Source organism: Amycolatopsis sp. NPDC028719 (assembly GCF_055565395.1).
Genome location: NZ_JBVHUL010000010.1, coordinates 184,368 through 230,237, shown reverse-complemented (window position 1 = coordinate 230,237; position 45,870 = coordinate 184,368). Strand labels below are relative to the sequence as shown.

The 45,870-nt window shown below is 71.5% G+C and carries 53 protein-coding genes; 19 read left to right on the top strand and 34 right to left on the bottom strand.

The window, feature by feature from the left end; translation table 11 throughout:
- Positions 1-122 precede the first annotated feature (122 nt).
- From ACZ4TR_RS37635 to ACZ4TR_RS37625, 3 genes are all read right to left on the bottom strand, one after another.
- Positions 123-224 (bottom strand): 30S ribosomal protein bS22, encoded by a 102-nt coding sequence (locus ACZ4TR_RS37635; protein ID WP_007030867.1) that lies wholly within the window; start codon positions 222-224, stop codon positions 123-125.
- A gap of 230 nt (positions 225-454) precedes the next feature.
- The gene (locus ACZ4TR_RS37630; protein ID WP_013222402.1) at positions 455-670 is read right to left on the bottom strand and encodes a helix-turn-helix domain-containing protein; all 216 of its coding nucleotides are present in this window, start codon (positions 668-670) and stop codon (positions 455-457) included.
- Positions 671-852: 182 nt separating this feature from the next.
- Positions 853-1,413: a carboxymuconolactone decarboxylase family protein gene (locus ACZ4TR_RS37625; RefSeq protein ID WP_465292877.1), complete on the bottom strand. Its 561-nt coding sequence runs from the start codon at positions 1,411-1,413 to the stop codon at positions 853-855.
- A gap of 40 nt (positions 1,414-1,453) precedes the next feature.
- On the opposite strand from ACZ4TR_RS37625, the gene ACZ4TR_RS37620 reads away from it, so the two are divergent.
- Complete coding sequence (locus ACZ4TR_RS37620) at positions 1,454-1,786, top strand: winged helix-turn-helix transcriptional regulator (protein ID WP_364525718.1); 333 nt, start codon at positions 1,454-1,456, stop codon at positions 1,784-1,786.
- On the opposite strand, the gene proC is transcribed toward ACZ4TR_RS37620, so the two are convergent.
- The 8 genes from proC to ACZ4TR_RS37580 form a co-directional block, all read right to left on the bottom strand.
- Positions 1,774-2,583 carry a pyrroline-5-carboxylate reductase gene (gene proC, locus ACZ4TR_RS37615; protein WP_465292875.1) on the bottom strand — a complete coding sequence of 270 codons (810 nt, stop codon included), beginning with the start codon at positions 2,581-2,583 and terminating at the stop codon, positions 1,774-1,776. The two genes, ACZ4TR_RS37620 and proC, sit on opposite strands and share 13 nt — an antisense overlap.
- A 390-nt stretch (positions 2,584-2,973) precedes the next feature.
- Positions 2,974-3,801 carry a thioesterase family protein gene (locus tag ACZ4TR_RS37610; RefSeq protein ID WP_465292873.1) on the bottom strand — a complete coding sequence of 276 codons (828 nt, stop codon included), beginning with the start codon at positions 3,799-3,801 and terminating at the stop codon, positions 2,974-2,976.
- Between the two features lie 132 nt (positions 3,802-3,933).
- Entirely contained in the window at positions 3,934-4,746 is an 813-nt protein-coding gene (locus tag ACZ4TR_RS37605) for a sugar phosphate isomerase/epimerase family protein (RefSeq protein WP_465292871.1), read from the bottom strand.
- Between the two features lie 50 nt (positions 4,747-4,796).
- Positions 4,797-6,455 carry a hypothetical protein gene (locus ACZ4TR_RS37600; RefSeq protein ID WP_465292869.1) on the bottom strand — a complete coding sequence of 553 codons (1,659 nt, stop codon included), beginning with the start codon at positions 6,453-6,455 and terminating at the stop codon, positions 4,797-4,799.
- A gap of 157 nt (positions 6,456-6,612) precedes the next feature.
- Entirely contained in the window at positions 6,613-7,596 is a 984-nt protein-coding gene (locus ACZ4TR_RS37595; protein ID WP_465292867.1) for a Ppx/GppA phosphatase family protein, read from the bottom strand.
- Between the two features lie 145 nt (positions 7,597-7,741).
- On the bottom strand, positions 7,742-8,431 hold the full coding sequence (locus ACZ4TR_RS37590) for a response regulator transcription factor (RefSeq protein WP_364525706.1): 690 nt from the start codon (positions 8,429-8,431) through the stop codon (positions 7,742-7,744).
- The gene (locus ACZ4TR_RS37585; RefSeq protein WP_364525704.1) at positions 8,428-9,669 is read right to left on the bottom strand and encodes a sensor histidine kinase; all 1,242 of its coding nucleotides are present in this window, start codon (positions 9,667-9,669) and stop codon (positions 8,428-8,430) included. Before ACZ4TR_RS37585 ends, ACZ4TR_RS37590 begins: the two co-directional genes overlap by 4 nt.
- Positions 9,670-9,814: 145 nt before the next feature.
- The gene (locus ACZ4TR_RS37580; RefSeq protein ID WP_465292866.1) at positions 9,815-10,684 is read right to left on the bottom strand and encodes an oxidoreductase; all 870 of its coding nucleotides are present in this window, start codon (positions 10,682-10,684) and stop codon (positions 9,815-9,817) included.
- Positions 10,685-10,750: 66 nt separating this feature from the next.
- Here ACZ4TR_RS37580 and ACZ4TR_RS37575 point away from each other — a divergent pair, with 66 nt between their 5' ends.
- Together ACZ4TR_RS37575 and ACZ4TR_RS37570 are read left to right on the top strand one after the other, a co-directional pair.
- Positions 10,751-11,389 carry a helix-turn-helix domain-containing protein gene (locus tag ACZ4TR_RS37575; protein WP_364525700.1) on the top strand — a complete coding sequence of 213 codons (639 nt, stop codon included), beginning with the start codon at positions 10,751-10,753 and terminating at the stop codon, positions 11,387-11,389.
- Positions 11,386-12,270 carry a hypothetical protein gene (locus tag ACZ4TR_RS37570; RefSeq protein ID WP_465292864.1) on the top strand — a complete coding sequence of 295 codons (885 nt, stop codon included), beginning with the start codon at positions 11,386-11,388 and terminating at the stop codon, positions 12,268-12,270. The genes ACZ4TR_RS37575 and ACZ4TR_RS37570 overlap by 4 nt, the downstream gene beginning before the upstream one ends.
- A gap of 61 nt (positions 12,271-12,331) precedes the next feature.
- Here the strand turns inward: ACZ4TR_RS37570 and ACZ4TR_RS37565 are convergent, their stop codons facing one another.
- From ACZ4TR_RS37565 to ACZ4TR_RS37535, 7 genes are all read right to left on the bottom strand, one after another.
- Positions 12,332-13,081, bottom strand: coding sequence for a phosphoglyceromutase (locus ACZ4TR_RS37565; protein ID WP_465292862.1), 750 nt, complete (start codon positions 13,079-13,081; stop codon positions 12,332-12,334).
- Between the two features lie 452 nt (positions 13,082-13,533).
- Complete coding sequence (locus ACZ4TR_RS37560) at positions 13,534-14,412, bottom strand: DUF4349 domain-containing protein (RefSeq protein ID WP_364525694.1); 879 nt, start codon at positions 14,410-14,412, stop codon at positions 13,534-13,536.
- A 70-nt stretch (positions 14,413-14,482) separates the two neighbouring features.
- Positions 14,483-14,995 carry a type III secretion system chaperone family protein gene (locus ACZ4TR_RS37555; protein WP_465292860.1) on the bottom strand — a complete coding sequence of 171 codons (513 nt, stop codon included), beginning with the start codon at positions 14,993-14,995 and terminating at the stop codon, positions 14,483-14,485.
- The gene (gene mshA / locus ACZ4TR_RS37550) at positions 14,992-16,287 is read right to left on the bottom strand and encodes a D-inositol-3-phosphate glycosyltransferase (RefSeq protein ID WP_465293109.1); all 1,296 of its coding nucleotides are present in this window, start codon (positions 16,285-16,287) and stop codon (positions 14,992-14,994) included. The genes ACZ4TR_RS37555 and mshA overlap by 4 nt, the downstream gene beginning before the upstream one ends.
- 99 nt (positions 16,288-16,386) lie before the next feature.
- The gene (locus ACZ4TR_RS37545; RefSeq protein ID WP_364525690.1) at positions 16,387-17,202 is read right to left on the bottom strand and encodes an alpha/beta fold hydrolase; all 816 of its coding nucleotides are present in this window, start codon (positions 17,200-17,202) and stop codon (positions 16,387-16,389) included.
- A gap of 3 nt (positions 17,203-17,205) precedes the next feature.
- Positions 17,206-18,381: a L,D-transpeptidase gene (locus ACZ4TR_RS37540; protein WP_364525688.1), complete on the bottom strand. Its 1,176-nt coding sequence runs from the start codon at positions 18,379-18,381 to the stop codon at positions 17,206-17,208.
- Positions 18,382-18,540: 159 nt separating this feature from the next.
- Positions 18,541-19,596 (bottom strand): UDP-N-acetylmuramate dehydrogenase, encoded by a 1,056-nt coding sequence (locus tag ACZ4TR_RS37535; RefSeq protein ID WP_465292858.1) that lies wholly within the window; start codon positions 19,594-19,596, stop codon positions 18,541-18,543.
- 24 nt (positions 19,597-19,620) lie between these two features.
- Here ACZ4TR_RS37535 and ACZ4TR_RS37530 point away from each other — a divergent pair, with 24 nt between their 5' ends.
- From ACZ4TR_RS37530 to purU, 5 genes are all read left to right on the top strand, one after another.
- Positions 19,621-20,127, top strand: a complete 507-nt coding sequence (locus ACZ4TR_RS37530; protein WP_364525684.1) for a DUF2505 domain-containing protein — start codon at positions 19,621-19,623, stop codon at positions 20,125-20,127.
- A complete protein-coding gene (locus tag ACZ4TR_RS37525) occupies positions 20,106-20,900 on the top strand; it encodes a class I SAM-dependent methyltransferase (RefSeq protein ID WP_465292856.1) in 795 nt (264 codons plus the stop codon). Before ACZ4TR_RS37530 ends, ACZ4TR_RS37525 begins: the two co-directional genes overlap by 22 nt.
- A gap of 149 nt (positions 20,901-21,049) precedes the next feature.
- Complete coding sequence (locus ACZ4TR_RS37520; RefSeq protein ID WP_465292854.1) at positions 21,050-21,751, top strand: DedA family protein; 702 nt, start codon at positions 21,050-21,052, stop codon at positions 21,749-21,751.
- Positions 21,648-22,115, top strand: a complete 468-nt coding sequence (locus tag ACZ4TR_RS37515; RefSeq protein ID WP_465292852.1) for a maleylpyruvate isomerase N-terminal domain-containing protein — start codon at positions 21,648-21,650, stop codon at positions 22,113-22,115. The genes ACZ4TR_RS37520 and ACZ4TR_RS37515 overlap by 104 nt, the downstream gene beginning before the upstream one ends.
- A 129-nt stretch (positions 22,116-22,244) precedes the next feature.
- Positions 22,245-23,120, top strand: a complete 876-nt coding sequence (gene purU / locus ACZ4TR_RS37510; protein ID WP_465292851.1) for a formyltetrahydrofolate deformylase — start codon at positions 22,245-22,247, stop codon at positions 23,118-23,120.
- A gap of 51 nt (positions 23,121-23,171) precedes the next feature.
- Here purU and ACZ4TR_RS37505 read toward each other — a convergent pair whose 3' ends face one another.
- Positions 23,172-24,221: an NAD(P)-dependent alcohol dehydrogenase gene (locus ACZ4TR_RS37505; protein WP_465292849.1), complete on the bottom strand. Its 1,050-nt coding sequence runs from the start codon at positions 24,219-24,221 to the stop codon at positions 23,172-23,174.
- A gap of 103 nt (positions 24,222-24,324) precedes the next feature.
- Here ACZ4TR_RS37505 and ACZ4TR_RS37500 point away from each other — a divergent pair, with 103 nt between their 5' ends.
- Both ACZ4TR_RS37500 and ACZ4TR_RS37495 read left to right on the top strand, forming a co-directional pair.
- A complete protein-coding gene (locus ACZ4TR_RS37500) occupies positions 24,325-24,924 on the top strand; it encodes a TetR/AcrR family transcriptional regulator (protein ID WP_465292847.1) in 600 nt (199 codons plus the stop codon).
- Between the two features lie 9 nt (positions 24,925-24,933).
- Complete coding sequence (locus ACZ4TR_RS37495; RefSeq protein WP_465292845.1) at positions 24,934-25,560, top strand: pyridoxamine 5'-phosphate oxidase family protein; 627 nt, start codon at positions 24,934-24,936, stop codon at positions 25,558-25,560.
- Here ACZ4TR_RS37495 and ACZ4TR_RS37490 read toward each other — a convergent pair.
- Complete coding sequence (locus ACZ4TR_RS37490; RefSeq protein WP_465292843.1) at positions 25,529-25,876, bottom strand: ArsR/SmtB family transcription factor; 348 nt, start codon at positions 25,874-25,876, stop codon at positions 25,529-25,531. The two genes, ACZ4TR_RS37495 and ACZ4TR_RS37490, sit on opposite strands and share 32 nt — an antisense overlap.
- Before the next feature lie 70 nt (positions 25,877-25,946).
- Between ACZ4TR_RS37490 and ACZ4TR_RS37485 the strand changes: the two genes are divergently transcribed.
- Positions 25,947-26,579: a haloacid dehalogenase type II gene (locus ACZ4TR_RS37485; RefSeq protein ID WP_364522586.1), complete on the top strand. Its 633-nt coding sequence runs from the start codon at positions 25,947-25,949 to the stop codon at positions 26,577-26,579.
- On the opposite strand, the gene ACZ4TR_RS37480 is transcribed toward ACZ4TR_RS37485, so the two are convergent.
- Together ACZ4TR_RS37480 and ACZ4TR_RS37475 are read right to left on the bottom strand one after the other, a co-directional pair.
- Entirely contained in the window at positions 26,576-27,583 is a 1,008-nt protein-coding gene (locus tag ACZ4TR_RS37480) for an NADP-dependent oxidoreductase (protein ID WP_465292841.1), read from the bottom strand. The genes ACZ4TR_RS37485 and ACZ4TR_RS37480 overlap by 4 nt on opposite strands.
- 95 nt (positions 27,584-27,678) lie before the next feature.
- Positions 27,679-28,113 (bottom strand): SRPBCC family protein, encoded by a 435-nt coding sequence (locus ACZ4TR_RS37475; RefSeq protein WP_465292839.1) that lies wholly within the window; start codon positions 28,111-28,113, stop codon positions 27,679-27,681.
- A gap of 85 nt (positions 28,114-28,198) precedes the next feature.
- Here ACZ4TR_RS37475 and ACZ4TR_RS37470 point away from each other — a divergent pair, with 85 nt between their 5' ends.
- The gene (locus ACZ4TR_RS37470; RefSeq protein ID WP_465292837.1) at positions 28,199-28,681 is read left to right on the top strand and encodes a MarR family transcriptional regulator; all 483 of its coding nucleotides are present in this window, start codon (positions 28,199-28,201) and stop codon (positions 28,679-28,681) included.
- Positions 28,682-28,711: 30 nt separating this feature from the next.
- Positions 28,712-29,485, top strand: coding sequence for a class I SAM-dependent methyltransferase (locus ACZ4TR_RS37465; protein ID WP_465292835.1), 774 nt, complete (start codon positions 28,712-28,714; stop codon positions 29,483-29,485).
- Positions 29,486-29,576: 91 nt separating this feature from the next.
- Here ACZ4TR_RS37465 and ACZ4TR_RS37460 read toward each other — a convergent pair whose 3' ends face one another.
- Positions 29,577-30,500 (bottom strand): ABC transporter substrate-binding protein, encoded by a 924-nt coding sequence (locus tag ACZ4TR_RS37460; RefSeq protein ID WP_465292833.1) that lies wholly within the window; start codon positions 30,498-30,500, stop codon positions 29,577-29,579.
- Positions 30,501-30,638: 138 nt separating this feature from the next.
- On the opposite strand from ACZ4TR_RS37460, the gene ACZ4TR_RS37455 reads away from it, so the two are divergent.
- A complete protein-coding gene (locus ACZ4TR_RS37455; RefSeq protein WP_285482133.1) occupies positions 30,639-31,337 on the top strand; it encodes an ABC transporter permease in 699 nt (232 codons plus the stop codon).
- Complete coding sequence (locus ACZ4TR_RS37450; protein ID WP_364522572.1) at positions 31,334-32,047, top strand: ABC transporter permease; 714 nt, start codon at positions 31,334-31,336, stop codon at positions 32,045-32,047. Before ACZ4TR_RS37455 ends, ACZ4TR_RS37450 begins: the two co-directional genes overlap by 4 nt.
- Positions 32,048-32,057: 10 nt before the next feature.
- Here the strand turns inward: ACZ4TR_RS37450 and ACZ4TR_RS37445 are convergent, their stop codons facing one another.
- The 7 genes from ACZ4TR_RS37445 to ACZ4TR_RS37415 all read right to left on the bottom strand — a co-directional run bounded on the left by ACZ4TR_RS37445 (position 32,058) and on the right by ACZ4TR_RS37415 (position 37,221).
- A complete protein-coding gene (locus ACZ4TR_RS37445) occupies positions 32,058-32,621 on the bottom strand; it encodes a cadmium resistance transporter (protein WP_465293108.1) in 564 nt (187 codons plus the stop codon).
- Positions 32,622-32,626: 5 nt separating this feature from the next.
- Complete coding sequence (locus tag ACZ4TR_RS37440; RefSeq protein WP_465292832.1) at positions 32,627-34,069, bottom strand: aromatic amino acid lyase; 1,443 nt, start codon at positions 34,067-34,069, stop codon at positions 32,627-32,629.
- Positions 34,066-35,073 carry an ornithine cyclodeaminase family protein gene (locus ACZ4TR_RS37435; protein ID WP_465292830.1) on the bottom strand — a complete coding sequence of 336 codons (1,008 nt, stop codon included), beginning with the start codon at positions 35,071-35,073 and terminating at the stop codon, positions 34,066-34,068. Before ACZ4TR_RS37435 ends, ACZ4TR_RS37440 begins: the two co-directional genes overlap by 4 nt.
- Positions 35,070-35,612 (bottom strand): YbaK/EbsC family protein, encoded by a 543-nt coding sequence (locus ACZ4TR_RS37430; RefSeq protein WP_465292829.1) that lies wholly within the window; start codon positions 35,610-35,612, stop codon positions 35,070-35,072. Before ACZ4TR_RS37430 ends, ACZ4TR_RS37435 begins: the two co-directional genes overlap by 4 nt.
- Before the next feature lie 13 nt (positions 35,613-35,625).
- Complete coding sequence (locus ACZ4TR_RS37425) at positions 35,626-35,919, bottom strand: DUF2516 family protein (protein ID WP_329052779.1); 294 nt, start codon at positions 35,917-35,919, stop codon at positions 35,626-35,628.
- A gap of 184 nt (positions 35,920-36,103) precedes the next feature.
- Positions 36,104-36,799 carry a hypothetical protein gene (locus ACZ4TR_RS37420; protein ID WP_465292827.1) on the bottom strand — a complete coding sequence of 232 codons (696 nt, stop codon included), beginning with the start codon at positions 36,797-36,799 and terminating at the stop codon, positions 36,104-36,106.
- On the bottom strand, positions 36,796-37,221 hold the full coding sequence (locus ACZ4TR_RS37415) for a helix-turn-helix domain-containing protein (RefSeq protein WP_465292826.1): 426 nt from the start codon (positions 37,219-37,221) through the stop codon (positions 36,796-36,798). Before ACZ4TR_RS37415 ends, ACZ4TR_RS37420 begins: the two co-directional genes overlap by 4 nt.
- A gap of 148 nt (positions 37,222-37,369) precedes the next feature.
- On the opposite strand from ACZ4TR_RS37415, the gene ACZ4TR_RS37410 reads away from it, so the two are divergent.
- Positions 37,370-38,548: a methyltransferase domain-containing protein gene (locus ACZ4TR_RS37410; protein WP_465292825.1), complete on the top strand. Its 1,179-nt coding sequence runs from the start codon at positions 37,370-37,372 to the stop codon at positions 38,546-38,548.
- Positions 38,549-38,562: 14 nt separating this feature from the next.
- Here the strand turns inward: ACZ4TR_RS37410 and ACZ4TR_RS37405 are convergent, their stop codons facing one another.
- The 3 genes from ACZ4TR_RS37405 to ACZ4TR_RS37395 are packed head-to-tail and all read right to left on the bottom strand — an operon-like array spanning position 38,563 to position 39,926.
- Positions 38,563-39,174: an AAA family ATPase gene (locus ACZ4TR_RS37405; protein ID WP_465292823.1), complete on the bottom strand. Its 612-nt coding sequence runs from the start codon at positions 39,172-39,174 to the stop codon at positions 38,563-38,565.
- Position 39,175: 1 nt separating this feature from the next.
- A complete protein-coding gene (locus ACZ4TR_RS37400; protein WP_364522606.1) occupies positions 39,176-39,529 on the bottom strand; it encodes a TFIIB-type zinc ribbon-containing protein in 354 nt (117 codons plus the stop codon).
- 28 nt (positions 39,530-39,557) lie between these two features.
- Positions 39,558-39,926: a VOC family protein gene (locus tag ACZ4TR_RS37395; RefSeq protein WP_364522554.1), complete on the bottom strand. Its 369-nt coding sequence runs from the start codon at positions 39,924-39,926 to the stop codon at positions 39,558-39,560.
- 90 nt (positions 39,927-40,016) lie between these two features.
- Here ACZ4TR_RS37395 and ACZ4TR_RS37390 point away from each other — a divergent pair, with 90 nt between their 5' ends.
- Positions 40,017-40,487 (top strand): CGNR zinc finger domain-containing protein, encoded by a 471-nt coding sequence (locus ACZ4TR_RS37390; protein WP_465292822.1) that lies wholly within the window; start codon positions 40,017-40,019, stop codon positions 40,485-40,487.
- A 484-nt stretch (positions 40,488-40,971) separates the two neighbouring features.
- Here the strand turns inward: ACZ4TR_RS37390 and ACZ4TR_RS37385 are convergent, their stop codons facing one another.
- The gene (locus ACZ4TR_RS37385) at positions 40,972-42,270 is read right to left on the bottom strand and encodes a DUF445 domain-containing protein (RefSeq protein ID WP_364522550.1); all 1,299 of its coding nucleotides are present in this window, start codon (positions 42,268-42,270) and stop codon (positions 40,972-40,974) included.
- Between the two features lie 29 nt (positions 42,271-42,299).
- On the opposite strand from ACZ4TR_RS37385, the gene ACZ4TR_RS37380 reads away from it, so the two are divergent.
- A complete protein-coding gene (locus ACZ4TR_RS37380; RefSeq protein ID WP_465292820.1) occupies positions 42,300-43,466 on the top strand; it encodes a pyridoxal phosphate-dependent aminotransferase in 1,167 nt (388 codons plus the stop codon).
- A 693-nt stretch (positions 43,467-44,159) separates the two neighbouring features.
- Positions 44,160-45,551, top strand: coding sequence for a hypothetical protein (locus tag ACZ4TR_RS37375; RefSeq protein WP_465292818.1), 1,392 nt, complete (start codon positions 44,160-44,162; stop codon positions 45,549-45,551).
- Positions 45,552-45,870 lie beyond the last annotated feature (319 nt).

Genomic DNA, 45,870 nt, shown 5'->3' with positions numbered 1-45,870 from the left:
TGGCAACCTCTCTTCCTCAAAAAAACAAAAGAACGCCCAATCAAGGGGGGGGGGACCCAACCAACAACGTGAGTTCGCCCCGCAAAGGGCTTCGCCGCCCCACGACTACGCAAGGCTGGGTCTTACTTGCCGGCCTTACGACGCTGCACTCGCGTGCGGCGAAGCAGCTTGCGGTGCTTCTTCTTCGACATGCGCTTGCGGCGCTTCTTGATCACAGAGCCCATGGGCGCTCCTTAGGTCGTCGTCGGTCACGCTGCCCGGCGCAGCGTCCAACGGGTGGAGCGCACAGGCACGAGCGGTTTTCCAGGTTACCCGCCACGGTGTGCGGGCCGGTCGGCGGGCACGGTGTAGCGCTGCGCGCCGCTGGCCACGGCGTGCCCGGCGACCGGTTCAGCAGGCCTTTCGGGGGTCCGGGTGGCGGAGCCCCCCGGCCCGGAGCGAAGCTCCGGTTGTTTCAGCCCACGTCGTAATACGCACCCTGGAGGTACTCGTGCACTGCTTTCTCCGGCACCCGGAACGACTTGCCCACCCTGACGGCGGGCAGCTCTCCCGAATGCACGAGACGGTAGACGGTCATCTTGGAGACCCGCATCAGCGTGGCCACCTCGGCGACCGTCAGGAACTGGACCTGCCCGACTGCCGGCAGATCCTCCTTCTTGTTCGGCGACATGTTTACCGCGTCCTTCGACACGCGTCGCGCCACGAGGCTTCCCCACCTGTGGTACCGACACGCACGTGCTCTATCGAGAGTAGCGGGACTGGTGGGACTAATGCGACGCCTGTCACCGAGATGGGCTCCTACCAGCGCTAACGCATGAGCACCCGCGCGTGCAAGACCGCCGCAATCGCCCATTACGGCGATTCCGGGCGCGCAGAACCCGGTTCGAGGGGCAGCCGCAGGGCCCGGACGGTGAACGAAATGGCGTGGTACCAGCCGCAGACGAGCAGCAGGTCGAGCGCGCCGTCCTCCCCGGCCGCGGCCACCAGGTCCGCCCAGGCCTCGTCCGACAGGTCCGACGTCGCGTGCAGCTCGTCGACGGCCGCGAGCACCGCGCGGTCCTGCGGGGACCAGCAGCCGTCGGCCGGGCTCCCGCCGGCCAGCGAGCGGATCTGCTCGGCATCGAGGCCGGCCTTGGCGGCGAAGACGGCGACGTGCACCCCCCACTCGTAGGCGGCGCCGCACAGCGCCGTCGTCCGGTCGATGACCAGCTCACGCTGCCGGACGCTCAGCGCGGACTGCCGCGAGAAGTAGTAGCGGCCCCAGCTCGCGACACCGCGGGCGAGGCCGGGGCGGCGCGCCCAGACCCGGAACAGCTGCAGTGGCGGCCCGAGCTCGTCGAGCACCGCGCCGGTCTCGGCGTCGAACGGCGGCTCGAGGGGCGCGATCCGCGGCTGCTTCGATTTCAGAGGCACGTCCGGCACGCTAGCATCGAGCGCTTCGGAAAGGAAAGCAATGACGACTCCTCTGCCCGGCCGCCCGGTCCGCGGTTCGACGACCGGCCGCCCGATCATGGCGTTGCTCGACCTGCTGGGCCGGCGCTGGACCCTGCGGATCCTGTGGGAGCTGCGCGACGGCGCGAAGCCGACGTTCCGCGAGCTGCAGCAGCGGTGCGACGGCGTCTCGTCCAGCGTGCTGGCCACGCGGCTGCGCGAGCTGGGCGAAGCGGATTTAGCCGACCACGCCGGCGACGGCTACGCGCTCACCGAACAGGGGAAATCCCTGTTCGAGACGCTGATGCGGCTCGACGCCTGGGCCGCGGACTGGCGGCCCCGTCAGCCTTCGTGAGCCTTGCCCAGTGCCTCGGACCGGTCCTTCGCCGCCTCGATCGCATCGAGCAGCGCCGCCCGGACGCCGTGCTTCTCGAGCTCGCGGATCGCGTTGATGGTCGTGCCCGCCGGCGACGTCACGGCCTCGCGCAGCAGCACGGGGTGCTCGTCGGACTCGGCCAGCATCTTCGCCGCGCCGACGGCCGACTGGATGATCAGCTGCCCGGCCAGTGCCCGCGGCAGCCCCAGCAGGATGCCGGCGTCGATCATGGCTTCGACCAGGTAGAAGAAGTACGCCGGACCGGAGCCGGACAGCGCCGTGACGGCGTCCTGCTGCCCCTCGGGCACCTCGACGACCTGGCCGACGTGCGAGAGCAGGTCGCGCACGGTCGCGAGGTGGTCGGCGGTGGCCCAGCGGCCCGCGGAGATGGCGCTCATGGCCTCGTTGACCAGCATCGGGGTGTTCGGCATGACCCGCACGACGGGGACGCCCTCGGCCAGCCGCCGCTCGTACAGCGACGTCGGCAGCCCGGCGCACAGCGAAACGACCAGCGAAGACGGGTTCAGCAGCGGCGCGAGCTCGTCGAGCACCGGCTCGATGTCCTGCGGCTTCACGGCCACGACCAGGACATCGGCCTGCTTGGCGGCTTCCTCGACCTCGACCCCGCGGATGCCGTAGCGCGCGGTGAGCTCTTCGACGCGCGCCGGGTACCGCTCGGTGAAGAGGAGATCGCCCGGCTCGTGGCCGCCGTGCAGCAGCCCCGAGAGCAACGCCTCGCCGATCTTCCCCGCACCCAGCACCGCGATGACCGTCATGCCGTAAAGCGTGCCAAACGCGCCTCAGCGGCCCGGTGCCGGGGCGAGACCCGGCCGCCTCGCCCGGCCACCCGTTCCGGCCGCGCGCCGTTCCCCGGCACCGCTCAGCCCGCGCGGCGCGGGGCCCGCTGCCTCGCCTGGCGCACCGCCGCCCCGGCCGATGCCGCAGCCGACCGAGACCCGACTCAGCCGCACGGTGCCGGGCGTAACCCAGCTCAGCCCGCGCGGCGCGAGCCCCCGCTGCCTTGTCTGACGCTTCACCGAACCGTCGCGGTACCGGAACCAACCGAGACCCGGCTCAGCCGCCCGGTGCCGGGGCGAGACCCAGCCGCGTCGCCCGGCCACCTGGTCCGGCCGCCCGCCGTTCCCCGGCACCGCTCGGGCTCGGGCTCAGCCGCCTGGCGCCGGGGCCAGGCCCAGCTGCCGGGCCTGGCACACCAGCCGCCCCTGGGAGTCGATCACCGTCGCGTCCGAGTCGAACCACGACTCGTGCACCGAGCGGGACTCCACCACCACCCGCAGCCACCCCGGGGCCGGGCGCGTGCGCAGCAGCGCCGTCAGCTGGACCGTCGGTGCCCAGCCGATGCGGCCGAGGTTCATCACCACCGGCGGGTTGACGTCGGACGCCAGGAGCGTGAAGAACGGGTCGACCAGGCTGTGGCGGGGGCGGACCCACAGCCGCATCCGGGGCGGCTCGTCGGTGCGCCCGGCCAGGTAGCCCGCGGTCGCCGGATCGAGGCGGACCTCGCAGCCCTTGGCCAGGTTGAACGGGCCCTCGGTGCTCTCGGCCATCGCGAGCGCGCCGGGTGACGGCTCGGCGGGCATCGACGGCACGTCCGTCCACTCCGGGCGCCGCATCGGCAGCCGCCCGGTCGTCACGCGCGCCTCGACGCAGCTGCGGCCGCGCTGCTCAAGCCGGACCTCGACGACCGTCGCACGGCGGCCGACCTTCCGGAGGTCCGTGCGCAGCAGCACCGGGCCGAGCGCGGGCGCGTGCAGGAACTCCGCGCTCACGACGAGCGGCTCCGCGTGCGGCTCACCCCGCTCGTGCAGCGCGGCGATCGCCGCCTTGGCCAGCAGGGCCAGCAGGAATCCCCCGTGCGGGTGCGAGCCGATGGCCCACTCCGCACGCAGCACCGCGGTGAAGGTGCCGTCCCCCAGCGACCGCGCCGCACTCGCCGTGTCGAAGGACACGGCGGTGCCGTCCGTTCCGCTCACGAACGCGCCGTGCCAACGCGGGAATCCGGCGAGGTGACGATCAGCGAGCGCGACGGTTTCACAGCCGGAACTTTACGTGTTCGGCCGCCGTAAATGGACCCGGGAGCAGTCGTGTCCGCCGGAAGTGCGCAGTTACTGCCCTAGGTGGAATCGCGCGAACAGCAATGCCTCCGCCAGATCCCGGACCCGCTGGGCGCCGGTCCCGGCGTGCCGGGTGTTGATCTCCAGCACGATCTGCCCGGCGAAACCGCTGCTGACCAGCTTCTCCAGGAGCTCGGCGCAGGGCTGGCCACCCCGCCCGGGCACCAGGTGCTCGTCCTTCGGGAGGCCGGTGCCGTCCGCCAGGTGGACGTGCGAGAGACCCTCCCCCATCCGCTGCGCCAGCGCGAGGGCGTCCATCCGGGCCGCCGCGGTGTGGGACAGGTCGAGCGTGTAGTGCCGGAAACCGACGTCCGTCGGGTCGATCGAGGGCCGGAACGCGGACACGCGCGAATTCTTCGAACCACCCGGCGGGCGCACCTTGAACATGTTCTCCACGGCGATTTCGATCCCGCTGGACTCCTCCAGCTCGTCGACGAGATCGCCGAACGCGTCGCCGTACCGGCGCTGCCACCGGAACGGCGGGTGCACGACGACGGTGCGCGCGCCGAGCTCGAGAGCGGCGTCGACGGACATCCGCAGCCGCACCACGGGGTCGGGTGACCAGATCCGCTGGGTGATCAGCAGCGACGGCGAGTGGATGGACAGCACGGGCACCCCGGTGCGGCGCGACCACCGGCGCAGGGCGCTGACGTCCTGGCTGACCGGGTCGGCCCAGACCATCACCTCGACGCCGTCGTACCCGAGCTCGGCGGCGAGCTCGAAGGCGGTCCCGGCCTTGAGGGGCCACACGGACGCCGTGCTGAGCCCGACGGGGACCGGCTTCTCGTCTGTCACGCGCGCCATCCTGCCTCGTCACCGAACGCGGCCGAAGGGCACCTTCGTCACGTGTGACGTCAGCGGCCGACGAGCAGCAACGCCGCCGGGGACACCGTCACGACCAGGCCGACCAGCACCGCCAGCACCGTGGTCTGCAGGTCCTCGGCCCGGCGGATCTTCCGCACGATCCAGACCAGCGCGACCACCACCAGCAGCGCCGCCACCAGGGCGGCCGCGGGGATGTTCACCCACAGCCAGTTGAAGCCCAGCCACACGGCCGCGCCGCCGACGACACCCATCGCCAGCTGGCCGGCCAGCGCCAGCCACGCCTTGCCGGGCGAGGTCACGGGCTCCGGCTCGGCGATCGCCTCCGGCGCGTCGTCGTACTCGTCGTCCTCGTAGCCTTCGCCCTGCTCGTAGGCGTAGTCGTCCTGCTCGAAGTCCGGGCCGTCGGCCGGGTAGCCGTCGGCGAACTCGCGCTCGTAGGGCTCGAGGTCGTCCGGGATCGGCGCGCGCGAGGCGCGGTCGCCGGGCGCGAACGGCATCGGCGGCGGGTACGTGCCGGTCGGCGGGCCGGCGTCGTAGGCGGCCTGGTAGCCGCTGCTTTCCGGCGCGAAGTCCTCGGGCTCGAAGTCGTCGTCGGGGTAGCCGTCGGCCGGAGCGTCGGTGGGCACCACCGGCATGACGCCGATCTCGGTGTCCTCCAGCTGCTCCTTCTGCCGGCGCTTGCGCCAGTTCGCGAGCCCGCCCGGCGACGACGGCTCCGGGCCGTCGGGCTTCTTCTTGCCCGGCGCCGGGGCGGGCGGCAGCGGCGGCTCGCCGGCCACCGCGTCGAACTGCTCGGTGTACGCCTCCTGCTGCGGCTGCGGACGGCGCGCCGGGCCCCGGCGCGGGCGCCCGGGGGCGGCCGGCGGCGTCGAGAACGTGCCACTGGCCATCGGGCCCGGCGGGACGTCGATGTCGGCGTCCGGGGTGCCGTTGAGGCCGTCGAGCCGGGCCGACAGCGGGCCGCCGGAGGGCGGGGGCGTCGGCAGCTGCTGGGACGGCTGCGGCGGCGGGGTCGGCAGCTGCTGCGAAGGCTGGGGAGCCGGCGGCGGGCGGCGGCGCACCGGCGGGACGGCCGCGCGGGTCTCCTCGGCCGCGGCCGCGGGCGGCGGCGGAGTGGGCAGCTGCTGGGACGGCTGGGGGGTCGGCGGCGGCTGACGCCGGGGCGCGCGCGGCGGCACGGGCACCTGCGCGGACTCCTGCGGCGGCCGCGCCGGTGGGTTCGCGAACTGGCCGGACTCCTGGGGCGGCCGGGAGAACTGGCCCGACTGCTGCGGCGGCGCCGGGGGGCGCTGGTACTGGCTGGACTCGGCGCCACCGGGGGCGGGCCGGGCCGGGGGCGGCGGGACCGGCCGCGGCAGCGGCTGGGAGTCCTGCGGGACCGCGCGGGGTGCGGGCGGCGGCGGGGACGGCGGCTCGGCGCGGCGCCGTCCGGCGGGCCGGTTCGGCGGCGGAGGTGTGCCCTCGCCGGCGACCCGGTCGATGATCGCCTGCGGGCCGGTGTCGGACACCCCCGGGCGCCGGTGGGAGCCGGTCGCGCCGGGCGGGGAGTCCGGGGTGGCGGGCTCGTCGTCGTCCTCGGCCGCGCGCCGCCGGCGACGGCGGTTGCCGCCGTCGACCTGGGCACCGTGCTGGGCGAGCAGCTCAGCCACGGTCTTCTGCGGCTGGTCGCCTCCGGTCTGGTCCGTCATACCTGGTCGTCCCCTGCGCGCTCCGGCTCCTCGGCACTCGGCGATGCGGTAAACGACGGCACGCCGGCGGCGCCGCGCGCGCTGAACGCCGACCTCTGCATGTCCGTCACCTCTCCACCGTGCCCGTTAACCTTCCGGGAAGTCCAGCCGCCTGCTTTCACCGGTCCTCCTGTGCGCCGAAGCGCCCCACGAGGGCGGCTCCGGTTTCGTCCGCGCCGTTGGAATGGTCCAGCCGCCGCAGGATGACACCTTCTCGCAGAGCCCACGGGCAGATCTCGAGTTCCGGCAATCCGAGCGCCCGCATCGTGGCCTGCGCGACGAGGGCGCCCGCCACCAGCTGGTGCGACCGGCCCGAGCTGACGCCCTCGAGCTGGGCGAGGTCGGCCGACGGCATCCGCGAGATGAAGGCCAGGAGCTGGCGCAGTGCGGTGTCCGTGAGCGTACGTCGGACGCGCGGGCCCGCCGCCGAGGGGGCGGCGCCGGTCAGCCGGGCGAGTGACCGGAACGTCTTCGACGTCGCCACGACCCGATCGGGTTCACCCCATTTGGCGACCTTCCGCGCCAGCTCGGTGAGCTGGTCGTCGAGCCAGGCCGACGTCGCGACGAGCTCGGAGCGCGTCGGCGGGTCGTGCTTGAAGCGGGTGCGCGTGGTGCGGCCCGCGCCCAGCGGCAGCGACTCGGCCAGGACGGGCTCTTCGTCGCGGCCCATCGCGATCTCCAGCGAGCCACCACCGATGTCGAGCACGAGCAGCTGGCCGGCCGACCAGCCGTACCACCGGCGGACGGCGAGGAAGGTGAGCCGGGCTTCGTCGGTGCCGGAGAGGACCCGCAGGTCGACGCCGGTCTTGTCGGCGACGCGGGCGAGGACCTTCGCGGAGTTCTTCGCTTCGCGGACCGCGGATGTGGCGAAGGCCATGACTTCTTCGCAGCCGAGCCGCGCGGCGGCGTCCTTGGCGGATTCGACGGCCGTCACGAGGTCGTCGGCGCCGGCCTTGCTGAGCTCGCCGCCGGGGGTGATCTGCTCGGCCAGGCGGAGCACGGACTTCTCGGAATGCATCGGCGTCGGGTGGGCGCCACGGTGGGCATCGACCACGAGCAGGTGGACGGTGTTGGAACCGACGTCGAGTACCCCTAGGCGCACGGGGGTCCAGGGTACCGGGCCCAGCGCCGGGTCTCGAACATGTAACCAACAACACTCGGTCCGGCCAAGGCCGCACTTTCGTGGGGAAAGTGTTGTGGAGGGGGTTCCTCCGCAACACTTTCCCCACGAAAGTGGCGCTGGGGGCCTACGTCTCGAACTTGTAACCCAGGCCGCGGACCGTCACCAGGTGGCGCGGGGAGCCCGGGTCCGGCTCGATCTTCGAGCGCAGGCGCTTCACGTGGACGTCCAGGGTCTTCGTGTCGCCGACGTAGTCCGCGCCCCACACTCGGTCGATCAGCTGCCCGCGCGTGAGCACCCGGCCGACGTTGCGGAGCAGGTACTCCAGCAGGTCGAACTCCTTGAGCGGCAACGACACCTCGGCACCGTCCACGGTCACCACGTGCCGCTCGACGTCCATCCGGACCGGACCCGCCGAGAGCACCAGCGGGGCCAGCTCGCCCTCCGAGCCCGGCTCGCCGCCGCGGCGCAGCACCGCCCGGACCCGCGCGATCAGCTCCCGCGCCGAGTAGGGCTTCGTCACGTAGTCGTCCGCGCCCAGCTCCAGGCCGACGACCTTGTCGATCTCGCTGTCGCGCGCGGTCACCATGATCACCGGCACGGCCGAGCGCTGGCGCAGCTGCTTGCAGACGTCGGTGCCGCTCATCCCGGGCAGCATGACGTCGAGCAGCACGATGTCGGCGCCGTTGCGGTCGAACTCCTCCAGCGCCGCCTGGCCGGTGCCGGCCACGGCCGCGGTGAACCCTTCCTTGCGCAGCAGGAAGGCGAGGGGGTCGGCGAACGACTCCTCGTCCTCGACGATGAGAACCCTGGTCACAGGTTTCCTCCATGATCTGGGCTGTCCTGCCCGGTAACCACGAGCCTCGGGGTGCGCTCGGGGGTCTTCTCCTGCCGTGGTGCCGGCGAGGTCTTGGTGGCCCGCGCCGGCTCGGGGGCCGGGTCGGGGCGGACGTGCGCGGGGATGCGCAGCGTGAACGTCGAGCCGGTGCCGGGCCGGCTCCACAGTCCGACCGAGCCGCCGTGGTTGGCCGCGACGTGCTTGACGATCGCCAGGCCCAGCCCGGTGCCGCCGGTGGCGCGCGAGCGAGCCCTGTCGGCGCGGTAGAAGCGCTCGAACACGCGCTGCTGCTCGTCCTCGGCGATGCCGATCCCCCGGTCGGTGACGGCGACCTCGACCATCCCGTCGGCGAGCCGGCGCGAGATCGACACCGGGCTGCCGGCCGGCGAGTACGCGACGGCGTTCTCCAGCAGGTTCGACAGCGCGGTGACCAGCAGCGTCCGGTCGCCCTCGATGAGCAGGCCGCTCGGGGTGTCGGTGGTGATCCGGATGTCGGCGGACTCGGCCGAGAGCGTCGTCCGGCCGAGCGCTTCGCGGACGACGGCGTCGATCTCGACGACGTTGAGGTCCGGCAGCCGTTCGGCGCCCTGCAGCCGCGAAAGCGCGATCAGCTCGGTGACGAGCCGGCCGAGCCGGGTGGACTCGCGCAGGATCTTGCCGCCGAAGCGGCGGACCTCCTCGACGTCCTCGGCGGCGTCGAGCACGGCCTCGGTGAGCAGCGCGATCGCGCCGACCGGGGTCTTGAGCTCGTGGCTGACGTTGGCGACAAAGTCGCGGCGCACGGCCTCCAGGCGGATGGCCTCGGAGTGGTCGACGGCCTCGACGACGGTGAAGCCGTCGCCGAGCGGCCGGACCTGGCCGAGCACCGCCTCCGGCTGGCGGCCGCGCGCTTCGAGCGGCGAGAGGTCGATCTCCATCGGCTCGTCGGTCTCGGCGACCTGCTCGGCGGCCTTGCGGGCCCGCGGGTCGGCCTGGTTGACCCGCACCAGGCCCAGCTCGTAGGCACGGGGGTTGTGCAGCACCATGTCGCCGAACCGGTTGAGCACGACGACGCCGTTGTGCGACGACCGGACCAGCCGTTCCAGGAGCTCCGCGACGGTCGGGCCCGGCGGCCGGGCCACTTCGCGCCGGCTTCGCGCCCGCGCGACGAGGTAGCCGACCACCGCACCGGCCACCAGGGTTCCGATGGCCAGTGCGAGTGAAACAGGCGTGGTCACAGGCCGATCGTAAGCTGAGAAGTGGTCCTTCGGCCTAGCGTTGTCCGCCTTGTCGTGAGCACCGCGACACCTGGGAAGGACATGTTCGCCGCCGCTTCAGCCGGCGTTCACCCGATCGATTCCCCGGCGAGACATTCCGGGTGAATCACGCATCACCGTCGAGAGTCTTCAGGTCCTCCTCGGTGAGCCGCAAGGCCGCCGCGGCGACGTTCTGCTCGAGGTGCGCGACATCGCCGGTGCCCGGGATGGCGAGCACGTGCGGTCCTTGGTGGAGGGTCCACGCGAGCCGCACCTGGGCCGGGGTGGCGTCGTGCCGGCGCGCGACCTCGGCGACGCGGGCGTCCTCGCCCGCCCCGCTCGCGACGGCGAAGAACGGCACGAAGGCGATCCCGCGTTCGGCGCACATCCGGACGAGCTCGTCGTCCTCCCGCCGCGCGGTGAGGCCGTACTGGTTCTGGACGCAGACGACCGGCGCGATCTCGAGCGCCTCGGTCAGGTGGTGCGGCGCGACGTTCGAGATGCCCAGCTCGCGGATCAGCCCCTCCTGCCGCAGCTCGGCGAGCGCGCCGAAGCCGTCGGCGAGCGAGCCTTCCCCGCGGTCGAGGCCCTCGCCGATCCGGTAGTTGGCGACGTCGAGGTGGTCGAGGCCCAGCTCGCGGAGGTTCTCTTCGACCTGGGCCCGCAGCTGGTCCGGCCGGGCGGTGTAGAACGCGCCGGTGAAGTCGCGGCCCGGGCCGACCTTGGTGGTGATCGTCAGGCCGTCGTACGGCGCGAGGGCGCGGTTGATCAGCTCGTTCGCCGAGCGCGGGCCGGCGAAGTAGAACACGGCGGTGTCGATGTGGTTCACGCCGAGCTCGACGGCGCGGCGGAGCACGGCGATCGACGTCTCGCGGGCGCGGATGCCGCCGTCCGAAGTGGACATCAGGCGCATGGCGCCGAAGCCGAGCCGGTTGACTTCGAAGGAGCCGAGCTGCCAGGTGCCCGCCGCGGCGGCGGGAAGGGTGTTCGTGGTCATGGCTCCAGCCTCGCGATCCGGCGCGAGCGGCGCCGGGAATGGCATTTAGCTGCCAGAATGGAATGCGTGGAGAGAGTCAGCGACGTCGTCGTGGTGCGCGGTGAAGCCGAGCTGTTCGAGCGGACGGCCCACCTGTTCGCGGCCGCGACGGAGGTCTCGTGCGCGGCGCGCGACCTGCACACGTGGTCGGTGGCGCACCCGACCGCGCCCGAGCGGGAGCAGGCCGTGCGCGACACGAACGTGCGCAAGATGTACCTGCCCGGCGTCCTGTTCGACCCGGCACTGGCGGAGCACCTGCGGTTCATGGCCACGCACGGCGCGCGCATCCGCATCACGGAGCGCGAGGTCAACGAGACGATCCTGCTGGACCGGCGGATCGCGATCGTGGCCGGCGACAACGTCGGGGGCGTCCGCAGCTACACCGTCGTCAGCAGCCCGGAGCTGGTTCAGGGCATCCAGTCGCTGTACGAAGCGGCCTGGGCGGGCGCCACCGACCTCGAGTCCTACCAGGCCCGGTTCACCGAACTGGGCGCGCGCGAGATCCTCGATCAGCTGGCGTCCGGCTGCAAGGACGAGACGGCGGCCCGCACCCTCGGCGTGGGCCTGCGGACCTACCGGCGGCGGGTGGCGGAGCTGATGGAGATCCTCGGCGCGTCGTCGCGGTTCCAGGCCGGGGCGCGGGCCCGCGAAGCCGGGCTCCTGTGAAGCGAGCGCTGCTGGCGCTGGTCCTGGTGACCTCGGCGTGCTCCTCGGCGGTTTCCGGCACGGCCACGCCGATCCCGGGCGCGGAGAACCTCGCGGTGATCGACGCCCCGGCGACGGCGGCCGCGCTCGGCGCCGTGAAGACCGCGGCCGAAGCCGTCTTCAGCTACGACTCCACCGACAAGGCCGCCTTCGACCGCACCGCCGAGACGTACCTCACCGGCGCCGCGAAGACGCAGTACACCGCCCTGTTCCAGGAGGTCCGGACCAACCCGCAGCCGGTGCACCTGACCACGCGGGTGCTGACGTCCGCGGCCCTGGAGCTCGCCGGGAACCGGGTGCGGGCGCTGACCGTGCTCGAACAGGTCAACGGCACGACGAAGGGCCTGGCGACGGTCGCGTTCACCGCGCTCGCGGCCGGCGGGCGCTGGCGCCTGTCGGACATCGCCGTCAGCCCGGCCCAGCCGCCGCCCGCGCCGCACCCCGACGACGGCAGCGCGGCGGGCCTGCGCGACTCGGCGCTGGCGGGGGCGCGGGCGGCCGTGACGGCGCTGGCGTCGTCGGACAGCGCCGATCCGGAAGGCAGTTACGCGCGGGCCGAAGCCGTCGCCGCCGAGCCCTTGCTGACCCAGTACCGGACGCGGAAGGCCGCGTACATCGACGGGATCCGCAAGGGCGGCGGGCGGTCGGCCGTCCCGCCGGACCTGATGACCGGGGTGACCACGGTGACCGCCGACAAGGCGACCGTGCTGGTCTACGTGAACGTGCAGGTGACGGACGCGGCGGGCCAGGCGTCCGTCAAGCCGGTGACGGCGACGCTCGACCTCGTCCGCGCGGACGGCCGCTGGAAGGCGTCCGGCCTCCGGTCCGTCACGGGGTCCTGAAAGCCGTGAATGTCGCATTGAGGGACTCAGAGTCCCTCAATGCGACATTCACGGACTTGCGTCAGCGGCCCTGGTTGGCGACCGCGGCGGCGGCTTCCTTGGCGGCCTCGGGGTCGAGGTACTCGCCGCCCGCCTTGACCGGCTTCAGGTCGGTCGTGAGGTCGTAGCGCAGCGGGATGCCGGTCGGGATGTTGAGTCCGGCGATGTCGGCGTCGGAGATCCCGTCGAGGTGCTTGACCAGCGCGCGCAGCGAGTTACCGTGCGCGGCGACCAGCACGGTCTTGCCCGCGCGCAGGTCCGGCACGATCTCGGACTCCCAGTACGGCAGCAGCCGCTCGACGACGTCCTTGAGGCACTCGGTCAGCGGCGCGTCGTCGCCGAGGTTCGCGTACCGCGCGTCGCCCGCCTGGCTCCACTCGTCCTTCGGGTCGATCGCCGGCGGCGGGGTGTCGTACGAGCGGCGCCAGAGCATGAACTGCTCCTCGCCGAACTCGTCGAGGGTCTGCTTCTTGTTCTTGCCCTGCAGCGCGCCGTAGTGGCGCTCGTTGAGGCGCCAGTCGCGCTTCACCGGGATCCAGTGCCGGTCGGCGGCGTCCAGCGCGATGTTCGCGGTGGAGATCGCCCGGCGCAGCAGCGAGGTGTGCACCACGTCCGGCAGCAGCCCGGAGTCCGACAGCAACTGCCCGCCCAGGCGCGCTTCGCCCTCGCCCTGCTCCGACAGCGGCACGTCCACCCAGCCGGTGAACAGGTTTTCCGCGTTCCACGTGCTCTGCCCGTGGCGGAGCAGCACCAACGTCCCAATCTCGGCCATGGGGAACAGCCTGCCAGACCGGACCACTCGATCGACCGGTGACCTCGCGTCCTACCCAGAGTGTGTTACCGCGAAGTAACACCTCACTCTCCGACAAGTCCGAGTGCCAACAACGCGCAAATTCCGGGCATCAGACTGCACACCGTTATCGTCGCGGCCGAAGTTCACCTGAACGGACTAGTGAGTAGTCTTGTGATTACAGGTCGAGATCTGACAGGTTGGCTTACGTCCCGAGCGGCCGGATTCCACGCACTCCCCGGCCGGTTTCGGGCTTCGACCGCGGCTCGTCTCCCCCCTGCCGAGCCGCGGCCCGCCCGGCCCCGTTGGCACCCCCCTCGTCACCGGGTCCTGATCGGCGGGAACTTCAGCGGGGCGGCTCGAGATCGCGACTCCCCCCTCCCTCGAGCCGTCCCGCCTGTTCCGCTTCCCTTCCGGAGCGCCGGCGCGCGACCTCACACCTCGGCAGGCCCCGGCTCCGGCTTCACCGGGCGGCGACGGCGGTTCAGCCGCCAGCCCAGCCACCCCAGCGGCACCACGATCAGCAGGAACGGCGCGACCGCGCCCAGCACCGTCAGCAGTCCCCCGCCGAAGGTCAGGAACGCGTCCCAGCCGCCGGCCAGCCCGCCGAGGAACCCGCTGCGGTCCTCCTGCGGCGCCGGTGCCGGCGCCGCCACGCTGCGGATGCTCATCGCCACCGTCGCCATCGCGACGCTGCCGGCCAGGGAGTTCCGCTGCTGTTCCAACGACTCGAGCGTCGACTCGCGGCTCGTCAGCTCACTCTCGATCGACGTGATGTCCGACACCGAAGTCGCCTGCGAGAGCAGCGCGCGGATCCGCTCGACCGACTTGCGCTGCGTCGCCAGCCGCGCTTCGACGTCGACGACCTGCTCGGTCACGTCCTGGGTGTTCAGCTCGCGCTTGACCAGCGAAGAGCCCAGGTGCGAAAGCTGGTCGAGTACCGGGTCGAGCTTGTCCGCGGGCACCGCCAGCGACAGCGTCGCCGAGGTCTCGCCCGTGGCCTCCTGCCCGGTGTAGCCGCCGGCGCCCAGCGCGATCCCGCGGGCCTCCGCGACGACGTCGACGACCTTGGTCGCCGTCAGCTCCAGCCGCGCGCTGCGCGAGAGCTTGCGATCGGTGGCGCCGGCCTGGGGCGGCGTCACCTTGGAATTCTGCTCGGGCTTCCCGGCGCCGGTGCCCTGCTGGGGCGCGGCGGGCACGCGCGCCGGCCCCGCACTGTCCGCCGTGGACGCTCCGTTTTCCGCCGCCGAGCAGCCGGCCAGCACGAACGCCACCGCCGTGATCGCGAGCGCCGCTCTCCATCGAGTCCGCATCCTGCGTCTCCCTCCAGTTTCGACTGGCGATGAGACGGATGTCCGGTTCAGGACCGTTGCACGGTCCGGGTCACGACTCGGTCAAGCCCGGTTCGTGCGGCTGCGCGGGCGCCACGAGGTGCTTGAACGCCTGCAGGTTGGCCAGCGACTCGCCGCGGGAGACGCGCCAGTCCCACTCGCGCTTGATCGACGTCGCGAAGCCGATCTCCAGCAGCGTGTTGAAGTCGCCGTCGACGGCTTCCAGGACCTGGCCGAGCACCTTGTCGAGCTCGTCGGCGGACATCGTCTCCTTGCCGAACCGGCCGACCAGGTAGATGTCCCCGAGACTGTCCACTGTGTAGTGCACACCGTAGAGTTTCGCGTTGCGCTGCAACAGGAACCGGTAAACGTCCTCATGGGACTCATCGGGACGCCGGCAGACGAAGGCCTCCACCGAAAACGCGTGGTCGCCGTCGACGAGCCACGCGTTCGTCTGCAGCTTCTTCGTCCCCGGCAGCGTGACGAAGTACTTGCCAGGACCGCGTTTGTCGTACTTCAGCTCCGCTGAGTCCAAAGTAGACTGGATCAGCTCGTCCAGGCTCACACCGCCACCTCCGCGCGCAGGTCCAGCGCGTGCCGGAACGCGCTGGTGGCCTGAGCATAGATGTCCAGCAGCGCGTCCGTCGTGCGGCGCCAGGAGAACCGCCGCGCGTGCACGACGGCGTTCGCGCCGAGCTCGGCGCGCCGGTCCGGGCGCAGGGCGACCGCGGCCAGCGCGTCCGCCCACTCCTCCGCGCCGTGGCCGGGGACCAGCAGCCCGGACACGCCGTGCGGCACCGCCACCGGCAGCCCGCCGACCTCGGCCGCGACCACCGGCGTCCCGCAGGCCTGCGCCTCCAGCGCGACCAGCCCGAACGACTCGTTGTAGCTGGGCACCGCGACGACGTCGGCGGCGCGGAACACCCGCGCGAGCGCCGCACCCGGCTGCGGCGGCAGGAACCGGACCTGCCGCTCGATGCCCAGCGAAACCGCCAGCTCGCGCAGGGCCTGCGGCTGCTCCAGCCCGGTGCCCGACGGCCCGCCGACGATCAGCACGACCAGGCGCGGCGCCAGCTCGGGGCGGCGGCGCAGCATGGCCGCCGCGGCGTGCAGCAGCACGTCCGGCGCCTTGAGCGGCTGGATCCGCCCGGCGAAGGCCAGCACGACGTCGTCGTCGGCCAGGCCGAGGAAAGCACGGGCGTCCTGCCGGGGACCCGGCGTGAAGCGTTCGAGGTCGACCCCCGGCGGCACGGCGTGCACCGCGTGCGGCTCGGCGTCGTAGAGCTCGATGAGCTGCCGCGCCTCGACGGCGGTGTTGGCGACCAGCCGGTCGGCCTCGGCGACCACCTGCTCCTCGCCGATCACGCGGATGCGCGGCTCGGGCTTGTCACCCTCGGCGAGCGCGGCGTTCTTCACCTTCGCCAGGGTGTGCGCGGTGTGCACCAGCGGCACGGACCACCGGTCGCGCGCCAGCCAGCCGACCTGGCCCGAGAGCCAGTAGTGCGAGTGGATGAGGTCGTAGTAGCCGGGCTCGTGGAACGCCTCGGTGCGCAGCACGCCGGAGGTGAACGCGCACAGCTGCGCCGGCAGCTCATCGCGGCTCAGCGGCTCGAACGGCCCCGCCTGCACGTGCCGGACGGTCACGCCCGGCGCCAGCTCGACCACCGGCGGCTGGTCCGACGCCGTCGCGCGCGTGAACACCTCGACCTCGACCCCCAGGCGGGCCATCTCGGTCGCTGTCTGGCTGACGTAGACGTTCATCCCACCGGCGTCGCCGGTCCCCGGCTGCTCGAGCGGCGAGGTGTGCACGGACAGCACCGCGACCCGGCGCGGAACCGCTGCTTTCGGGGGGTTCAGGGGGCCTCGCCCCCCGGCCGGGGTCTGGGGCTCGGCCCCGGAAAACCCAGCACGGAACCCCCGGATGGAGCTGGTCACCTGGTCGTCTCCCGCGTTACGTCAGCATTCCTCGGCGAACTGCCGGAGCACCGCGTCGAACTCGTCCGCGGACTCGGCGAAGGGCGCATGCCCCCCGTCAAGGAACCAACGCCCGGTGGCACCCGGAATCTTCCCGATCGTGTGCTCCGCCGTCGACGGGTCGATCACGCCGTCGCGGGAGCCGTGCACGACGAGAGTGGGTTTGTCGACCGTGGCCAGGACTTCGTCGCCGCCGATGTCCCGGCGGAAGAGAGCCGCGCGGACCGAAGGGGGCACGCTCAGAGAAGCCCCGAGCAGGGCTTGGACCTGGGCTCCGGGGACCGGGCCGCCGGTCATGTCGCGGCTGAACGCGGTGAGCGCCGGGACCGCGATGTCCGGATCGTCCGAAAGCATCGCCCGCATGTGCTCGCGCATCAGCGGGCCGACGCGCCCGCCCGCGCGGTCGCGGCCGATTTCGGTGATCGCGCCGACGAGCACGATGCCGCGCAGCCGTGCGGTGCCGTGCACGCGGATGTGGTCGGTGAGCACCAGGCCGCCGTAGGACCAGGCGACGACGATCGCGCCGGGTCCGGCGAAGTCGAGCACCGCGGCGAGGTCGTCGGCCCAGACGACCGGGTCGTCGTAGCCGGTGGCCGGGACGTCGGACGCGCCGTGACCGCGCAGGTCCATCGCGACCAGCCGGAACCGCTCGGTCAGCGCCGGGTCGGCGAGCTGCGCGGCCCAGCAGCCCGCCGACTGCGCCCAGCCGTGCACGAACACGATCGGCGTGCTGTTGCCGGCGCCTTCGACCCGCAGGCCGAGCCGTGTCCCGCCGTGCCCGACGACTTCGGTGCGCACGGGTTACTTCGCACCCAGCCCTTGCCAGGCCGCCCAGCTGTAGTTCCAGTCCTTGACGTCGGAGTTCATCGGCGCGGACAGCTGCGAGCCGGTGATCTCGACCGGGTCGCCGACCAGGGCCGAGTCGAAGTAGTCCTTGGCGTCGGCCTCGAGGAGGTTGACGCAGCCGTGGGAGTTGTTGGTCTTCCCGATGTTGGCCGCGTTGTCCTGGTTCTCGTGGATGAACTCGCCGTGGTTGGAGAACCGGCAGGCCCACTTCTTGTTGACGTTCGTGTAGCCGTAGCGCGCGTTGTCGAAGATCGCCGACGGTTCCTTGCTCATGATGATGTAGGTGCCGTTGGGGGTGTTGCGGTCGACCTCGCCGTCCAGGCCGTTCGCGCACGGGTAGCTCTTGACCTGCGAGCCGCCGCGGTAGACGTGCATCTGGTGCTCGGGCGTGTTGATCTTGACGACCTGGTTGCGGCCGATCTTGAACTTCGTGGTGACGTCGGCCTTGCCGTACGCGCCGCCACCGAGCTCGACGCCGTAGAGCTTCGCCTCGACGCTCACGGTGATGTTCTGCGGCCAGTACTCCTTCGGCCGGTAGTCGACCTGGCTGTCCGACAGCCAGCCCCAGGCGCCTTCGACGTCCTTGTCCGTCTTCACGGACAGGGCCTTCTCGACCGCCTTGCGGTCCTTGACCGGCGACGCGAACTTGACGCTGATCGGCATGGCCACGCCGACCTGCTGGTTGTCGGCCGGGTTCAGCGTGGCGCGGACCTGCTTGGCCGGGCTGATCGTGGTGAACGTGCCGGTGAGCTCGGCCGGCTTGCCGTCGGTGCCGGTGGCCTTCGCCGCGTAGGTGTAGGTCTTGCCGTAGCCGAGCGGCTCGGAACTGGTCCAGGTGAGCCCGTCCGGCGCGGTGTCGCCCTTGACGGCCTTGCCGCCGTCGGCGGTCACCTTGCAGTCGGTGAGCTTGCCGTCGGCGACCTTGATGGTGACCGGCTTGAGGACGGCGACGTCCTTCGCGTTGACCGCGGGCTCGGCCGTGATCTTCGCCACGGGCTGCGCGCTCTCGCCGTCGGCACCCGCGGCGCCGGTGGGCAGCGCGGTGCCGTCGTTCGTGCTCGAACACGCCGCGGCGACCAGGGCGGCCCCCGCCGCCAGAGCGGCCTTGAAGACCGTACGCCGTTCGATCACCGAAACCTCCTGTGTATCCCCCACCGACCAGCGGGTCCACGCCCTTAGCGCTGGTGGCCCACCCGACGTTACCTCCCGAAAGGTGAAGACCATCCGATCAGGTGGCGCCGCCTATGTCGACAATGACGTCTCATACACGTCCAGGTTGCCCGGTTCGGCTCAAATGACGCAGTTGATCAAGAGCGGTTCCGGGTGCAGCCGGACGCCGAACCGCGCGAAAACCCCGTCGCGGACCTCCCGGGCCAGCCCCAAGAGGTCTTCGGTCGTCGCGTCACCGCGGTTGGTCAGCGCCAGCGTGTGCTTCGTCGACAGCGAGACGCGGTTCCCCGCTCCGGGGTACCCCTTCGCGAAGCCGGCGCGCTCGATCAGCCAGGCCGCCGACAGCTTGACGCCGCCGTCGGCCGGGTACTGCGGGACCTCGGCGCCGACGCTGTCCGTGATGCGCGCCAGCACCGCTCCCGCCTCGGCCGACGGGACGATCGGGTTGGTGAAGAACGAGCCCGCGCTCCACGTGTCGTGGTCGTCCGGGTCGAGCACCATGCCCTTGCCGCGACGCAGCTTGAGCACCGCTTCGCGCGCTTCCGCCGCCGGCACGCGGGCGCCGATCTCGACGCCGAGGGTGCGTGCCAGCTCGGCGTAGCGGATGGGCGCCGAGAGGCCGTCTTCGCGGATCTCGAAGCGGACCGACAGGACGACGCCGGAGTCGGTGCCCTTGAGGACGCTGGTGCGGTAGGCGAAGCCGAGTTCGTCGGCCTTGAGCGTGCGCACTTCGCGCGTCCGGCGGTCGTACAGCTCCACCGAGACGATCGACTCGGCGACTTCGCAGCCGTACGCGCCGACGTTCTGGATCGGGGTCGCGCCGACGCTGCCCGGGATGCCGGAGAGGCATTCGAGGCCGCCGAGTCCCGCTTCGACGAGCCCGGCGACGAACGCGTCCCAGTTCTGGCCGGCTTCGACGTCCACGACGTCACCGTCGCGGCGCCAGCCGGTGTTCGCCACCTCGATCAGCGTGCCCTCGAACCCCGCGTCGCCGACCACCAGGTTGGAGCCGCCGCCGAGCAGCAGCACCGGTTCTCCCGCCGCGTCGGCCTCGCGGACCGCCGCGACGAGGTCTTCGCTGGTCACGGCGCTGACGAAGTCGCGGGCCGGGCCGCCAAGGCGCAGCGTGGTGTACGCGGAGAGCTTCGGGAGAGCGGGAGTTCGGGCGGTGTTCACGCGTCTGACGGTACTGTCCGGCTCATGGGATCCCGGATCGAGCACCGTGCTGAGTTCTCCGCCGACGTCGCCGCGACGTACGCGGCGGTCGCCGGTGAAGAGGCGCTGCGGGCACGGCTCGAGGAGCTCGGCGGGCACGGCGCGGCGCTGCTGTCGTACGACGTCTCCGGCACGGACCTGCGGTACGAGCTGCGGCAGGGCATCAGCGCGGACAAGCTGCCTCAGGCGGTGCGGACGCTGCACAAGGGCGACCTGCTGGTGACCCGCACGCAGACCTGGCGCGTCAGCAACGACGGCACCGGCCGGCAGGGCACCGCGACGGTCGAGGTCGGCGGCGTCCCGGGCGAGATCACCGCGCGGACGGCCTTGCTGGCCAAGGACGACCGGACGGTGCTGCGGATCAGCGGCGAGGTCACGGTCCGGATCCCGCTGTTCGGCGGGAAGCTGGAGACCGTGATCGCCGAGCAGGTCACGAAGCTGCTGGAGCGCGAGGCCGAATTCACGGCGAAGTGGCTCACCGAACCAAACTGAGCCCGGTCGGCGCACCGACCCGCGGCACGACCAATCCCAACCGCCTCCGCCGGGTCGACCGGTGGATCACGTACGCGCCCGCGACGACCCGGCTGCTGCGCGTGGCCGCCTCGCCGCTGGTCGTCGACCTCGGTTACGGCGCATCGCCGGTGACGACCGTCGAGCTGGCCCGGTGGCTGCGGCGCGTCCGGCCGGACGTCCGGGTACTGGGCCTGGAGCTGGATCCCGCGCGGGTCGCTGCCGCGTTGCCCGCCGCGTCGCCACCGTTGCTGGATTTCCGCCGCGGCGGGTTCGAGCTGGCCGGGACGCGGCCGGTGCTGGTGCGCGCGTTCAACGTCCTGCGGCAGTACGCGGAGGACGAGGTCGCGGGCGCGTGGGGGCTGGTGCTGGACTCGATGGCCCCGGGCGGCCTGCTGGTCGAAGGCACGTGCGACGAGATCGGCCGGCTGTCGACGTGGGTGCTGGTGTCTTCCTCCGGGCCGGTTTCGCTGACGTTGTCGATGCGGCTGGCGGGGCTCGAGAAGCCGTCGACGATCGCCGAACGGCTGCCGAAGGCGCTGATCCACCGGAACGTCCCTGGCGAACGAGTCCACGCTTTGCTCTCGGAGCTGGACATCTGCTGGGCCACGGCCGCGCCGCAGCAGGCGTTCGGGGTGAAGTCGCGCTGGCTGGAGACGGTCCGGCTGCTGGTGGCTCGTGGCTGGCCGGTGCCGGACCCGCGGATCCGCCTTGGTGAGCTGACGGTCCCCTGGTCCGCGGTCGCCCCCGCCTGAAGCGCCCCAATGTGGCCTTGGTTGCGTCTGACGCACCGAAGGCCGCCTTGGGTGCGTTGAACGCACCGAAGGCCACATTCGGGCGCTTGTTCACCGGGGCACCCCCGCTGCGTCACCCCGAAGTGACCTGCGGTGATCACCATTGAGCCGTGGAACTGCTGGCGCACGTCACCGAGCTGCTGCGCGACGCCCTGGGCTCGCCGTGGCTGTGGGTGCTCGTCTTCGCCGTGTCCGGGCTGGACGCGCTGCTGCCGTTCATGCCCAGCGAGACGACCGTCGTGACCGTCGCCGTGCTGCTCGGCCCGGACCCGGCGACCCTCACGCTGCTCGCGGCCGTGGCCGCCGGGGGCGCGTGGGCGGGTGACTGCCTCGGGTACGCCGTCGGCCGGGCCGCCGGGCCGCGGGCGATGGCGCGGCTGCACCGCGGGCCGGAAGGGCAGCGGCGCTACGCGTGGGCGCGGGACCAGGTGCACCGCAACGGCGGCCTGCTGATCATCGCCGCGCGCTACCTGCCCGGCGGACGCGTCGCCAGCGCGCTCGCCAACGGCAGCCTCGGGTATCCCGTGCGCCGGTTCGTGCCGCTCGACCTCGCCGGCGCGGCGATCTGGGCGGTCTACAGCGTGCTGATCGGTCTCGCCGGCGGAGCCGCCTTCGCCGGCGAACCGGTGAAGGGCCTGGTGCTGTCCTTCAGCCTCGGACTCGGCCTGGTGGTCGCGATCGAGGCCGGGCGACGGCTACGGTCGGCCCATGCGGGAAGCGATCGACATCCACGCCGACGCGCTGAAGCGGGCGGCGCTGCAGGCGGGCCCGGCGGCCCGGGTGCCGAACTGTCCGAAGTGGACTGTTCGTGACCTGGTGGGGCACATCGCCTCGATCCACTGCCGCATGATCGGAGCCGCGCTGGACCGGGACGTCGAGCCCGTGCCGCCCGCGGACTGGGCCGACGTCCTCGGCAGTGACACGGCTCGGCGCCAACGGCCGGCGCCTGGCCCTGCGCGAAGCCCTGGTGCGGAAGCCGGACACTCCGTGGGCCCGCCGGATGGCCCACGAAACGGCGATTCACCGCCTCGACGCCGAATCTGCCTCGAAGACGTTCCGCAGACGCGCTTCTCCCCGGAGTTCGCGAACGACGGCATCGACGAGTTCCTGACCTTCCTGGTCCCGCACCGCGGCTTCACCCTCGGCCTGCGGGTCACGACGCCCGAGCGCACGTAGACCCTGGGCACGCCGAACACCGAAATCGATGGCGACGCCGACGACGTCTACCGAGCGCTGTACGGCCGGCCGAACAACGCGGCGGTCACCGGGGACCGGCTCCCGGCCCTCTGACCAGCGCGAGGGAGAATGCCCGTCGTGACCGCTCCCGAACGCCGCTACGTCATCACCTTCGGCTGCCCCGACCGCACCGGCATCATCGCCCAGATCTCCGGGTTCCTCGCCGAGCACGGCGGCTGGATCGTCGAAGCGGCCTACCACACCGACCCGGACACGGGCTGGTTCTTCACGCGCCAGGTCGTCCGGGCCGACTCACTGCCGTTCGACGCCGCCGGGCTGCGCGCCCGCTTCGGCGAGGTGGCCGCGGACCTGTCCGCGGAGTCGAGCTGGGAGGTCAGCGACACCGGTGAGCGGCGCCGCGCGGTGGTGCTCGTCTCGAAGGCCGGGCACTGCCTGTACGACCTGCTCGGCCGCGTCGCCTCCGGTGAGCTGGACGTCGACATCGCCGCGGTGATCGGCAACCACGAGTCGCTGGCCGACATCACCCGCGCGCACGGGATCCCGTTCCACCACGTGCCGTTCCCGGCCGGCGGCAAGGCCGAGGCGTTCGAGCAGGTGCGCAAGCTGGTCGGCGAGCACGAGCCGCACGCGGTGGTGCTGGCCCGGTTCATGCAGATCCTGCCCGCGGACCTGTGCCGCGAGTGGGCCGGCCGCGCGATCAACATCCACCACAGCTTCCTGCCGTCGTTCATCGGCGCGAAGCCGTACCACCAGGCGTACGCGCGCGGGGTGAAGCTGGTCGGCGCGACCTGCCACTACGTGACGGCGGACCTCGACGCCGGCCCGATCATCGACCAGGACGTCATCCGCGTCGACCACGGCGACTCGGTCGAGGACATGGTCCGCAAGGGCCGGGACATCGAGAAGGTGACGCTGGCCCGCGGCCTGCGCTGGCACCTGGAGAACCGGGTCCTGGTGCACGGCAACCGGACCGTGGTGTTCTGACGCGGTCATGAGTGTTCAGTCGGGTTAGAACCCGACTGAACACTCACGAGGTCAGGCGCCGATGGTGGAGGCGTCGATGACGAAGCGGTAGCGGACGTCGGAGTTCTCGACGCGCTCGTACGCCTCGTTGACCTTGTCCGCCGAGATCGTCTCGATCTCCGCGCCGATGCCGTGCTCGGCGCAGAAGTCCAGCATCTCCTGGGTCTCGGCGATGCCGCCGATCATCGACCCGGCCAGTACCTTGTTGCCGCCCAGCAGCGAGAAAGCGTTGTACGACAGCGGTTCGCCGGGCGCGCCGACGTTCACCATCGCGCCACCGACCTTCAGCAGGCCGAGGTAGGCGTCCACCGGCAGCTTGGCCGACACGGTGTTGAGGATGATGTCGAACTTGCCGCGCAGGACGTCGAACGTCGCTTCGTCGCTGGTCGCGTAGTAGTCCGTCGCGCCGAGCTTGAGGCCGTCTTCCTGCTTCTTGAGGCTCTGGCTCAGCACGGTGACCTCGGCGCCCATCGCGGCGGCGATCTTGACGCCCAGGTGCCCGAGCCCGCCGAGGCCGATCACGGCGACCTTCTTGCCCGGCCCGGCGCCCCAGTGGTTCAGCGGCGAGTAGGTGGTGATGCCTGCGCACAGCAGCGGCGCGGCGATGTCGAGGCTGATGCCCTCGGGAATGCGGCAGACGAACGCGTCCTTCACGACGATCTGGTTGCTGTAGCCGCCGTAGGTGTTCTCGCCGTCGAAGCCGACGCCGTTGTACGTCTGGACGTTGCCCTTGACGCAGAACTGCTCGGTGCCCGCCTGGCAGTATTCGCACTCGCCGCAGGAGTCGACCATGCAGCCGACGCCGACGCGGTCGCCGACCTGGTACTTCGTCACCTCGGACCCGACCGCGGCGACGATCCCGGCGATCTCGTGGCCCGGGACCATCGGGAAGATCGCCTGGCCCCAGTCCTCCTTGGCCTGGTGGATGTCGCTGTGGCAGATGCCGGCGTAGGCGATGTCGATCAAGACATCATCGGCACGCAGGTCGCGGCGCTCGATCGTGGTCGGTGCGAGCGGCGCACCCGGCGCCGGTGCGGCAATGGCGTGCGTGGTGGTGCTCATGGAACCCTCCAGGTTCAAGTACCGTTGATCCTCGTAAGAGGTCTCTTACATGCCTACGTAAGTGGGCTCTTACATATTTCGATCGGGAGATGTGATCCGGGCCATGGGCGGGAAGTACCACCACGGCGACCTGCGGGCCGAGCTCGTGCGCGTCTCGCTCGACCTGATCGCCGAGCAGGGCCTCGAGGGCTTCTCGGTCGCGAAGGTCGCGAAGCTGGCGAACGTCAGCCCCGGCGCGCCGTACCGGCACTTCCCCACTCGCGAGAGCCTGCTGGCCGAGGTCGCCTGCCACATCGCGTGCCAGCTGGCCGACCGCGTCGCCACGGCGGCGGCCGAGCACGAGGATCCGGCGGACGCCCTGGCCGCGGGCGCGGGCGCGTACACGCGGTACCTGATCGAGCGCCGGGCCGGGATGAACGTCATCTACGCCGACGGCCTCCACGGTCCGGAGCACGTGGAGCTGCACGATCAGACCCGGCGCCTGACCGACGAGTTCCTGCTGCGCTGCCTGGCGGTCGCGCCCGACCCCGAGACCGCGCTGGAGCTGATGGAGCAGCTGTTCACCCAGGCCCACGGCTACGGCACGTTCCAGCTCGACGGCGTCTTCGTCAAGCACGGCTACTCGGTGGACCTCGTGGTGCACAAGTCGACCGAGGCGGCGCGGATCGTGATCGCGGGCCGGACTGTCGGTGGTCCGCGCTAGCTTGGGTCCATGGGGATCACCGGCACGCACATCGACACGCACGAGGCCTTGCGCGACCTGATCGGAGAAACGAAGCCGAGGACACGGCAGAAGATCCTCGACCACCTCGACGAGCACGCGCGGAACCTGATCGCGCACTCGCCGTTCGTGCTGCTGGCGACGTCGGCGCCGGACGGCAGCTGCGACGCCTCACCGCGCGGCGACCCGGCGGGCTCCGTCCTGGTGCTCGACGACCGGACGCTGGTGCTGGCCGACCGGCCGGGCAACAAGCTGATCGACAGCTTCCGCAACATCGTCGACAACCCGCACGCGGGGTTGCTGTTCCTGGTGCCGGGCATGAACGAGACGCTCCGGGTGAACGGCCGCGCGAAGCTGCTGTCGGACGCGCCGTTCTTCGATTCGCTTGCGGTACAAGGTAAACGGCCGAAGCTCGCGGTGGTCATCGAGGTCGACGAGCTCTACATGCACTGCGCGAAGGCGTTCCTGCGGTCGTCGCTGTGGGACCCGTCGACGTGGCCGGAGCGGTCGACGCTGCCGACCTTGGGCACGATCCTGCGCGACCAGCTGTCCTTGTCGACGTCGGCGAAGGAGCTGGACGACGACCTCAACGAGCGGGCGCTGACCCAGCAGTACTGATCCCGGCCGCACTTATTCCGGCAACGACGTCGAGCAGCCCGGGGAACCGCGTGTCGAACTCGTCGCGGCGCAGGCGGACGAACGTGCCGTTGCCCGCGTCGCGCTGCCGGACCAGGCCGGCCTCGCGCAGCACGCGCCAGTGGTGCGTGCGGGTCGACTTGGCGATCGGCAGCGGGAACGACGAGCACGCGCGCTCGGTGCCGCCGCCGTTCACGAGCTCCAGCACCACCGCGCGGCGATGGGGATCGGCGAGGGCGGACAAGACGGCGCCGAGGTCGACGTCGGCCATCTCCGGGATCGGCAGTTCACCGGGCATGCTGGACATGGTACGGCAACTGTCGTACCTTCGACGAGGTACGAGAACCTTCGAACCTCCGGAGATCCGCATGCTCTGCGTCTTCGACGTCAACGAGACCCTGCTCGACCTCACCGCCATGGACGGCCTCGTCGGCGGCCCCGAGCTGCGGCGCGAGTGGTTCGGGCTGGCGATCCACACCGTCCTGACCGTCACGGCCACCGGCGGCTACCGCGACTTCGCCGGCATCGCGGGCGAAGCCGCCACCGAAGTCGCCGCGCGGCACGGGCGCACGGTGGACCTCGCCCAGATCGGCGCAGGACTCCGCTCGCTTCCCGCCCACCCGGACGTCGAAGAAGGCCTCGCCAAACTGCGCGAAGCCGGCCACGACGTCGTCGCGCTGACGAACTCGCCGCTCGCCACGGCCGAGGCGCAGCTGCAGAACTCCGGCCTGGCCACGCTCTTCGACCGGATCTTCTCGGCCGAGCAGGTCGGCAAGCTCAAGCCCGCGCCGGAGCCGTACCGGCAGGTGCTGGACGCCTACTCGGTGGCGCCGGCGGCCGCGGTGATGATCGCCGCCCACGACTGGGACATCGCGGGCGCGCAGGCGGCCGGGCTGCGGACGGCGTTGCTCGCCCGGCCCGGCGTCCGCCCGCTGCCCGGCTCGCCCGAGCCGACGTACACGATCACGTCGCTGCCCGAGCTGGCCGCTCTCCTGGGTTAGTCCGCGATCCGGACCAGCATCTTGCCGGTGTTGGCCCCGGACAGCAGGCCGAGGAAGGCGTCCGGCGCGTTGCGGATGCCGTCGACGAAGGTCTCGGAGTACTTGATCTCCCCGGACTTCACCAGCGGCGCGACCTCGCTGACGAACTGCTGCTGCAGGCCCCAGTGGTCGATGACCAGCAGGCCGCGGATGGTGAGCCGCTTGGCGATGATCTGCGCGAGGTTGCGCGGCGCCGGCGTCGGCTCGGTGGCGTTGTACTGCGAGATCATGCCGCAGACGGCGATCCGGCCGTGCAGGGTGATCGAGTTGATGGCGGCTTCGAGGTGCTCGCCGCCGACGTTGTCGAAGTAGACGTCGATGCCTTCCGGCGCCGCCTTTTCGAGCTGCCCGGCGACCGGGCCGTCCTTGTAGTTGAAGGCGGCGTCGAAGCCTAGGTCGTCGATCAGGTGGCGGACCTTCTCCGCCGACCCGGCCGAGCCGATGACGCGCTTGGCGCCCTTGAGCTTCGCGAGCTGCCCGACCAGCGAGCCGACGGCACCGGCCGCGCCGGAGACGAACACCGTGTCGCCCGGCTTGAACTCGGCCGACTCGAGCAGGCCCGCGTACGCGGTCAGGCCCGGCATGCCGAGGACGCCGAGGTAGGTCGACAGCGGCGCGGCGTCGGCGTCGACCTTGACGAAGCGCTTGGCGTCGAGGACGGCGTGGGTGCGCCAGCCGGCCTGGTGCAGCACGTGGTCGCCCGGCTTGACGTCGTCGACGTTCGACTCGACGACCTCGCCGACCGCCCCGCCGGACATGACCTCGCCGACCGCGAAGGGCGGCGCGTACGACTTGACGTCGCGCATGCGCCCGCGCATGGCCGGGTCGACGCTCATGATCAGGTTGCGCACCAGGATCTGCCCCTCGCCCGGGGTGGGGATCTCGGTGTCGACGACGTCGAAGTTGTCGTGCGTCGGGACACCTTCGGGGCGCGAGGCCAGCCGGATTTCGGTCGCTGTGGTCACCGTCGAACTCCTCAAGTCGGTCGAAGCGGGGCATGCGCCCCGGATTTCACCGGGTAGAACCGGCTAACCGGGGCGCACATTCCGATTGTGACTGGTCACACGATCTCGGCGAGCTTCCCGAGTACGCCGTCGTAAATCTTCTTGAGCCCGCCGGGCGCGAAGGTCTTCTCGAAGAAGCCGCCGATGCCGCCCGCGCCGTCCCAGGTCGTCTCGATCCGGACGAGGCTCTTGTCGCCCGCCTCGGACACGGTCCAGGTGGTGACCATGCTGGAGTTCGCGTCGGTCTCGACCAGGGTGCCGGGCTTCGGCTCGCTGACGGTGGCCTTGACGTCGCGCACGCGCTTGGACGTCGCCTGCAGCTTCCAGCCGGCCTTGGTCCCGGCGCCGACGCCGCCCTCGGTCACCTCGTAGTCGCGGTAGTGCTCGGTGAGCAGCTTCGGGCGCGTTTCGGCGTAGTCGGCGACGAGCGCGCGGACCTTGTCGGCCGGGGCGTCGATGGTGCGCTCCGCGGTGGCCGTGACCTTTCCCATTTCGCTCCTTCTCCTTCGGACGTCGATTGTGGTCCACGATTCCACCCCGCGCTGGGACGCCGTTCACCGCGTTACGCTGATGGGCATGAGTTCCACGACGGACGCCGTCGGCCGCCGGCGCGCGACGGTGGCGCTCAAGGACGCCCTGCGGGACCTGCGCAACCAGCTTTCCCTGCTGAACCACCAGGTCAGCTCGCGCTTGGCGCTCAAGGACGTCGACCTGGACTGCCTGGAGCTGATCGGCAGGTACGGGCCGCTGAGCCCGAGCGCGCTGGCCCGCCGCGCCGGGCTGCACCCGGCGACGATGACCGGCATCCTCGACCGGCTCCAGAAGGGCGGCTGGATCGTCCGCGAACGCGACCCCGAGGCGGCCGACCGCCGCGCGGTCGCCGTGCGCGCGGTCCGCGGCCGCAACGCGGAGCTGTTCCGGCTGTACGCGGGGATGAATTCGGCGATGGACGACCTCTGCGCCGGTTACAGCGAGGAGGAGCTGGCGCTGATCGCCGGTTTCCTGCGGCGGGCGACGTCGGCGGGCACCACCGCAACAGGTGATCTGGCTAACGGCTGACCAGCGGTTCTTTGTGCTGTACTGCCAGGCATGTGGCAGACGGGCGACGCGTACGAGGCCTACATCGGGCGGTGGAGCCGTCGGATCGCGCCGATCTTCGTGCGGCAGCTGGACGCCCCGGCGAGCCTGCGCTGGCTCGACGTCGGCTGCGGCACCGGCGCGCTGACGTCGGCCGTGCTGGCCGCGGGCGACCCGGCCGAAGTCGTCGGCGCCGACCCGTCCGAGGGGTTCCTGGCGACGGCCCGGGCGCAGGTGACCGACCCGCGGGCGTCGTTCGAGGTCGCCGACGCGCGTGAGCTCCCGTTCGCGGACGACAGCTTCGACGTGGTGGTGTCGGGGCTGGTGCTGAACTTCGTACCCGACCCGGCGCGCGCGGCGGCGGAGATCGCCCGGGTGACGCGGGGCCTGGCCGCGGCGTACTTCTGGGACCTCGCGGAGGGCATGGAGCTGATCCGGCACTTCTGGGAGGCCGCCGCCGAACTGGACCCGGCAAAGGTCGCCGAGCTGGACGAAGGCCGCCGGTTCACGCTGTGCCGGCCGGAGCCGCTGGGCCGGCTGTGGACGGAGGCCGGCTTCACCGGGGTGTCGGTGGGCGAGATCAAGATCCCGACGGTGTTCACCGGCTTCGACGACTACTGGCAGCCGTTCCTCGGCGCGCAGGGCCCGGCCCCGGCGTACCTGGCGACGCTCCCTGAGGCTCGCCGCGCCCAGGTGCGCGAACTGCTGCGAAGCAGGCTGCCGACAAACCCGGACGGCTCGATCCCGCTCTCGGCCCGCGCCTGGGTAGTCCGCGGCACGGCCTGACGCGCCCCAAGGCCACCTTGGGTGCGTTAGACGCAACCAAGGCGGCCTTCGGTGCGTCAGACGCAACCAAGGCCGCCTTGGGGCGCTTGCGTCAGAGACCGGCCTGCGCCAGCCAATCCTTCGCGACGTCAGCGGCCTTCTCGCCATCCGAGTCGACTCGCTTGTTCAGATCCCGCATCACATCAGTAGTCAGCTTCGCGCTCACCGCGTTGACCGCGGTCGCGAAGTCGGCGCCACGCTCGTCCAGCACCTTCTTGTTCACCGCCGGCACGACGTTCTCCGTCGGCACGATGTTCAGGTCGTCCTTGAGCACCGTGTAGTTCGAGTCGCCGGTCAGCGGGCTGACCGAGTCGACCGGGATCACCGTCACCGCGCCCGACTTCAGCTGCTCGACCCGCGGCCCGGCTTCCTGGACGGTCTGGAACGTCGCGTTCGTCAGCTTGTAGACGTCCTTGAAGCCCTGGAAGCACGGCAGGCGCTTCTCGCACTCCGGCGGGCCCGCCATGACGACCTTGTCCAGCTTCTTGAGGTCGCTGATCGACGCGATCCCCTTTTCCTTGGCCAGGTCGGACTTGACGATGTAGGTGTTCTTGTCCTCCGCCGCGGCGAAGTTCAGCAGGCCGACGCCGCTGGCCTCGAACAGCTTGGCCAGCTGCTCGTGCTCCTCCTGCGCGGTCTTGCCGGCCTCCTTGCCGAAGCCGGTCGTGATCGCCGCACCCTGGTACTCCGGGATGAACTGCAGCTCACCGGACTTCAAGGACGGGTAGATCAGCTCCCGCGAGCCCAGGTTCAGCTTGCGCGTCACCGGGTAGCCCTTGGCCTCCAGCGCCTGCGCGTAGATCTCGGCGAGGATCTGGCTGTCGGTGAAGTTGAAGGACGCGACGACGATCGGCGCCCCACCCTTGCTCTGCGCGGCGGGCTTGTCACCGCTGTCGCTGCCACCCCCACAGGCGGCCAAACCGAGCGTCGCCGCGACGGCCACCGCCACCACGGACGCGTTCCGGAACCAGCGCACTAATCCCACTCCCTCGTCACTCGAACAGACGAAAGGACCCTAGCCCCGCCCACCGACAAGCGCCCACATATTGGGAGAAAACCGCTCGCATTCCCAAACTTCGGAATGAGTTCCCACCAAACGGGGTAGGGTCGCCAGGTGCACGTGACCGCGGTGACCCCGCTGGCCGCCGATAGCGGACCCCCGATCTTCCAGTGGAAGTGGGTCGACCGCAACGCGGACGACATCGTCCAGCGCCTCGGCGAACACATCTCGCTGACCGCCGCCGCACTCGGCGTCGGGCTGGTCGTTTCGATCGCGCTCGCGGTGCTCTCGCTGCGGTACCGCTGGTCCTACCCGGTCATCCTGGGCACGGCCGGCGCGCTCTACGTGATCCCGAGCCTCGGCGCCTTCGCCGTGCTGGTGCCGTTCTTCGGGCTGACGTTCCTGACCGCGATGATCCCGCTCGCGACGTACACGCTGCTCATCCTGGTGCGCAACATCGTCACCGGCGTCGACCAGGTGCCGAACGAAGTCCGCGAGGCCGCGGTCGGCATGGGGTACACGCGCGGCCGGCTGCTCTGGCAGATCGAGCTGCCGCTCGCGCTGCCGGTGGTGATCGCCGGGCTGCGCGTCGCCGCGGTGACGACGATCGGGCTGGTCACGGTGACGTCGATGCTCGGTCTCGGCGGCTTGGGCTACTTCATCCGCGCGGGCATCCAGACGGCGACGCCCAACCCGACGGAGATCATCGTCGGCGTGGTGCTGTCGGTGGTCCTGGCGGTGGTCGTGGATCTCCTGTTGTGGCTCAGCGAGCGCCTGCTGGCGCCGTGGTCGCGGAAGGTGCGGGCCCGATGAGCTTCCTCGACCAGCTGAACGCGTGGCTCGCGGACCCGAACCGCTGGAGCTGGACGGACAAGGCCGGCATCCCGTACCGGACGGTGGAGCACCTTCGGTTTTCGTTGCTGGCGCTGGTGATCGCGGCGGTCCTGACGATCCCGGCGGCGCTGTGGCTGGCCCACTACCGCAAGGGCGCGTTCCTCGCGAGCAGCGCGGTGAACATCGGCCGTGCGATCCCCAGCTTCGGCCTGATCATCCTGTTCTGGTTCCTGGCCAGCCGCTGGGAGGTCGACACGACGTTCTGGCCGTTGCTGCTCGCGCTCGTCGCGCTCGCGATGCCCCCGTTGTTCACGAACACGTACGCGGGTGTGGTGTCCCTGGAACAGGAGACAGTCGACGCGGCTCGCGGCACGGGTTACCGCGAGTGGCAGATCATGCTGCGCGTCGAGCTGCCCCTGGCGTCACCGGTGCTCCTGGCGGGCGCGCGGGTGGCGTTCCTCCAGCTGATCGCGACGGTCGCGATCGGCGCGATCGTCAACGACGGCGGCGGCCTCGGCCGCTACATCGTCGATGGCTTCGCGCTGGGGGCGTCGGGCTACGGCGAGATCTTCGCGGGCGGCCTGGCGGCGGTGGTCCTGGCGCTGGCGTGCGACGGCCTGTTCGCACTGATCACCCGGTTGGCCACGCCCCGGGGTCTGGCCCTGCAGAACGCCCGGCGCGAGTCATAGGGGCATCGCGCTAGAAGGCACCGAGCAGGATCAGCACGCCCAGCGCGATCAGCACCGCGGGCAGCACTACGTGCCCCCACCGCGCGAGCACCCGTGCGACACCCGGCCGCGTCGCGAGAAACCGCCCGGCGACGCACCACACGGCGACGCCCGCGAGGAAGACCACGGTGTAGCCGGCAAGTCCGGCGGGCCCGGTCGCGGCGAAGGCGGGCACGTAGACACCGACGTTGTCGCCACCGTTGGCGAAGCACACGACGGCGATCCCGAGCACCCCGGCCGCCGGCGCGGGTTCGTCGTCCTCCCTGCGCCACGCCTGCCAAGCGGCACGCACTCCGAGCAGCAAGGGCAGCACGCCCAGCCAGCGAACGGCGCCGTCCGGCAGCAATCCGGCCCCCAGCGCCCCGCCGATCGACGCGGCGAGGATCGCGGCGAACCCGAGGAACTGCCCGGTCACGACCTTGACGGCGCCCCACCGCCCGGCGGCCTGGGCGAAGAAGACGGCGAGCAGCACGAGGTCGTCGACGTTGGTCACGGCGAACATCACCGCGGCCCGCCCCACCAGCCCCAGGTCCACGCTCACTACCGCGTCGACGGGCCGGCGAGCGAGCCCTCCCGGCAAGCCTCGATCAGCCGCTCGATCTCCGGCCCGAGCGGACGGTCTTCGTCCACCGGCGGCACCACCGACCGCACCCATTCGTAAGCGGCGGCCAAGCCCGCGACGCCGCCCGAAGCCAGGTATCGCGCCTGCGACCCGGTGATCAGCTCGCACGCCGTGATCGCGAACAAGTGCGTCGCGGCCGTCCGAAGCTGTTCCCCCGCCGCCCACGCAAACGCTTGCACGTCCTCCTGACCAGCCGAGGTATCAAGAGAACCGAGCGTCGCGGGCGCCGCGAGGCGGCGCAACGCGTGCAGCTCGCCGACCGCTCGCTTGTGCAGGGGCACCAAGCCGGCCCGCGGCCCGGGATCCGTCGTGAGCTGCGCCGGAAGCCCGCTGAAGCGCTCGTCGAGCAGCCGGTGCGTGCGCTGCACCGAAATCTCGCCGAGGTGGACCAGCGCCGCCGTCACCGCGTCCATCCGCAGGCCGAGGTCGACCGCGTGGTACGCCGTCCCCGGGATGAACTCCCCGTCGACGAAGGACGGCGAGTCCCCCGGCATCGTCCCCCAGCGCCGGCGGGTCTCGGCCAGCTCGTCGTTGACGCGGGACGCGTGGGCCAGCGCGCGCGGCGCGACCCGCACCGACAGCGGTGCCTGCACGACCGCCGAGCGCACCGGACCGGCACCCACCATCCCGGTCAGGGCCTGCAACAGCCGCCGCAGGTGGTCGTCGCCGCCCGCCATGACCGGGGAGAACACCTCGCGCGGCGCGCCGAGGACGTCGATCGCCATCGCCTCGGTGAGCGTCTGCAGCTGGATGAGCTGCCGCGCCTCGGCCCAGCCCCGGTGCGCGTGCATCACGGCCAGCGGAGAACCCTGAAGCAGCGAAGCACCTTCCTTGGGCCCCAACACGTACGGCGCCACGCCACGCTTGGCGAGCGCGTCCTCAGCGGGGGTCTCGACGCCGTCTTCGAGGACCGTGCCGATGCCGAGGAACGTCTGGAAGGCGTGCGCCAGCGGGATGATCTCGCCCGAACTGCCGAGGCCGCCGCGCGGGACAGCGGGCGTGAAGCCGTCGTTCAGGCGGTCCACGAGGAACTGCACCAGCTCCGCGCTCACCCCCGACCACGGCTGCAGGAAGTCGCGCAGCCGCGCGACGAGCAGCGCGCGGACGTCCTCGGGCGGCAGCCACGGCGGCCCGCCGACAGCGCGGCCGATCAGCAGGTTGCGCTGGTGGTCCGCCTGCTGCCGCGCGTCGAGCGCGACGCCCGCCAGCCGGCCCATCCCGGTGGTGACGCCGTAGACGGGCTTTTCGCGGCTTCCGAGCGCCGTCAAGAGCGCCTCCCGGCGCTGCCGCAGCGTCTCTACCAGCGGTTTGTCCAGAACCAGCCGTTCACCGTCGGCGAACTCGCTTCCGTCGACGATCATCGGTACGGCAGCATGGTGCCGACGCCGGAAGCCTCGGCACGGGCCAGGATCATGTCCGCCACCGCTACGTCCGTTGTGGACAGTCCGCGGTGCCAGAACAGGATCCGCTCGGCGTCGTGCTCGCGGCCCGGCTTCTTCCCGGCCACGATGTCGCCGATCTCGGCGTGGACCCCGTCCGCGGTGAGGAGGCCGGCGTTGAGCTGCGGGCGCAGGGCGCCGAACCGCGGGTCGCCGGACCGCGATTCGCGCCAGTCGTCGACGACGACCTTGTCGATGTCGTCGAGCAGCGTGAGCTCGAGCGCGCTGATCGTGCCGTAGGGCACCAGGAAGGTGCCCGGCCGGAGGAACTCGCGCCGCACCAGCGGCTCGGGTTCGACCAGCCGGGAGGCCTCGACCTGGATGTCCGCGCCGTCCAGGGTCTCCTCGGCCGTGGCGCAGACGCGGACGTCCTTGCCGAGCCGCTCGGAGAGCCGGCGGCCGAAGTCCTCACGGGACTCCGGGCGCTTGCTGGTCACCCGGATCTCGGCGAAGTCGAACAGCGAGTCGAGGAGGACGACGTTCCACCAGGCGGTACCGCGGGCACCGATGTGCCCGAGCACCCGGGAGTCCGGGCGCGCCAGGTACTTCGCGCCGACGGCGGTCATCGCGCCGGTGCGGGCCTCGGTGATCATCGTGCCGTCGACAATGGCCCGCGGCATGCCCGTGTCCGGGTCGAGCAGCAGGATCAACGCCATTTCGGAAGGGAGGCCCCGTTCGAAGTTCCCCACGAAGTCACCGACGACCTTCACGCCACTGACCTGCTTCGAGGACAGGTGGCCGCGAAGGATGTTGAAGTGGCCCTTGCCGCCGTTGTCCGGCACGAGGTGCGTCCGCGGTTCGAAGACGACCTGGCCGCGGCCGTGGTCGGCGAGCACGTCCTCGACCGCGCCGACGATGTCCGCGTCCGTGACGCCGAGCGAGTCGATGTCGGCACCGGTCAGGTACCGGAGCCAGACGGACGTCACTTGGCGAGGTCCTCGATGACCTCGGCACCGGGCAGCGAGGCCAGCGCGGCGCCGGAGATCAGCAGCTTGCTGCCGCGGATCCCGCTGCCGATGACGAGCTCGGGAGCGTCGGCGACCCGCTGGTCGATCAGGATGGGCCAGTCGGCGGGCAGGCCGACGGGCGTGATGCCGCCGTACTCCATCCCGGTCAGGGTGACGGCTTCGTCCATCGGCGCGAACGACGCCTTGCGGACGTCGAGGCGGCGCTTGATCACGCCGTTGACGTCGGCGCGGGTCGTCGCGAGCACGAGCGCGGCCGCGAAGCGGACTTCGCCCGCGCGCTTGCCGGCGACGACGACGCAGTTCGCGGACGCTTCGAGCGGCGAACCGTAGGTCTCGCAGAAGGCGGCGGTGTCGGCCAGCGCCGGGTCGATCTCGGCGACGCCGACGGCGTCCGGATCGGCGAGCGCGGCGAGCGCCTTGGCGACGGGATCGGCGAGCAGGTCGGTACGCGTGGGGGCGGGAACCACGGTGAGGCTCCCGGCGATGGTCCAGGTCACGCTGCCAGCGTAACTACCAGTTCGAGCCGCCGCGCTGGACCTCGATCAGCTTGGGGCGGACGTCCACGATGTAGACCAGGGCCGCGGCCATGGCCGGCACCCAGAAGATCATCCCCGGGCCCATCACGCTGAACAACGCCATCGCGAGCGTCGCGCCGCCGGTGATGAGCATCCAGACGGGCTTGGTCTTGCGGTCGGCCGCGGAATAGGCGTCGGCGCGCTGCAGGAGCGCGTGCACGAACGCGAAGAGCCCGACCAGCGCGCTGCCCCAGTGGACTACTTCGAGGATCCAGATGGCAACCAGCACAGCGACAGCTTACGGCAAACCGCCCGAACGACCCCGGCCCCGCCACCGGGATGCGGTGGCGGGGCCGGGTGTTCACGGCGTTTTTACCCATCCGGCCAAAGCAGGCCGCGCCCACGCGGCACGTGACCGTTGCCACGAAGCCGTTCGGCCGTGGCGGTGGTCGGATCGGTCACGATCAGCCGAGTTACTTGTCGGTCTTCGGCGCGGCCGGCTTCTTCGCGGCGGCGCTGGTGGTGGTCGTGCCGCCGGTGGTGCGACGGGCCGGAGCGGCCGTCTTCGGGGCCGTCTTGTTCGCGACCTTGCGGCTCGCGGAGCGGGTCTCGTGGGCGACGTCGTCACCCAGCTCCTCGATGGCGTCGGCGGCGTCGCCGGCGACGTCGGTCACCTTGCGAGCGGTCTTCTCGCCGACCGAGCGGGTGCGCTTGGTGAAGGTGCCCAGCACGCCGTCGACGCGCTCGCGGACCTCGGTGGTGACGCCCTCGACCTGGCCCTGCGCGGTGGTCAGGGCCTCCTCGAGCTGCTCGATGGCCTTCTTGACCTGCGGCTGGGTCGAGAACTTGTCCCACGCCTGCTCGCCCGACTCGGCCAGCTTGTTGTACAGCTTGAGCGCGGCCTCGGTGTACTCGTCGATGACCTTGCGCAGCTCGGCCGGGTCCAGCTTCTCGCGGAGGCTCTCGACGTCGGTCGGCAGCTCCTGCAGGTTCTTGCGGGCGGTCTCGCTGCCCTTGGTCACGTTCTCCTTGGCCTTCGCCACGGCGTCGGTGACGGCCTGGCCGGCCAGGTTGCCGGCGCCGAGCGCGGCGAGCAGCGGGGTGCGGACCTGGTCGAGGGCGCTGGTCACGGCCTTCTTGACGTCTTCGGTGGTCTTGGGGGTCGTCATGCTGACTCCTTGGTGTCTGCGGCTGGTGTGCTGTCTGGGGTGTCTGCGGCGGGAGACGACCCGGCGGCCGGCCGTGCCGCGGCGTTCTCCCGGCGGAAGGACTCGTAGACGTCGAGCAGGACCTGCTTCTGCCGTTCGGTCAGCTCGGCGTCGGCGCGAATCGCGTCGCCCACCGGACCACCCGTCGGCAGATCGAGGATCCCGGCCTGCACGTACAGCGCTTCGGCTGAAATGCGCAGTCCCTTGGCGATCTGCTGCAGGATCTCGGCGCTGGGCTTGCGCACCCCGCGCTCGATCTGGCTCAGGTACGGGTTGGACACGCCGGCGAGCTTCGACAGCTGGCGCAACGAGATCTTCGCGGTGTTGCGCTGCTGGCGGATGTACTCGCCGATGTCGGAAGCGATGTCCGCGACCTTCTCCATGGGACCGCCGGATCCTGGCGTCCCACCGGTTTCTGCCATCCGGTCACCTCCTCGCGACACTTTCGACGGTACGCGCGAGTGCTAGCTATTGCAAGCACTCTGCTTGCAACAAACGGGCGTGACGCCCCTCACCCGCTAACGTGGGCCTATGACGCGCTCGGCCCGGCTGCGGCGGCGCCTCGTCGAGCACCTGCTCGACGAGGACGTCCTGCACGCCCCGGAATGGATCGCCGCCTTCCGCGCGGTACCGCGCCACGTCTTCCTGCCGCGGTTCTTCACGCCGGCGGGCGGGCTGTGGGCGGCGGTCGACCGGGAGGATCCCGGCTGGCTGGAGGCCGTCTACTCGCGCGACGTGCTGGTCACGCAGCTGGACGACGACCCGGACCGCTGGGAGCTCGCCCGGCGCACCGGGCCGGTGGCGGGGACGCCGACGAGCTCGTCGAGCATGCCGTCGATCATGGCGATCATGCTCGAGGAGCTGCGGGTGCGGGACGGGCAGCGCGTGCTCGAGATCGGCACCGGCACCGGCTACAACGCCGCGCTGCTGAGCCACCGCTGCGGCGCCGGCCAGGTGTCCACGGTGGACATCGACCCGGTGCTCGTCGGCGCGGCGCGCGAACGGCTGGCCGCGGCGGGCTACCGGCCGGCGTGCGAGGTGGGCGACGGCGCGCTCGGCTTCCCGGCCGGCACGCTGTTCGACCGGGTGCTGTGCACCGCTTCGGTCTCCTCGATCCCGCCCGCGTGGCTGGCGCAGACGGTGCCGGGCGGGCTGATCGTGACGACGCTGAACCGGCCGATCGGCGCCGGGCTGATCCGGCTGGTCGCCGGCGAGGACGGCACCGGGCAGGGCCACGTCCTCGCGCGCGACGGCCGTTTCATGCCGCTTCGCGCGCACCGGCCGGCGCAGGTCGACCCGCTGCCGATGCCGTCGCGGGACGACTGGGAGCAGACGCGGCTGCCGATGTCGTCGGTGATCCAGCCGCGCAAGCAGTTCGAGTTCTTCGCCGGGCTGGCGATGCCGGGCGTCCGGCCGGTGCGCGACCAGGACGGCACGGACCCGCACGCGACGGGCGGGCCGGGCGACCGCGGGCTCGCGCTCGTCCACCCGGACGGCTCGTGGGTCCGGCACCGCAAGCGTGCCGGCGCGGACGAGGTGGCCCAGGGCGGCCCGCGAGCGCTGTGGGAGCTGGCCGAGGCGGCGTACGTCGAGTGGTGCGAACTGGGCAAGCCGGACCGCGACCGCTTCGGGGTGACGGTCACCGCGGACCGCCAGGAGTTCTGGCTCGACGAACCGGGCGGCCGGACCTGGCCCCTCGCCGGACCGTAGCTTTCACGGGAAAGCTACGGCAGCCGCGCGCGAATCCACTTCTCGACGTGGTCGGCCGTCGCCTCGGCCGAGGCCTCCGTCGTGTCGAAGAGGTCGACACCCAGTTCCGCCGCCGACTTCTGCAGCCAGTCGTTGAACTCCAGCATCTCCTCGATGCGCGGCTCGTCCCACTCCCGCCATCCCGGGCGGGCCCGCAGCCGGCGGCCGAGCGCCTCCGGCGTCCCGACCAGGGCGAGGTAGTGGATCTCGCTGAAGAACGCGCGCTCCGGCAGCGGCTCGAACTCCGGGGGCGCGACCGTGCCGCACAGCACGACCGGGCGGCCGTTCTGGTGCAGCATCGCCGCCATCCGCAGCCACACCGCGCGGAACGCCGCGACGTCGTCGCGGAGGGCTCCCGTCCAGAGGACGTCCTGCTCCAGCACCACGACCTCGCCGCCGAACCGGGCCTCCAGGAGGGGGCCGAGCGTCGACTTGCCCGCACCGCTCGGGCCGGTCAGCGCGAACAACGGCAGCCGCCGGAACGGCCACCGGTGTCCGCACCGGACGCACTCCAGTTCCGCCCCGGCGGCGACCGGGCGGTCTGCCCGGTCGCCGCACGACGGACAGATCCGCAGGTCGAGACCCACCTCAGTCGAAGAGGTTCTCGAGGAAGCCGCGCTTGCGGTGGCCGTGCCCGTACGGCTTCGGTGAATCCGAGTAGCCGCCGCCGCGGTAGCCCTTCGGCGAATCCGCGTAGCCGCCTCCCCGGTAGCCCTTGGGCGAGTCCGGATAGCCACCGCGGTAGGGCCGCGGCGAATCGGGACGGCCGTGGCCACCACCCTGGTAGGGCGGTGGCTGGTGGCCGTAGAACGAACTCTCCGCACCGGAGATCGCTTCGAGCTCACCGCGGTCCAGGAAGATCCCGCGGCAGCCCTCGCACTGGTCGATGTGGACGCCGTTCTTGTCCACGGTCCGCATCTGGTTCTGACACTTCGGACAAATCACACATCAGAGCCTACGCATAAACGCGTCAGCAGGCGCAGAGGCAGAACGGGTGGCCCACTGGATCGGCGTAGACGCGGAACGTCTTCGGCTGGTCGTCCAGCAGTTTCGCGCCCAGGCCGAGCACGCGCTCGTGCGCCGCTTCCAGGTCCGTGACGTTGAGGTCCAGGTGCAGCTGCTGGGGGTTCTCCGCGGACGGCCACGCCGGCGGCCGGTAGTCGGGCACCCGCTGGAAGGCGATGCCCGCGCCGCCGGCGGGGTTGGCCAGCGTGACCCAGTGGCCGTCGTCGGCGACCTCGGGCGCGTCCCACTCCAGCACCGCCCGGTAGAACCCGGCCAGTGCCACCGGGTCGGGGCAGTCGAGCGCCACCACACCCAGCGTCGGTACCGCACTCATCGTCGCTCCTTTCGCTTGCCGGTAACCAGTGAAGGCATTATGTGGGTTAGCGCACGCGGGGGCAACCACCGACCGCCGTACACTGGGTTCGTGCACACCGACGCATCCCTCGTCGTGGAGTTCCTCAACACCGTCAACGTCGAAGAGGGCACTGACCTGCTCGAAGATCCCGGGCAGTGGCGAGGGTGGGCGGCGGCGCGGGCGTTGATCCCCAATCCGGCCGCCGAGGCCCGCGCGGCGCGAGACGCCCTGCGCGCCGCGATCGGGGACCCGCGGCTGCCCGGCGGGAGCCTCGACGTCGGCACGCGAATCTCCCTCACGGACGAGGGCCCGGCGCTCATGGCGGACGACGTGGTGGGAGCGGTGTTCGCGGCGTGCGCGCGGCTGGTCGTGCGCGGCGACTGGATCCGGCTGAAGATCTGCCCGGCGGACACGTGCCTGTGGGCGTTCTACGACGAGTCCCGCAACCGCTCGCGCACGTGGTGCTCGATGCGGGTGTGCGGGAACCGCGAGAAGGCGCGCGGCTGGCGAGCCCGGGCGGCGGAGACCGCGGCGGGCTGAGGCCGAACCGGACGACACGCGCACCCAGCTTGCCGACTCCCGCCCCCAGCCGGACGACACGCCGACTCGAGCCAGACTTGCCGTGTCGTCCGCCCAAGTACGCGAGTCGTCCGTCCAGGCACACGCGTCGTCCGTCCAGACACGCGGGGGCGGACCCGGCCGGCGGGCCGGGCGGCCTGGTCGGGGGCGGCCGGCGGGCAGGTCGAACGGTCTTGAATGAGTCATTCAGGACCTCAGACGCGCTGAATGAGTCCTTCAGGGCAACGCACGCCGGCTCTCATCCGAGCGGCGGACCCTCGAAAGCCTGTGGACAACCCCACGACCCAGCACCACATATCCACGCCTCCACCGGCCTCACCCCCACACGTTGTGGACAGCCATTAGGCCATCACCGTGAAAACCTGTGGATAACCCCGGGGATAACTCAGCTTCCTGTGGACAACTGGTTTGAAGCTCCCCCAGGTGTGGTATACGGCCAAGCTCGTCAGAACAGCAGCTCCGCGACCGCGTAGATGACGAGCCCGGCCAGCGCACCCACGACCGTGCCGTTGATGCGGATGAACTGCAGGTCCCGGCCCACCTGGAGCTCGATCTTGCGCGACGTCTCCTCGGCGTCCCAGCGCTCGACCGTGTCCGTGATGATCGTCGTGATCTCGCGCGAGTAGTTCTTCACCAGGTACGCCGCCGCGCCCTCGACCCAGCCGTCGGCCTTCGAGCGCAGCTGGTCGTCGGACACCAGCCGCCCGCCCAGCGACGTCAGTCCCAGGCGGACGCGCCTGCGCAGCTCGCTCGACGGGTCCTCCGCCGCCGTCAGCAGCATCTCCTTCGCCGTGCTCCACGCCGAGCCGATCAGCCGCTGGACCTCCTCGTGGTTCACGATCTGGCCCTTCACCTGCTCGGCGCGGGCCATCACGTCGGGGTCGGTCTGCAGGTCCTGGGCGAACTCGCCGAGGAACTTGTCCAGCGCCAGCCGCATCGGGTGGTTGACGTCGGTCTTCACCGCCCACGCGAACGACAGCACCTCGCCGTAGACCTTGTCCGCGAGCATCTCGTCGACGAACTTCGGCGACCAGCTCGGCGCGCGGTCGGACACCACGCGCAGCATCGTCGTGTGGTTGTCGCGGACCCACTCGTAGCCGCGGTCGCACATCAGGTCCACGAGCTTGTGGTGCGCGCCGTCGGCGAACACGCCCTGCAGGATCTTGCCCAGCGGCGGGCCCCACGGCTTGTCGATGATCCGCCGCGCGACGGCCTGCTCCATGATCGCCTGGACGTCCTCGTCGCGGAGGACGCGGACCGCGGCCCGGACCACCGTGGCCAGCTCGGACGTCACGCGCTCGGCGTTGTCCTCCTGGGCCAGCCACGCACCCAGGCGGCGAGCGATCTCGACGCGCTTCAGCTTGTCGCGGACGACTTCCTCGGACAGGAAGTTCGACCCGACGAAGTCGCCGAGGCTGCTGCCCAGCGCGTCCTTCTTGTTCGGGATGATCGCCGTGTGCGGGATCTTCAGCCCGAGCGGGTGGCGGAAGAGCGCCGTGACGGCGAACCAGTCGGCGAGCGCGCCGACCATGCCGGCTTCGGCCGCGGCGCGCACGTAGCCGACCCAGCCCGGCCAGCCGCTCGACTGCGCCCAGCTCGTCAGCAGGAAAACGATGGTGGCGCCGATCAGGAACGACAGCGCGACGAGCTTCATCTTGCGCAGCGCGCGCCGCTTTTCCTCTTCACCGGCGGCGCCGCCCGGCGGGTCGGCGGGCGTCACCTTGGCGGGGGTCAGTTGCTCCACCCTGCCATTGTCCGTGAGGATGGCTGATCGTGCGCGAACCTGCTCTCGTCCCCCGCCTCCGGCCGTTCACCTCGACCATCTTCGCGGAGATGACCGCGCTCGCCGTCCGGCACGACGCGGTCAACCTCGGCCAGGGCTTCCCGGACACCGACGGCCCGGCCGGCATGCTCGAAGCGGCCAAGAACGCGCTGTTCGGCGGGGCCAACCAGTACCCGCCCGGGCCCGGGCGGCCCGAGCTGCGCGCGGCGATCGCGCGGCACCGGCTGCGCTACGGCACCGAGTACGACCCGGACACGGAGATCCTGGTCACCGCGGGCGCGACCGAGGCCATCACCGCAACGCTGATCGCGCTGACCGAGCCCGGCGACGAGGTCATCGTCATCGAGCCCTACTACGACTCCTACGCCGCCGCGGTCGCGATGGCGGGCGCCGAACGCAAGGTCGTCGGGCTGGTCGAGGGCGAAGACGGGCGGTTCGGCCTCGACGTCGACGGGCTGCGCGCCGCCGTCACGCCGCGGACCCGGGCGATCCTGGTCAACTCGCCGCACAACCCGACCGGCACCGTGTTCACCCGCGCCGAGCTCGAGGCGCTCGCCGCGCTCTGCGTCGAGCACGACCTGATCGCGATCTGCGACGAGGTCTACGAGCACCTGGTCTTCGATGACGCGGAGCACATCCCGCTGGTCACGCTGCCCGGCATGCGCCCGCGGACGGTGAGCATCTCGAGCGCTGGGAAGACCTTCAACTGCACCGGCTGGAAGATCGGCTGGGTCTGCTCGACGCCGGAGCTGGTCGCGGCGGCGAAGGCGGCGAAGCAGTTCATCACCTTCGTGTCCGGCGGGCCGCTGCAGCCGGCCGTCGCGCACGCACTCGACCACGAGCTGCCCTGGGTCGACGGCCTGCGGTCCAGCCTGCAGGAAAAGCGCGACCGGCTTTCGGCCGGGCTCGCGGACGCCGGGTTCACGGTGCGGCCGACGGCCGGCACGTACTTCGTCTGCGTCGACGTGCGGCCGCTGGGCTTCACCGACGCCGCCGACCTCGCGTGGGAGCTGCCCGGGCGGGTCGGGGTCGCGGCGGTGCCCGTCAAGGTGTTCACCGATCACCCGGACGAGTGGAAACACCTCCTGCGTTTCGCGTTCTGCAAGCGCAACGACGTCATCGACGAGGGCATCACCCGATTGCGCAAACTGGTCTGACGACCGCGCCGGCAAGGCGGAAACTTTCCGGCGGTGAATTCGGGGGTGAAATGCCGACGCGCCGCGCGGGCCCGGGGCCGGGTGCGCCGGCGACCGCCGCGGCACCGGCCGGCGGGGTCGTCCGGTTGCCGCAGCCGGGTGTCACGCTCCGCGATCATGAAGGCACTTTCGCGTCTGCGGCGCCGCCTGGCGAGCGCGGTCCGGACCAGCGGGCGCGCGGGCGTCGACGATCACGGACCGGAGTGGTCCGAGCGGCGCGGATGCGGGCCGGCGGACCACTGTGGACCCCTTCGGCGCAGCGCGCGTCCCGCTCTCCGGGCCGCGTGCCGATCGCCCGGCTGAAACGCTTGCCCGCGCACCGAAAGCCACTGTGTCGGCACCGAAAGCTATCGGGGTACGGGAAACATCAGGTCAACGTTCAAATGTGCAAGTTGCAGAACTGGTCCGAATGGCGGCCGGGAAGCACCCGAACGGCACTGACAGTGATCAACTCGTCGGCCGCAGATACCTTGCCCGGTAGGGCCGTTCCGGCTTACGGGCTGGATAGAACGCGGGAGAGATGAAAGACTCCCGAGCGGTGCTAGAAAGAGTGCAGCCCCGGGGGAACTGCGACCTGGCCGGAGAAAGACCCCAGCAAGAACAAGACTCGAGCGGACACCGTGAGAGTTTCAGGCGCGGACGGTGGTGGTGGCGGTGAGCAGCACGGCGAACGCGCGCCGCAGCGCTCCCGCGCAGCCTGCGCTCACAACGGGTGAAGTGCGCGGGGGTCCGGAAGCCGGCACCCGCCTCGGCGCCGGCTCGATTTCCGCAGGTCACCAGCTCGGGAAAGCACGCACGCCGCGGCCGTGGGCAGCCGCGCTGCAGCGGCCCGCCGCCAAGATCCTCGTCGCCGGGGGCCTGACCCTCGCCGGCTGGCTGCTCACCGGCGCGCTGTCCGGCAGCACCGCGAGCGCCGCCGAAACGGCGAGCTGCCCGGAGGCCCCGGCCGTCTCCACTGTGGACCATTCCGCCAAGCCCTTGGCCCACGGCAGGCACCACCGGAGCCACCGCGAAGACGCCAAGTGCGCGCGCCAGGCGGACGAAACCCAGGCCGGCCCGGCCACGACCGGCGAACCCGAGACGACGGCCGCGGACACCGAGGCCACCGCGCAGCAGTCCACGAAGGACACTCAGCCCGCCGAAGAACCGTCGACAGCACCGGCGACGGAACCGGCCGCGAAGGCGACTTCCTCGGGCGGCTTGCTCGGCGGCCTCGTCGACGGCGTCACCTCCGCGACCAAGCCGCTCACCGAGCCCGCGACCACCACCAAGGCAACTTCCTCCGGCGGCCTGCTCAACGGACTCGTCGGCACCGTCACCTCCGCGACCGAACCGCTGACCCAGCCCACGACGAAGGCGACCTCGTCCGGCGATCTGCTCGGCGGGCTCGTCGGCGGCGTCCTCAACGTCGTCGGCGGCACGCTGAACACGGTCACCACGACCGTCAGCGGAACGCTGGACACCGTCACCACCCTCACGGACACGCTGTCCCACACCGTCCTCGCGCCGCTCACGCAGGCGCCCGCGAACAACCCGGACGCGCCCGTCCTGCTCCCGCTCGACGACCTCCTCGACCCGATCCTGGGCGGCAGCTCGAACTCCGGCGGCGTCACGGTCACCGTGACCGGCGTCGTCAGCGACACCCTCACCCCGGTGACCACCGCCGCCGCCGGCACCGAAACCGCCCCCGCCGCGGCGGAAGCGGCAACGACTTCGCAGACCTCCCGGGTCGCGGTCGTGCACCTCGTCGAGGTGCAGCACACGCTGCCCGCCCAGCAGGAGCAGCCGCGAGACTCCGGTGTCCACGCTCGCAACGGCGGTGGCGGCGACAGCACTCCGGGCCTGCCCGGCGGCACCACCGCCCCGAGCGCGCCGGCACCGACCGCCGCTCCCGGCCACGACGGCCCCGGGGGCGTCCGCCACCCGTTCGCCGTCCACGCCGACGACGTCACCACCACCCAGCTGAAGCTCATCGGTGCCAGCCTCGACCACGACGTCGACGGCGCGGGCAGGGAAGCCGCCCTGCCCACCACCTCCCCCGACTGACCCCGGACCGGGCAGCCGGGGAGAACTGCGTCCAAAACAAGATCGACCAGACGCACGCGCACGCCGTTGAGGCGTGACGATTCCCCTGCTCCAGTACGCGATCCGTGACTCTTTCACGTCTCGTGACGCTCAACCGCGTCCGACGTACCCCAGGGGCGTAATCCCATGCGAAACCACAGTCTTTCCGACCGGCCGACCGCGCCCGGCCGGGTCGGATCCCGGTCCCGGGGGGGGGGGGGGGGGGGGGGGGGGGAGGGGGGAGGGAGGTGGGGGGGGGGGGGGGTGTCTGGCATCTCGTCCCCCGAACCCCTCAGAGAAC

Excerpts from the sequence above, each read along its gene's own strand:
- ACZ4TR_RS37635 (WP_007030867.1), bottom strand. The coding sequence starts at position 224 with ATGGGCTCTGTGATCAAGAAGCGCCGCAAGCGCATGTCGAAGAAGAAG.
- ACZ4TR_RS37495 (WP_465292845.1), top strand. The coding sequence starts at position 24,934 with ATGGGGATCACCGGCACGCACATCGACACGCACGAGGCCTTGCGCGAC.
- ACZ4TR_RS37410 (WP_465292825.1), top strand. The coding sequence starts at position 37,370 with ATGACGCGCTCGGCCCGGCTGCGGCGGCGCCTCGTCGAGCACCTGCTC.
- proC (WP_465292875.1), bottom strand. The coding sequence starts at position 2,583 with ATGACGGTCATCGCGGTGCTGGGTGCGGGGAAGATCGGCGAGGCGTTG.
- ACZ4TR_RS37470 (WP_465292837.1), top strand. The coding sequence starts at position 28,199 with ATGAGTTCCACGACGGACGCCGTCGGCCGCCGGCGCGCGACGGTGGCG.
- ACZ4TR_RS37600 (WP_465292869.1), bottom strand. The coding sequence starts at position 6,455 with ATGACGGACCAGACCGGAGGCGACCAGCCGCAGAAGACCGTGGCTGAG.
- ACZ4TR_RS37485 (WP_364522586.1), top strand. The coding sequence starts at position 25,947 with ATGCTCTGCGTCTTCGACGTCAACGAGACCCTGCTCGACCTCACCGCC.
- ACZ4TR_RS37630 (WP_013222402.1), bottom strand. The coding sequence starts at position 670 with ATGTCGCCGAACAAGAAGGAGGATCTGCCGGCAGTCGGGCAGGTCCAG.
- ACZ4TR_RS37395 (WP_364522554.1), bottom strand. The coding sequence starts at position 39,926 with ATGAGTGCGGTACCGACGCTGGGTGTGGTGGCGCTCGACTGCCCCGAC.
- ACZ4TR_RS37415 (WP_465292826.1), bottom strand. The coding sequence starts at position 37,221 with ATGGAGAAGGTCGCGGACATCGCTTCCGACATCGGCGAGTACATCCGC.
- ACZ4TR_RS37530 (WP_364525684.1), top strand. The coding sequence starts at position 19,621 with ATGGGATCCCGGATCGAGCACCGTGCTGAGTTCTCCGCCGACGTCGCC.
- purU (WP_465292851.1), top strand. The coding sequence starts at position 22,245 with ATGCCCGTCGTGACCGCTCCCGAACGCCGCTACGTCATCACCTTCGGC.
- ACZ4TR_RS37490 (WP_465292843.1), bottom strand. The coding sequence starts at position 25,876 with ATGCCCGGTGAACTGCCGATCCCGGAGATGGCCGACGTCGACCTCGGC.
- ACZ4TR_RS37580 (WP_465292866.1), bottom strand. The coding sequence starts at position 10,684 with ATGACCACGAACACCCTTCCCGCCGCCGCGGCGGGCACCTGGCAGCTC.
- ACZ4TR_RS37505 (WP_465292849.1), bottom strand. The coding sequence starts at position 24,221 with ATGAGCACCACCACGCACGCCATTGCCGCACCGGCGCCGGGTGCGCCG.
- ACZ4TR_RS37605 (WP_465292871.1), bottom strand. The coding sequence starts at position 4,746 with ATGGCGCGCGTGACAGACGAGAAGCCGGTCCCCGTCGGGCTCAGCACG.
- ACZ4TR_RS37560 (WP_364525694.1), bottom strand. The coding sequence starts at position 14,412 with ATGCGGACTCGATGGAGAGCGGCGCTCGCGATCACGGCGGTGGCGTTC.
- ACZ4TR_RS37515 (WP_465292852.1), top strand. The coding sequence starts at position 21,648 with ATGCGGGAAGCGATCGACATCCACGCCGACGCGCTGAAGCGGGCGGCG.
- ACZ4TR_RS37620 (WP_364525718.1), top strand. The coding sequence starts at position 1,454 with ATGACGACTCCTCTGCCCGGCCGCCCGGTCCGCGGTTCGACGACCGGC.
- ACZ4TR_RS37420 (WP_465292827.1), bottom strand. The coding sequence starts at position 36,799 with ATGACGACCCCCAAGACCACCGAAGACGTCAAGAAGGCCGTGACCAGC.
- ACZ4TR_RS37500 (WP_465292847.1), top strand. The coding sequence starts at position 24,325 with ATGGGCGGGAAGTACCACCACGGCGACCTGCGGGCCGAGCTCGTGCGC.
- ACZ4TR_RS37475 (WP_465292839.1), bottom strand. The coding sequence starts at position 28,113 with ATGGGAAAGGTCACGGCCACCGCGGAGCGCACCATCGACGCCCCGGCC.
- ACZ4TR_RS37565 (WP_465292862.1), bottom strand. The coding sequence starts at position 13,081 with ATGGCCGAGATTGGGACGTTGGTGCTGCTCCGCCACGGGCAGAGCACG.
- ACZ4TR_RS37450 (WP_364522572.1), top strand. The coding sequence starts at position 31,334 with ATGAGCTTCCTCGACCAGCTGAACGCGTGGCTCGCGGACCCGAACCGC.
- ACZ4TR_RS37465 (WP_465292835.1), top strand. The coding sequence starts at position 28,712 with ATGTGGCAGACGGGCGACGCGTACGAGGCCTACATCGGGCGGTGGAGC.
- ACZ4TR_RS37440 (WP_465292832.1), bottom strand. The coding sequence starts at position 34,069 with ATGATCGTCGACGGAAGCGAGTTCGCCGACGGTGAACGGCTGGTTCTG.